Annotated in this window: 51 protein-coding genes and 1 pseudogene (1 of these 52 running past the window's edge); 22 read left to right on the forward strand and 30 right to left on the reverse strand. The window is 41.3% G+C overall.

The features are described from left to right. Positions 1-599: 599 nt before the first annotated feature. On the forward strand, positions 600-1,700 hold the full coding sequence (acsF, locus tag HCR01_RS17055) for a magnesium-protoporphyrin IX monomethyl ester (oxidative) cyclase (protein ID WP_193197329.1): 1,101 nt from the start codon (positions 600-602) through the stop codon (positions 1,698-1,700). A gap of 202 nt (positions 1,701-1,902) precedes the next feature. Continuing rightward, positions 1,903-2,571, forward strand: a complete 669-nt coding sequence (locus HCR01_RS17060) for a glutathione S-transferase family protein (protein WP_193197330.1) — start codon at positions 1,903-1,905, stop codon at positions 2,569-2,571. A gap of 51 nt (positions 2,572-2,622) precedes the next feature. Here HCR01_RS17060 and HCR01_RS17065 read toward each other — a convergent pair whose 3' ends face one another. The 3 genes from HCR01_RS17065 to HCR01_RS17075 form a co-directional block, all read right to left on the reverse strand. Further along, positions 2,623-3,246: a TenA family protein gene (locus HCR01_RS17065; protein WP_193197331.1), complete on the reverse strand. Its 624-nt coding sequence runs from the start codon at positions 3,244-3,246 to the stop codon at positions 2,623-2,625. Between the two features lie 97 nt (positions 3,247-3,343). Next, complete coding sequence (locus HCR01_RS17070) at positions 3,344-4,114, reverse strand: pentapeptide repeat-containing protein (RefSeq protein ID WP_193197332.1); 771 nt, start codon at positions 4,112-4,114, stop codon at positions 3,344-3,346. A 572-nt stretch (positions 4,115-4,686) separates the two neighbouring features. Continuing rightward, positions 4,687-5,697, reverse strand: a complete 1,011-nt coding sequence (locus tag HCR01_RS17075) for a DNA-methyltransferase (RefSeq protein WP_193197466.1) — start codon at positions 5,695-5,697, stop codon at positions 4,687-4,689. An 84-nt stretch (positions 5,698-5,781) separates the two neighbouring features. On the opposite strand from HCR01_RS17075, the gene HCR01_RS17080 reads away from it, so the two are divergent. Both HCR01_RS17080 and HCR01_RS17085 read left to right on the forward strand, forming a co-directional pair. Next, on the forward strand, positions 5,782-5,994 hold the full coding sequence (locus tag HCR01_RS17080; protein WP_193197333.1) for a helix-turn-helix domain-containing protein: 213 nt from the start codon (positions 5,782-5,784) through the stop codon (positions 5,992-5,994). Next, on the forward strand, positions 5,988-6,503 hold the full coding sequence (locus HCR01_RS17085; protein ID WP_193197334.1) for a restriction endonuclease: 516 nt from the start codon (positions 5,988-5,990) through the stop codon (positions 6,501-6,503). The genes HCR01_RS17080 and HCR01_RS17085 overlap by 7 nt, the downstream gene beginning before the upstream one ends. 38 nt (positions 6,504-6,541) lie before the next feature. Here the strand turns inward: HCR01_RS17085 and HCR01_RS17090 are convergent, their stop codons facing one another. Both HCR01_RS17090 and HCR01_RS17095 read right to left on the reverse strand, forming a co-directional pair. After that, positions 6,542-7,057: a hypothetical protein gene (locus HCR01_RS17090; RefSeq protein ID WP_193197335.1), complete on the reverse strand. Its 516-nt coding sequence runs from the start codon at positions 7,055-7,057 to the stop codon at positions 6,542-6,544. Then, positions 7,044-8,147 carry a helix-turn-helix domain-containing protein gene (locus HCR01_RS17095; RefSeq protein WP_193197336.1) on the reverse strand — a complete coding sequence of 368 codons (1,104 nt, stop codon included), beginning with the start codon at positions 8,145-8,147 and terminating at the stop codon, positions 7,044-7,046. Before HCR01_RS17095 ends, HCR01_RS17090 begins: the two co-directional genes overlap by 14 nt. 140 nt (positions 8,148-8,287) lie before the next feature. Here HCR01_RS17095 and HCR01_RS17100 point away from each other — a divergent pair, with 140 nt between their 5' ends. Further along, a complete protein-coding gene (locus HCR01_RS17100) occupies positions 8,288-8,455 on the forward strand; it encodes a hypothetical protein (RefSeq protein WP_193197337.1) in 168 nt (55 codons plus the stop codon). A 329-nt stretch (positions 8,456-8,784) separates the two neighbouring features. Here the strand turns inward: HCR01_RS17100 and chlP are convergent, their stop codons facing one another. After that, complete coding sequence (chlP, locus tag HCR01_RS17105; RefSeq protein ID WP_193197338.1) at positions 8,785-10,005, reverse strand: geranylgeranyl reductase; 1,221 nt, start codon at positions 10,003-10,005, stop codon at positions 8,785-8,787. A gap of 446 nt (positions 10,006-10,451) precedes the next feature. Between chlP and HCR01_RS17110 the strand changes: the two genes are divergently transcribed. Both HCR01_RS17110 and HCR01_RS17115 read left to right on the forward strand, forming a co-directional pair. Beyond that, a complete protein-coding gene (locus HCR01_RS17110) occupies positions 10,452-11,468 on the forward strand; it encodes a sulfate/molybdate ABC transporter ATP-binding protein (RefSeq protein WP_193197339.1) in 1,017 nt (338 codons plus the stop codon). A gap of 108 nt (positions 11,469-11,576) precedes the next feature. Further along, on the forward strand, positions 11,577-11,777 hold the full coding sequence (locus HCR01_RS17115; RefSeq protein ID WP_193197340.1) for a hypothetical protein: 201 nt from the start codon (positions 11,577-11,579) through the stop codon (positions 11,775-11,777). Between the two features lie 50 nt (positions 11,778-11,827). Here the strand turns inward: HCR01_RS17115 and HCR01_RS40015 are convergent, their stop codons facing one another. Both HCR01_RS40015 and HCR01_RS17120 read right to left on the reverse strand, forming a co-directional pair. Then, positions 11,828-11,962 (reverse strand): hypothetical protein, encoded by a 135-nt coding sequence (locus tag HCR01_RS40015; protein WP_264299914.1) that lies wholly within the window; start codon positions 11,960-11,962, stop codon positions 11,828-11,830. A 39-nt stretch (positions 11,963-12,001) separates the two neighbouring features. Next, positions 12,002-12,586, reverse strand: coding sequence for a Uma2 family endonuclease (locus HCR01_RS17120; protein WP_193197341.1), 585 nt, complete (start codon positions 12,584-12,586; stop codon positions 12,002-12,004). 108 nt (positions 12,587-12,694) lie between these two features. Here HCR01_RS17120 and HCR01_RS17125 point away from each other — a divergent pair, with 108 nt between their 5' ends. Then, positions 12,695-13,918: an FAD-dependent monooxygenase gene (locus HCR01_RS17125; protein ID WP_226889400.1), complete on the forward strand. Its 1,224-nt coding sequence runs from the start codon at positions 12,695-12,697 to the stop codon at positions 13,916-13,918. A 37-nt stretch (positions 13,919-13,955) separates the two neighbouring features. On the opposite strand, the pseudogene HCR01_RS17130 reads toward HCR01_RS17125, so the two are convergent. Beyond that, positions 13,956-14,612 (reverse strand): annotated as a pseudogene (locus HCR01_RS17130) (class I SAM-dependent methyltransferase); the annotation flags it as partial. A 607-nt stretch (positions 14,613-15,219) separates the two neighbouring features. On the opposite strand from HCR01_RS17130, the gene HCR01_RS17135 reads away from it, so the two are divergent. The 6 genes from HCR01_RS17135 to HCR01_RS17160 all read left to right on the forward strand — a co-directional run bounded on the left by HCR01_RS17135 (position 15,220) and on the right by HCR01_RS17160 (position 21,582). Then, positions 15,220-15,969 (forward strand): sucrose-phosphate phosphatase, encoded by a 750-nt coding sequence (locus tag HCR01_RS17135; protein WP_193197343.1) that lies wholly within the window; start codon positions 15,220-15,222, stop codon positions 15,967-15,969. Beyond that, positions 15,966-16,604 (forward strand): Holliday junction branch migration protein RuvA, encoded by a 639-nt coding sequence (gene ruvA / locus HCR01_RS17140; protein WP_193197344.1) that lies wholly within the window; start codon positions 15,966-15,968, stop codon positions 16,602-16,604. Before HCR01_RS17135 ends, ruvA begins: the two co-directional genes overlap by 4 nt. 197 nt (positions 16,605-16,801) lie before the next feature. Then, a complete protein-coding gene (bioF, locus tag HCR01_RS17145) occupies positions 16,802-17,977 on the forward strand; it encodes an 8-amino-7-oxononanoate synthase (protein WP_193197345.1) in 1,176 nt (391 codons plus the stop codon). A gap of 198 nt (positions 17,978-18,175) precedes the next feature. Then, positions 18,176-18,457, forward strand: a complete 282-nt coding sequence (locus HCR01_RS17150; protein WP_193197346.1) for a hypothetical protein — start codon at positions 18,176-18,178, stop codon at positions 18,455-18,457. Between the two features lie 89 nt (positions 18,458-18,546). Next, positions 18,547-20,739: a CHASE2 domain-containing protein gene (locus tag HCR01_RS17155; protein ID WP_193197347.1), complete on the forward strand. Its 2,193-nt coding sequence runs from the start codon at positions 18,547-18,549 to the stop codon at positions 20,737-20,739. 516 nt (positions 20,740-21,255) lie between these two features. Further along, the gene (locus tag HCR01_RS17160) at positions 21,256-21,582 is read left to right on the forward strand and encodes a YdhR family protein (protein ID WP_193197348.1); all 327 of its coding nucleotides are present in this window, start codon (positions 21,256-21,258) and stop codon (positions 21,580-21,582) included. A gap of 196 nt (positions 21,583-21,778) precedes the next feature. Here the strand turns inward: HCR01_RS17160 and HCR01_RS17165 are convergent, their stop codons facing one another. Beyond that, positions 21,779-24,097: an alpha-glucosidase gene (locus tag HCR01_RS17165; protein ID WP_193197349.1), complete on the reverse strand. Its 2,319-nt coding sequence runs from the start codon at positions 24,095-24,097 to the stop codon at positions 21,779-21,781. Between the two features lie 55 nt (positions 24,098-24,152). On the opposite strand from HCR01_RS17165, the gene HCR01_RS40020 reads away from it, so the two are divergent. The 7 genes from HCR01_RS40020 (at position 24,153) to HCR01_RS17195 (ending at position 33,215) form a co-directional block, all read left to right on the forward strand. Then, positions 24,153-24,287 (forward strand): hypothetical protein, encoded by a 135-nt coding sequence (locus HCR01_RS40020; protein ID WP_264299915.1) that lies wholly within the window; start codon positions 24,153-24,155, stop codon positions 24,285-24,287. Positions 24,288-24,680: 393 nt separating this feature from the next. Further along, positions 24,681-25,079, forward strand: coding sequence for a hypothetical protein (locus HCR01_RS17170; RefSeq protein ID WP_193197350.1), 399 nt, complete (start codon positions 24,681-24,683; stop codon positions 25,077-25,079). Positions 25,080-26,086: 1,007 nt separating this feature from the next. Then, the gene (locus HCR01_RS17175) at positions 26,087-28,192 is read left to right on the forward strand and encodes a patatin-like phospholipase family protein (RefSeq protein ID WP_193197351.1); all 2,106 of its coding nucleotides are present in this window, start codon (positions 26,087-26,089) and stop codon (positions 28,190-28,192) included. A 196-nt stretch (positions 28,193-28,388) separates the two neighbouring features. Continuing rightward, positions 28,389-28,784: a hypothetical protein gene (locus tag HCR01_RS17180; protein WP_193197352.1), complete on the forward strand. Its 396-nt coding sequence runs from the start codon at positions 28,389-28,391 to the stop codon at positions 28,782-28,784. 257 nt (positions 28,785-29,041) lie between these two features. Beyond that, positions 29,042-31,057 carry an ABC transporter ATP-binding protein/permease gene (locus HCR01_RS17185; RefSeq protein ID WP_193197353.1) on the forward strand — a complete coding sequence of 672 codons (2,016 nt, stop codon included), beginning with the start codon at positions 29,042-29,044 and terminating at the stop codon, positions 31,055-31,057. 30 nt (positions 31,058-31,087) lie between these two features. Further along, the gene (locus HCR01_RS17190; RefSeq protein ID WP_193197354.1) at positions 31,088-32,779 is read left to right on the forward strand and encodes a GUN4 domain-containing protein; all 1,692 of its coding nucleotides are present in this window, start codon (positions 31,088-31,090) and stop codon (positions 32,777-32,779) included. 25 nt (positions 32,780-32,804) lie between these two features. Next, positions 32,805-33,215, forward strand: coding sequence for a hypothetical protein (locus HCR01_RS17195; RefSeq protein ID WP_193197355.1), 411 nt, complete (start codon positions 32,805-32,807; stop codon positions 33,213-33,215). 32 nt (positions 33,216-33,247) lie between these two features. Here HCR01_RS17195 and HCR01_RS17200 read toward each other — a convergent pair whose 3' ends face one another. Next, the gene (locus HCR01_RS17200; RefSeq protein WP_226889401.1) at positions 33,248-34,648 is read right to left on the reverse strand and encodes an MFS transporter; all 1,401 of its coding nucleotides are present in this window, start codon (positions 34,646-34,648) and stop codon (positions 33,248-33,250) included. A gap of 23 nt (positions 34,649-34,671) precedes the next feature. Then, positions 34,672-35,919, reverse strand: coding sequence for a glycosyltransferase family 4 protein (locus tag HCR01_RS17205; RefSeq protein WP_226889402.1), 1,248 nt, complete (start codon positions 35,917-35,919; stop codon positions 34,672-34,674). Between the two features lie 336 nt (positions 35,920-36,255). Here HCR01_RS17205 and HCR01_RS17210 point away from each other — a divergent pair, with 336 nt between their 5' ends. Then, positions 36,256-37,089 carry an aldo/keto reductase gene (locus HCR01_RS17210; RefSeq protein ID WP_193197356.1) on the forward strand — a complete coding sequence of 278 codons (834 nt, stop codon included), beginning with the start codon at positions 36,256-36,258 and terminating at the stop codon, positions 37,087-37,089. A 106-nt stretch (positions 37,090-37,195) separates the two neighbouring features. On the opposite strand, the gene HCR01_RS17215 is transcribed toward HCR01_RS17210, so the two are convergent. The 18 genes from HCR01_RS17215 to HCR01_RS17300 all read right to left on the reverse strand — a co-directional run. Continuing rightward, the gene (locus HCR01_RS17215; protein ID WP_193197357.1) at positions 37,196-38,146 is read right to left on the reverse strand and encodes an isopenicillin N synthase family dioxygenase; all 951 of its coding nucleotides are present in this window, start codon (positions 38,144-38,146) and stop codon (positions 37,196-37,198) included. A gap of 105 nt (positions 38,147-38,251) precedes the next feature. Beyond that, positions 38,252-39,259 carry an isopenicillin N synthase family dioxygenase gene (locus tag HCR01_RS17220; RefSeq protein ID WP_193197358.1) on the reverse strand — a complete coding sequence of 336 codons (1,008 nt, stop codon included), beginning with the start codon at positions 39,257-39,259 and terminating at the stop codon, positions 38,252-38,254. Positions 39,260-39,348: 89 nt separating this feature from the next. Then, positions 39,349-40,032, reverse strand: a complete 684-nt coding sequence (locus tag HCR01_RS17225; protein ID WP_193197359.1) for a radical SAM protein — start codon at positions 40,030-40,032, stop codon at positions 39,349-39,351. Positions 40,033-40,191: 159 nt separating this feature from the next. Then, complete coding sequence (locus HCR01_RS17230; protein ID WP_193197360.1) at positions 40,192-41,100, reverse strand: carbohydrate-binding protein; 909 nt, start codon at positions 41,098-41,100, stop codon at positions 40,192-40,194. A gap of 126 nt (positions 41,101-41,226) precedes the next feature. After that, positions 41,227-42,198 (reverse strand): carbohydrate-binding protein, encoded by a 972-nt coding sequence (locus HCR01_RS17235; RefSeq protein WP_193197361.1) that lies wholly within the window; start codon positions 42,196-42,198, stop codon positions 41,227-41,229. A gap of 52 nt (positions 42,199-42,250) precedes the next feature. Then, on the reverse strand, positions 42,251-43,327 hold the full coding sequence (locus tag HCR01_RS17240) for an SGNH/GDSL hydrolase family protein (protein ID WP_193197362.1): 1,077 nt from the start codon (positions 43,325-43,327) through the stop codon (positions 42,251-42,253). 235 nt (positions 43,328-43,562) lie between these two features. Continuing rightward, positions 43,563-44,849 carry an SGNH/GDSL hydrolase family protein gene (locus HCR01_RS17245; RefSeq protein WP_193197363.1) on the reverse strand — a complete coding sequence of 429 codons (1,287 nt, stop codon included), beginning with the start codon at positions 44,847-44,849 and terminating at the stop codon, positions 43,563-43,565. A 10-nt stretch (positions 44,850-44,859) separates the two neighbouring features. Beyond that, positions 44,860-45,024 carry a DUF5989 family protein gene (locus HCR01_RS17250; protein WP_089089699.1) on the reverse strand — a complete coding sequence of 55 codons (165 nt, stop codon included), beginning with the start codon at positions 45,022-45,024 and terminating at the stop codon, positions 44,860-44,862. Continuing rightward, on the reverse strand, positions 45,024-45,431 hold the full coding sequence (locus tag HCR01_RS17255) for an SxtJ family membrane protein (RefSeq protein WP_193197364.1): 408 nt from the start codon (positions 45,429-45,431) through the stop codon (positions 45,024-45,026). Before HCR01_RS17255 ends, HCR01_RS17250 begins: the two co-directional genes overlap by 1 nt. 5 nt (positions 45,432-45,436) lie before the next feature. After that, the gene (locus HCR01_RS17260; RefSeq protein WP_193197365.1) at positions 45,437-47,275 is read right to left on the reverse strand and encodes a carbamoyltransferase; all 1,839 of its coding nucleotides are present in this window, start codon (positions 47,273-47,275) and stop codon (positions 45,437-45,439) included. A gap of 26 nt (positions 47,276-47,301) precedes the next feature. Then, positions 47,302-48,012, reverse strand: coding sequence for a class I SAM-dependent methyltransferase (locus tag HCR01_RS17265; protein ID WP_193197366.1), 711 nt, complete (start codon positions 48,010-48,012; stop codon positions 47,302-47,304). A 38-nt stretch (positions 48,013-48,050) separates the two neighbouring features. Beyond that, entirely contained in the window at positions 48,051-49,565 is a 1,515-nt protein-coding gene (locus HCR01_RS17270; RefSeq protein ID WP_193197367.1) for an MBOAT family O-acyltransferase, read from the reverse strand. Positions 49,566-49,605: 40 nt separating this feature from the next. Continuing rightward, complete coding sequence (locus HCR01_RS17275; protein WP_193197368.1) at positions 49,606-50,760, reverse strand: hypothetical protein; 1,155 nt, start codon at positions 50,758-50,760, stop codon at positions 49,606-49,608. Positions 50,761-50,902: 142 nt separating this feature from the next. Beyond that, positions 50,903-51,892, reverse strand: a complete 990-nt coding sequence (locus HCR01_RS17280) for an isopenicillin N synthase family dioxygenase (protein WP_193197369.1) — start codon at positions 51,890-51,892, stop codon at positions 50,903-50,905. A gap of 95 nt (positions 51,893-51,987) precedes the next feature. Beyond that, entirely contained in the window at positions 51,988-52,962 is a 975-nt protein-coding gene (locus tag HCR01_RS17285; protein ID WP_193197370.1) for an isopenicillin N synthase family dioxygenase, read from the reverse strand. 53 nt (positions 52,963-53,015) lie between these two features. Next, entirely contained in the window at positions 53,016-54,809 is a 1,794-nt protein-coding gene (locus HCR01_RS17290; protein WP_193197371.1) for an ABC transporter substrate-binding protein, read from the reverse strand. A 32-nt stretch (positions 54,810-54,841) separates the two neighbouring features. Further along, positions 54,842-55,618 carry an SDR family NAD(P)-dependent oxidoreductase gene (locus tag HCR01_RS17295; protein WP_193197372.1) on the reverse strand — a complete coding sequence of 259 codons (777 nt, stop codon included), beginning with the start codon at positions 55,616-55,618 and terminating at the stop codon, positions 54,842-54,844. Positions 55,619-55,837: 219 nt separating this feature from the next. Beyond that, positions 55,838-57,671, reverse strand: partial view of a non-ribosomal peptide synthetase gene (locus HCR01_RS17300; RefSeq protein ID WP_193197373.1) — the 3' portion only. It continues 3,035 nt past the right edge of the window; the window shows 1,834 of its 4,869 coding nt (coding positions 3,036-4,869); its start codon lies beyond the right edge, outside the window; it ends in the stop codon at positions 55,838-55,840.

Genomic DNA, 57,671 nt, shown 5'->3' on the forward strand with positions numbered 1-57,671 from the left:
AAACCAACTGCACGCAGCATTGCTCTATTGGGCGATCGCTGCACTCCTTGCGTCACTACTTGGCTTCTCAAATTCTCCGACATCTTTATTTCCTTCCCTGCCATCATCGCTTATGTTGCGATTGTATTACCTGATTTTCTCATGTATACGCGGCATTAGGAGACAGCAGATAAGTAGTCAAGGGTGAATGTCACTAAGATAAGGCAGGAGGCAGATCGCCCTTGGAAGAAGGCAGAAGGGAAAGAAAATCTCATAGCCGCAATCGCTTACATCATAAGGTTTTAAAATTCCTGCCTCACCCCAACAAACAGCTAAACAAGAGTGCCATTCGGATATACGGAAAAATTCCATATAATTCTCCCGTGAAGGGTAGTTATACGGAAAAATGCTCTACAATATGCCAAATACGGGTGTTATCAAGAAAATTTCTGTATATTCTGATAGAAAGAAGCTCTAATGCTCTATTTATCGTCATCAAGAAAAAGATTATATGGAAACTTTCCATAGAATAAATAGTTAGGCTGGAAATTATCGTTAGTTCTCAATCAATCAGGGAAATTATGTATCATCGAATGTAGAGAAATATATCTTTTGCTGAAATGAAAGACCTTTCAAAGAAAATAAATACGGTTAACTTTGAAGCTTCAGATCCTATCACTAAGGTTCTAGCGAAAGAAACTTCCATTTTCCCAAGATTTTATACAACTAATCTTAGGAAAATGTCCAAAATTGATACTTCAGTGTGTCAGGAAGCATTTAATACGGTTATTGGTGAATTAAAAAACGATCATAGCAAAAAGAAATTTATACGTAATGAAGAATTTAATCAGTCTTGGGATCAAATTCCAGGCGAAGTCCGAAACCTCATAATTGAGCTTATAGAAAGATTTTGTGCTTCTGAGTACTCTGGCTTCATATTATATAAAGAGCTATCCCATCAACTTAAGGAGACAAACAGCATCCTTTCAGACGGATTTTCCTTGATGTCTAGAGACGAAGCCCGTCATGCTGGTTTTCTGAATCAGGCTTTCCTCGATTTTCATATTAAACCTTGTTTAGACTTCCTGAAAAAAGGAAGAAGAAAGTATACTTTCCTACCATTTTCGTGGTTTATTTATACTACTTATTTATCTGAGATAATTTCTAGTTGTTATTACATAACAGTTTTCGAGCATCTAGAAGCCTACCCTGAATACTCTATCTATCCTCTTTTTAAATTTTACAAGGCATGGAGTGAAGATGAGAATAGGCATGGAGACTTTTTCGGGGCAATCATAAAATCACAATCACAGCTTTCTGATGGTTTAAAGGCAACATTATCCTGCAAGTTCTTTTTGCTATTGAGCTTCAGCATGATGTACTTAAAGTATAAACATCATAGTGAGTTCTATATGTTGCTTGGTTTAGATGCTCGCGAATACAGTATTCTCGTAATAAAGAAACTTAATAAAACTATTAAAAAGGATTTGCCGACAACTCTTGATGTTGAAAATCCGTATTTTTTTCAAAAACTGGATAATTGCATTTTACATATTGCAGAGAATGAAAAGATAAATGTATCAAGTCAGCATAAATTATTTCACATAATTAGGAAAATTCCGCATTATTTTTCTCTTCTATTAATTTTTCTAAGTCTATTTTGCATGAAATCAAATAATACTACTGTAGAGAATGGTCTAGGATTAGAAGATGCGGATTAATAACCTACAGATTCTTGGGCACTGGTGTAGCCTCTGCCAAGCCTAACAAGCGCCTGCACTCGGAACGGAGATTTACACTATTGTTGTGATGCAAACATTTTTCCTATCCGGGGACGCGCAGGCCGTTATGCGGCGCAGACGACAGCTAGCGTCATCGGCTGCTTTCGATCCACAGTTGACAATCAAAGATTAAGAAAAATCGATGAGCATAACGTTTTATTACGTTCCCATGTCCACATCGAGTATCACCGAAGCCGTTCTTGCAGAGCTTGGCACGCCGTGTGAGCGCGTGAAGCTCGACATCAGCGCGGGCGATACTAGAAAGCCAGACTTCCTCAAGGTTAACCCGAACGGAAGGGTTCCCGTGATTGTGCATGAGGGGACGCCGATTTGGGAGTCATCCGCCATCACGATGTACCTCGGTGAGGTCTTCGGCGTGGAGTCTAAGCTTTACCCCGAGCCGGGACTAAAGCGCGGCGAAGCGATGAAGTGGATCGCCTGGAGCAACGTCACGCTCGCCGAAGCAGCCGGACGATTGTCCGCGTCGTTGCCGACTAGCACTGAAGGAGCAGTCCAGTCTAACTCGTTGGACTGGGTGCCCCCTGAGCAGCGCAGCGCGAGCGCAGTGGAGAAGGCAAAGGCAGACCTTGCCGTCTGTCTCAGAATTCTCGACAGCGGACTAGAGGGGAAATCGTTCTTGCTCGGCGACTACAGTCTTGTGGACACGCATCTACAAGGCTTCGTCGGCTGGATCGGGACGATGGAGGTCGATCTGACGCCGTTCCCCAACGTCACGGGATGGCTACAGCGCTGTAGCGAGCGTCCAGCGATCGCGAAGCTGATGGAGGCTGAGGTCGAGAACGAAACCTAGAACCGCCCAAATCTGACACTTGTCAAAAGTCAAGAGTTATTTTCTTCCTCATCATGATTCTGCCCATGCAGCTTGGAAAAAGTCTCGCTCGCAAAACATAGCATAGCGATAAGTTGAATGGACTAAAGGTGTAACAGTAACGTAATTCTCAACCAAACTTTCTAATTGTTGCGCCAGTGGTTGAAAATCTGCACTGCTATAAGTACGAATCCAGTCTGCATATTGATGATTGGGGATGCCACTACTAGCCAACTCTTGTCCCAAAAAGGCATACAGACGCATACAGGGAGACATGGCCGCAGCAGTTAAACCCACATCTCCACCCCAAGCAGTGGCTAACAAAAAATCAGTATAGCGACGGGTGGCGGCTCCAGGCTCCACTGAGTGCAAATTGACTTCCCACTGAGCAGCATAACCTTCATGCAGTCGCAGTTCTTCTAAGACTCCACCAGCTAAGTTATGAAATGTGGTGAAACCTTCCCAATCAGGTGCTTTTGCTGCGGCTATGCTGTACGCACGGGCAAAGGCTTCCAAAAAAAAAGCATCTTGTCCTACGTAATAAGCAAACTTCGCCTGTTCAAGAGTACCGTCGCCAATGCCTTGAACAAAAGGATGCTCTAGACATGCTTGGGCTAAATCTTGATTTGCTGTCCACAATTGGCTGGATAAACTCATAATTTAATATTCAAGGGTCAAGAGTCAAAAGTCAAAAATCAAGAGTCGTTGATCATTAATTATTCTCTCCCCCTGCTCCCCCACTCTCTTCATCTTTCTAAAAGGGTAGAAACTGGAGCAAAACTGAGCCAAGACTTCCCAAAAAGTCGAAGAAACTGGGTTTACCAGTACTTACCTTCTCTGTTGGGGGTGTTTGCAGTTCTTTCATAAAAGCCTGTGCTGTTTGCATTCCAGGCCCATTGTTTTGGGTTGTAAACATTTTTTCAGCAATTTGAGCATCTTGAAATGCACCTTGCCTGTCCAAAGCTTGGTAGCGGGCGACACCACGCGCTAAATAAGCACCCGCATATTCAGGTTTAATGGCGATCGCTTGATTGAAATAACTGATTGCTTGCTGTTGGTTGCCTTTTTCTGCTTCTGCTACGCCCCAAGCGTAGAATTCTTCTGGTGTGGCAATTTGTGATGGGATACCAACTGCACCTTGGAAGTTAACCCCATTCAGGTAAGCACCTTTAAATTCTGCATTCGTTAAATAGGTATTTCTTAAATCAGCACCCGCCAGATTTGCACCACTGAGTTGAGCCTCGCTCAAGTTAACACCAAATAAACCAGCACCGCTCAAATTTGCACCCCTCAAATCAGCACCACTCAAGTTTGCACGGCTAAGATTAGCACCTGTGAGATTAGCACCGCTCAAATTGGCTCCAGATAATTCAGCCAATACTAAACCCGCGCTGGTTAGGTCACAGTTTTGACATTGTTTGGTTGCTAATAACTGTCTAACATGCTCAGAATTCGCTGCTTGGGCGGTTGTTGTTAAGCTGATGGTAGCTACAAATGTGGCTGTGGCAAAAATGTAGTTCTTCATATTCGGTGTCACTATAATCTCTTAATACTCAACATTAGCTGAGACTAATTTATACTCCAGTTTATGATATGAGCAACATGAACAGTTTGCCCTCTGTAGTTGCCATCACCGAAATAGTACCTTAGTGAGTGCTGTCTCTTGACTCTTGACAAATTACCAATGACAGCATTCACGAAAAATCTTACAACTCAAATAGGATTGCCATAGTATGATTCACTTGCTTATCTGGGAATAATAACTTTGTATATTACCGCTATCTAAAGAAACCAGTCCTTGGTTGATTACCGAGGGCTTTTTTTACTTGGCAAAATGGCAGCCCTTCAGATTAGAGAGTTGCTATGGTTTTGAAGTGGATATATTCCATGCGAAAAGTACTGACTTGCATTGCCCCTGGTTAGCTACCGGGGGTTTTTATTAAAGTATGAGGCGATCGCACTGTTACACATACCTCTTCAGGCGTTAACTTTCGTGTGCCTTACAGTATTACCGGAATTACCAAGAAGATGTCATTGCACAACGAGATGATTAGAGTTCTAAAGATTTGTGCGTAGTACTTCAGACCGATTGAGGTTTTAAATGTCCAAACTGAGAACAGTTTGCTTGTGATAATTGTTCAAATCTACTGATTTTCCTGCACAGATGAAATTATAAATAGTTTGCATCTCCAAAGTAGTATTTTCTTTGGTTAGAAATCGGAACGCAGAAGCAGCAAGATATTCGGGCTGTTCTTCAAAAGCTAACCACAGACGATTTTCAGCTTGTGCAACCTGACCAGTAGTGTTAGAACCAGCGAAAATATCTACTACTAAATCACCTGGATCTGTCAGGAAACGGATAAAGAATTCAGGAAGTTTGGCAGGAAACCTGGCGGGGTGCTGCTTAACCGAAACCGCCTTACAACCGTATAGATATTGACCGTTAGATTCGGTGTTGGAAATTTGCAACAGGTTAGATGGAATGGCTCCGCCGTTATCCTTGGCAAAGGCTTTACCAATGTCATGACCGGAAGGTCGTACTTTTGGTTTGTAAAACTTTTCTGGATCTTCCAGTAATTTCTTCATGCGATCGCTGTAGGGTGCAAGGACTTTTGTCACATCAGCCTTGGGAAACTCCGTCTTACTGAACCACCACACAGTATTCACCGAATCTTTAGCCCGCAGTTTGCGTTTATTAACCCACTCAATAGGGCTGGGCAGTTTAGACGGATTGTACCAATAAAAGTCTTCAGCTAAGAAAAAACCAATGTCATCACAAAAGCGTATAGGCACTCGATAGTTGTACAAGCTGCGGACAGGAACCCCTTTTTCATAAGCTCCACCCAAATCCACTACAAAACTGCCATCGTCACGTAGTTTTTTGTAAACGAGTGCGGCAAACTCGGTGAGCCAGTCCACATATTCGTGTTGTTCTTTGTTGCCGTATTCTTTCTTACGCTGAAGGGCAAAGGGTGGACTGGTTATAACTAGGTTAACACTACTATCTGGTAATTTTTGCAAGAGTTCACGGGAGTCGCCACAGTAAGCAGCTCCTTTGCGAGTGAAATAAGCAGGTTTTATGTCTTGTAAGCGTACGTTTGGGTTGATCACAAATGATACTTATAATCTGTAGACGTAAAGTAGTCAATAAAGCAATTCCGGTATATAACCGAAGAAAAAACAATTACCAAAATGAGGAAGTTATTTGCGGATAATCTACGGAAGGCACGGCAGGCTGGTGGCATCTCACAGGAGAGGCTGACAGAACTGGCTGGGCTGCGCCGCACTTACATTGGCTCAGAAGATCGAGGTGAAAGGAACATATCGATAGATAACATTGAACGGATTGCTACAGCCTTAGGTTTGAAACCAGTGGATTTGCTAGGGGGGGACAAGGAGTGCTAAAACCACATCCTGATCTAGAAACACTGGAGATACTGTTTCCTGCCATACAGCAGTACCAACAATTAGCATCGAAGCACGGTATTAACGACATTTTTCAGGATAATGGTGGCAAACTACTGCAAGTTCTGCTGATACTTGATTTGACTGTCCTTCCGGGGCGAGAGGGGAACGATGCCATCGATCTAGATGGAAATGAATACGAATTAAAATCAATCAATATTGAACTTACGAAAGGGTTCTCAACCCACCACCACATGAACCCTATTATCATTAACAAATATCGCCAGGTAGATTGGATTTTTGCCATTTATAAAAATATTGAAATACAAGCAATTTATCGTCTCCAACCGGCAAACTTAGAACCGTTTTATACTCTTTGGGAAACCAAGTGGCACACCGATGGACAGAAGGACATTAACAACCCAAAAATTCCCTTAAAGTATGTGATCGAGAATGGCGAATTGCTATATGGCACTCCTCCTAGCATCTTGACCAAAAGAAGACGATGATAACATCTAAAGCACTTAGTTTAACCACATTTTATTTTTTAGCTAGTGCCATACTTTTGTAAACTTGTTGTCCAATCTGTCAAAACTTTGGGAGAAATGTGTTTACCCCGCTTCTTGATTAATGAATCAGCCATTGCCGTCACCTCTATCACTGTTTTGTGTCCTGTCTCTACCATCTCAGTCAATAATCGCAGTGTTCTGGTGTAGGTAACACTGTATGCCTTGCAGGTTTCAACAACTAGCCCATCATCACTAGCACAAATCAGCAATTGATGACGGGCAATGGCAATTGTAGATCGATCCGCGACACTCAAAAGGGGCGCTCTAACCCTAAATTCTAGAAAACTGGCAAACATCTCTTCTGTGGAAAGAGCCAGAGGTGTTAAGTATTGGTTAGCAGCTTGGCGAGTTGGGGGTTCCAGTTGATCTGAGTCTAGAAGTTCCTGGGCAATGTACAACGGACTGTAGTGCTGTTGTAGCCACCCCCACTCGTTCAGCCAGCGAAAATCAATGAGTGCTGTTGCGTCAAGAATTGTTCCGTTAAGCGACTGCATAAACTTCATTTTCTTGACGACGCACCCGCAGTTTTTCAACAGTTAAGTTGAGAAGTTCTGCTGCTTTCATCTCTGAAATCTTGCCCAATTTTAAGGACTGCCAAATTAGAAATTCATAACGTTCATTTTCTGGATAATCATCCGCTGGCAGTGCTGGTGGTAATTCCATTGAGTTTTGCAAAGATGCACCATCATGTTGCTTTTTATAAATTGCACATATTTTGGCTTTCTCTTTAGCAAAATCAATGATTCCCATTTCTGCTAAACGATTTAAGATGGCTAGGTAACTCACCCGAAAATGGCGTTTAAGTTTGACAATATCTTGGGTAAGTGCGTACATCCGCTCAAATTCAGCTTGAGGTACAAGTAGATGACTAGCAAAGTAATTAGCTACTTTTTCTCGTGCTTTTTCTTCTTCTTTGGTTCCTTCTTCAATCAGGGTGTCCTGGTACTCTACACGGTGAAAGATTAGGTGTCCAATCTCATGTGCAAGGGTAAACAATTGACGTTCAATGGTGATGTTATGGGTATTTACCAAAACAAAAGCACCTTCAATATCACTACAAGCACTCAGACCAAAGAAACCTTTAATGGGAACGGAGGAGCGTAAAACTTTTAAGCCGATTTCTTCTACAGACTGAAACAGGTTGGCAATGGGAGCATCTCCCAAGCCCAGGCGATGGCGAAACAAAGCAGCTATTGTCTGAATGTGCTTTTCGTTGCCTTCTACTTGATGGCAAGGTGTACTTTCTGGGGTGTAGGTCGGTAAGCCAACGGCTTGTTCTAGGGCGTTATAAGTTTGCAGCATTCGTAGCACTTGGGCGGCAAACTGAGCATTTTTATTAAAAGAAACATGAGCGCGGAACCGGAAGTTGGGTAGTCCTTCACCTTGTGAGCGTAGCAAGTCATCGAGTGTAATGCCCAAAGCATTCGCCAGAGCAGAGAGGATTTTGCTGTCTGGTAAAGTTTTGGCGTTCTCGTAGTTATTGATGCTCTGGCGAGTTACCCCAGCTTGTTCTGCAAGTTGCTCTTGAGACAAGCCTAGACTTTTACGGTAGCGGATCAGGTTCGCAGCAATGATCTCTTTCATGGCTGATTCTTTCCTGCGTTAGTGTAGCGGCTCCGTTAGGAGCATCGCTATAAGTGTCAAAGTTGTTGATGCTATTTATTCTAATTATAATAGGAAATGTCAAAGTAGTTTTACATCAATCTTAAGGAAGTGATAAAGATATGGCAAAGAATACAGGTAACGGTTATCGCCGTGGTGCTGTGGACAAACGCAGCCAAACTTACAACCCTGTAACCGAACAATGGGTAAAGCGTAATGCTGAAACCGGACGGTTTATGGACGTGAAGCAAAGCGGAGAACCTTTTAAAGGTATTCGTAAAGAAGACTAATACCAAATTGCGTTCAATCTCCACAATTAATTGAACGCAACTCGGTATAGGTCTTAGGTTTAGTTTATTGAAGGGGTGGTATTACACTCATAGCCCACTCCTTCAGTTCTCTTCATTAGATCTACGAAATATCTACCAATAAATTTTTATAAAATATTTTGCAATCGCTAAATTGGTTGCTTTGTTTATTGCCAAGCTAATACTAAGTGCTCTAGTAGACAAAAATAGCAAAGGAGCAGACAATTCACAATTCAACATTGTAAATTATCTGCTCCAATCTCACTACTCAGCACGGGCTAAACGCCTCGCTACCGCGCTTCAGCACTCAACTAGGGAGCAAGAGCATTACCCCGAATTAAGCTACCAATAGTTTTGGCAGTAATTTTCATTTGGGTGATGGGATTAGCTGGGACAACAGTCTTATATAGATAACTATCGAATGTTAACCGCTGTACATCAAGATCACCGCACATTTCTACAAACGCTTCGCGGGTGGCGTCAGAACGATAGAACACGCTTTGCAGAATGTCCAACACTTTGTAAGTGAGTCCGTATTTTTTATCCCAACGCTTCAGATAAATCTTGAGATCCCCTTCTGTGGGAATACGGTTGCCACTGTTAGAAGCTTCTACAATGACTTCAGCACACATCCGCCCAGACTTAGCGGCAAAGTAAATACCTTCACCAGATGACTTGGTAACGTAGCCAGCAGCATCTCCGACTAAAGCGATTCGACCGACAACGCGACGAGGACGGGGGTGTTCGGGAATGGGGTGCGCTTCTACTTTGATAATTTGACCGCCTGCGAGTTTTTCGGAAGCGCGGGCCCGGATACCTGCTTGCAACTGTTTGATGCTGGCTTTATTAACGTGCATTGTGCCAGTACCAACAGCTACGTGGTCATATTTGGGGAAAACCCAAGCGTAGAAGTCAGTAGAAACATCATCACCGACATACATTTCGGCGAGGTCGTTATAGTATGCCATTTTGTCTTGGGGTAAGCGAATGCGCTCTTGGAAAGCGATCGCATAATTGTAATCCCCAGCATCCATTTCTTTGGCAATACGGGAATTTGCCCCATCTGCCCCAATAATTAAATCCACTTTCAGGGTTTTGGCAATCCCTTGTGCGCCGCCTTCTGTATGGTCAACGTAATGGATGGTATAGGGGTCAGTATTATTAGTGGGTATATCGAGTTTATGAACAGTGGCATTAATTAAATTTGCGCCTAGTTTTGCCGCGCGATCGCGCAGGAAGCCATCCAGCACCTCACGGCGGCACATTCCTATATATTCATCTTCTTTTATCAGATTGATATCAACCTCGCGATTCGAGGGCGAAATCATCTTCATCTTTCGGACTCGACGGTCAATAATCTCTGGTGGTAAGTCAAATTCGCTCACCATACAGAGGGGAATTGCACCCCCACAAGGCTTAGCATTGTCTAGCTTCCGCTCAAACAGATAGGTTTCGATCCCTGATGCAGCCAGTGTTTCAGCGGCAGATGAACCAGCAGGGCCCGACCCAATAACAGCAACCCGTAGTGTCAAAGGTCTTTCTCCCAATCTTCACATTTACCGAAAGCATCGTATCACGGTCTTTTGGCTGATTTTGCGCTCTACCTCCAGGTTTCGACTGAAATGCAATATACCTTAATATTTCGATACAAACAGTGCGATCGCGAATTGGGAATTGTAAATTTATCCCCTTTCTTGTTTCCATTGGGTCATTATCAAGTATGCAAATTTGATTTTTCGCTTCTCTGACTAACAAGTTAGTGGTCTGCCAAGCCAAAAATGCTGGGTGAGGGCTGGGGAAAGGTTAAAGGGAATGTGAGTTAAAAACATGCACCTCTTTACCCCGCAAAGGGAACTTGGCGAACAGCTAGCATCGCTGCAATTACTAAATCTTGTTAATCTAAACGCAATTGTCTATGGTATATGTAAGACACGGTAAACCCAGCAAAAAACCGTAGATTGTTGCAGAGGTAGTAGCAGTGGGCATAGTAGTTGAAAACGTATCCAAGCAATTTGGGAGTTTCAAGGCAGTTGATCAGGTCAGCCTAGAAATTAAGAGTGGTTCGCTGGTTGCCTTACTAGGGCCATCAGGCTCAGGTAAATCTACCCTGCTACGATTAATTGCGGGTTTAGAGATGCCAGATAGTGGCAAAATCTTGCTGACTGGGAAAGACGCTACTTATCAAAGTGTGCAAGAGCGGAATATTGGGTTTGTGTTTCAACACTATGCCCTATTTAAGCATTTGACTGTACGGCAAAATATTGCTTTTGGCTTAGAAATTCGCAAGGCGCCAACAAAAAAGATTAAAGGGCGAGTAGAACAATTGCTGGAATTGGTGCAGTTGAGCGGACTAGGCGATCGCTACCCATCACAACTTTCTGGTGGTCAAAGACAACGGGTAGCCTTAGCAAGATCACTAGCTGTAGAACCCGACGTTTTATTGCTAGATGAACCTTTTGGCGCACTCGATGCTAAAGTCCGTAAAGACTTGCGGGCATGGTTACGCCGCCTCCATGATGAAGTACATGTTACCACTGTTTTCGTCACCCACGACCAAGAAGAAGCAATGGAAGTCTCTGACGAAGTTGTGGTTATGAATCAAGGGCGTGTAGAACAGGTAGGGACGCCAGCAGAAATTTACGATAATCCTGCCACAGCATTTGTGATGAGCTTCATTGGCCCGGTGAACGTGTTACCCAGCACCTCAAAGATTTTCCAAAGCAGTGGGTTTGATTCGCCACATCCAGAAGTATTTTTGCGTCCGCAAGATGTGATTGTGGAAAAGGTTGCCAACGGCGCTACTGCACCTGCTACAGTCAGCCGTTTGATACATTTGGGTTGGGAAATTCAAGTGGAATTAACGTTAGATGATGGGCAAGTAGTGACAGCACATCTAACACGCGATCGCTTTAACCAATTGGAGTTAGAACCGCAACAACGGGTGTATGTGAAGCCGAAGGATGCGAAATCTTTTCCCCTGTATTATTCGATTTAGCGATTCTAGATACTTTTGTCATAAGACAGGCGATCGCGCCTCAGCCATGTTAATTGCTAATGCTAAAATTGCCTAAAATTGGAATAGGGTCAAACAAGAGAACTACAAATGACGACAAAAGAACAAATCCAAGCTGAAATAGACAGCCTTAGTGACGAGTATCTTAATGAGTTATATCTTTTAATCAAAGATTTTGCTCAATCTAAACAACAGCCTAAAAAAACCAGCTTCATGTCTAAATTAAAACAGATAAAAATAGAAGCGCCAGAAAACTTTGCTGCCCATCTCGATTTATATTTAGACGGTTAAAAGTTTGTCTAATCAGCTATTTACTGATACTTTATTTGTTGTAGCGCTGATTAATCAACGTGATCAATATCACCAACAAGCCTCAAAATTAGCAGATAAATTTGAAGTATAAATGCTATCGGGTTGATGCCAGAAAATGCGTAGGCGATCGCGCAGCGTCTCCTAGAGAAGCCCGTCGTAGACATTGCATCAATGCATCAATATAGATTGTCGATAATTCACCTTTAACTCAAAGCCACCATCGGTAACATCTCCAATACCGCAATCTGCAAATCAGGAAATTCTAACGGTGAAATAATCCTATCTTCACTCAAAATTACTTTACTTTGATAGCCATCCTGAGTTGGTTTCCGAAATACATATAATTGACGGCTAACCACATCTAGCACCCAATAATCTTTAATTCCCGCCTTTGAGTAGGCTTTGGCTTTGGTTTCACAGTCCAATTTCAGGCTGCTATCTGCTACCTCAATAATTAGATAAACTTCAGGCGGGGTAGGATGGTGGTCTGCATAGTCCAGCGGATCTACTTTAACTACAGCAATATCCGGTTCTGGCTCAGACCTTTCATTTAACTTAATTGGATCTTGAATAGATACCCAAGCTCGATTTCCTAGTCTGTTTTTCAGTAAATAATCTGTTCTCCCTACTGCTGACCGATGGGCTGTCCCTTTTGCACTCATCCAGATTATGTTCCCTTCTAAGAGTTCCACTCGTTCATCTGCACCAAAAATCCCAGCCTCAGCCATCCGGTGGTATTCCTCAACTGTCCACAGGCGAAGTCTTAATGTCGTGTCTGTGTTTTGCATAGCTTATTTAACAATTGTGAGAAGCGATTAATATCCTAGCATTTTTAACTTGACATATCCAAAATAGTATGATATGCAGACAAAACAAATAAAAACATTTTAAAGGTAATGACTCAAGTTGTAATTGTTGGGGCTGGGCCCACTGGTGCAACACTGGCACTCCTGCTTGTGAAACGGGGTATTACAGTCAAACTAATCGAAGCATCCCGTAACTTCCGGCGAGTTTTTCGCGGTGAGGGGCTAATGCCCAGTGGATTAGATGCCCTAGAGCAAATGGGATTGTTGCCCGTGTTAGAACACGTTCCTCATCGCTCTCTTGATGCCTGGGAGTTCTTGATCAATAAGCGATCGCTATTTCGAGTTGAGGAACCAATGGAACCCAATGGTAAACCAGTCATGCTCGTTTCACAGCCAGCCCTCTTAGAAGCGCTGATAGAACAAGCAAGCACCTATCCCAATTTTGAGTTAGTGCAGAGTGAACCTGTACAAGATTTGCTGTGGAGCGATTCATCTTCGCCCACACTGGGTGAACGCCGGGTTACTGGCGTCAAGCTAGGGAACAATCGCACTATTTCTGCGGATTTAGTCATTGGGGCAGATGGACGTAATTCCATTGTGCGGCAGCGAGCAAACTTAACTCTAGATCAGCAATCTCAAAGTTTTAATATTCTTTGGTTCAAGTTGGCAGATAGTCCGCGTTTTGAGTCGGAAAATGTCTTTTACTCAGTTGTAAGCGGTCGTCACGCTTTTGGATTATTTCGCAGCTCGGAGGGTAATCTTCAGGTGGGCTGGTCACTCTATGAGGATTCTCCAATAGACTGGAAGCAAGTCGATTGGGCTGAGATGTTGGCGTCTGTGTCACCTCCTTGGTTAGCCGAGCATTTCCGACAAAATGCCGAAACCATTGAGCGGCCAGTATTGCTATCGGTTGTAGTCGGTCGTTGTCCGCGCTGGTCTGTACCAGGGTTACTACTGTTGGGCGATGCGGCTCATCCAATGTCACCTATCCGCGCTCAGGGTATCAATATGGCATTGCGGGATGTGATTGTTGCAGCCAACCATCTAGTTCCTCTATTGCGTGAGGAAGCAGAACACGCAGATATTGATGCGACATTACCACAGATTCAAGCTAAACGAGATCCAGAAATTGTGCGATCGCAACAACTTCAAAGTGAAGAAGCGGCTCAGGCTGAACGGCTGACTAAAAGCGCCCTGCTGCAATCGTTAGTAAGCAAGCTAGCTCCCGTCCTCCGCCAGCCCGTTCGCCAGTCTTGGCTGAAACGACAGCGCAAGCTACGCCAAGGAGTATTGCAGATGAAGTTAACTGTTTAATACATAAATACTCAGTATAAGCAGGTGTAAAACTAGTTACTTCTAAAATTTTCAATCCAGCGCGTGTCAACATCTCTTCAATAATCCAGACAAAAGTACTGTGTTCTTCACGCACATGCATTTCAAAGTCTTTAGCTGTCCAACCTTGACCTTGAGGTTTTGCCACCTGTTTGATCCATTCATTGATTGAAGTTTCGTATTCTGTAGGTGGGAATGAAAAAACTGCATCCCGTAGATAGAAAATACCATTAGGCTTTAGCAGCGCAGCTATCCTCAAAAAAGCAATCATCTTCCAAAAATCTGGCAAGATGTGAAGCGCATTCTTGGTGACAACGAAATCAACAGGTTCATCTTGATGTTGATAAGTTAAGAAACCTGCTTGGTGAAATTTGATATTAGTAACACCAAATGTTTTAGCCTTTCGCTGAGCATAATTTAGCATGGCTTGTGAGATATCAATAGCGTGTACAGAAGCACCAACTAGTGAAGCCTGAATTGCGAAAGTACCTGTACCTGCTCCGAAATCGATAATAGTGTGCTTTGAAGAAATGTTTAGGCGAGTGACTAAAGCCTGTTCTTTCTCTGGCGTACTTGATGTCTGATTACGGTCATAAGCTTCAACTTGTGCTACATCCTCGAAGTCAACACCAGCCATTTTAGACTCATCGAAGTACCAAGCGGGAAAGCTGTTCATTTTGCTATCTCTTTGTGGACTTAGTTTTCAGCCTAACTCTTTGTGCGATCGCACTTAGTACTTTGTCAATTTAGTTTCGAGGGTTTGTAGTAGGTACTAGGACTTACGCACTGAAGCCTGAAACTTAGATCCCCCCTAGCCCACGCCAGTCGCTCCACTTGGGGAGACCCCATCGCATGATTGCGTCTCCCCAACTCTTGGAGACGCTACGCGAAGGGAGAAGACCGCGCTGGCTCCCCTTAAAAAGGGGGGAACTTCTAAAGCCCCCTTTTTAAGGGGGTTGGGGGATCTGAGTGCGTAAGTCCTGGGTACTTTATTTAGTACTTACTACAATCAGGACTAAAGCCCTTACTACGAATTTACTTATCCATCAATTTAAACTTGACGCACTACTAGCAGCAAAGATAAAGCATAGATTAATCCGTCGTTTTTGACTAAATACTATAGAGAGTCTGGGTCTTTTTGACCTTTGAAAGAATTCTTGCATTAGTACGAATACACAAGAGCCAAAATCTGGTAGATTAACTCGGAACGCATGGGTTACATCTGGCTAATTTTGAGGATTTTAGGTATTTCTGCAACTACTAAATTGGGGGAAATTAAAGCTATGAAACCATTTCTTTTTGTAACCGACCTGGATCACACCCTCGTAGGCAATGACAACGCTTTAGCAGAACTAACCCAACTACTCAGTGAACATCGCCAAGAATACGGCACTAAAATTGTTTATGCTACTGGGCGATCGCCTCTACTTTACAGAGAACTCCAAGTTGAAAAAAATCTTTTGCAACCTGATGCTCTTGTCCTTTCTGTAGGTACAGAAATTTACTTTGATAATAACGAGACTCCAGATTCAGACTGGTCAGAAATCCTTTCACCAGGCTGGGAACGAGAAAAAGTATTATCTATTACTAGTAAATACACTGAGCTAGCTCTGCAACCAGACTCAGAACAGCGTCCCTTCAAAGTAAGTTTTTTCCTGCAACAAGATTCGGCTACAAATGTCTTACCACAACTTGAGTCAGAGTTGCAGAAATATAAATTAAATATAAAGTTAATCTATAGTAGCGGTATTGACCTTGACATTGTACCCCGTACCAGCGATAAAGGTCAGGCAATGCAGTTTCTCCGCCAAAAGTGGAAATTTGCAGCAGAACAAACAGTTGTCTGTGGTGATTCGGGTAATGATATTGCTTTATTTGCTGTAGGCAACGAACGGGGAATCATTGTTGGGAATGCGCGTCCAGAGCTACTCCAATGGCACAACGAGTATCCCGCTGACTATCGCTACCTGGCAAATGGTTTTTGTGCAGGTGGAATTATCGAAGGTTTGAAATATTTTGGTTTATTGAAATGATTAGTTATCTTAAAGGTCTTGTTGCTGGTATCCAAACAATTGGTGCTAATCGCGTGATTCTGACTCTAGAAGTAAATGGCTTGGGGTATGACTTGCAAATTCCTCAACGGTTAGCGCAGCAATTACCCACAACCGGAGACTTAGTACAAATCTTTACTCATTACCAAATTCGTGAAGAAGTACCGTTACTCTATGGCTTTGCTTCGCCAGCAGAACGCGATTTATTTCGTCACTTACTGACTGTCAGCGGTATTGGTGCATCTTTAGCGATCGCCCTGTTGGACACTTTGGAACTACCAGATTTAGTCCAAGCAATTATCGCAGGCAATGTACAAGTCTTAATTCAAGCTCCCGGTGTTGGCAAAAAAATCGCAGAACGCATCTGTCTGGAACTCAAAAGCAAGTTAGTCGAATGGCGCAAATCAGCCGGGTTCTTCGTCGCCACAGGTGGCCCAGCCCCCGGAATTCTCGAAGAGGTGCAAATGACCCTTTTCGCCTTGGGATATACTGCCCATGAAGTCAGTCACGCCTTACATGTGGTAAGTGAAGACATTGGACTACCGAAAGATGCTTATGTGGAAGATTGGATTAAACAAGCGATCGCCCATCTTAGCAGCAGTGAACAACTTCAATAGTCATTTTTCATTGGTCATTTGTTAAGAGTCAAGGGGAGCCACTGCGTTGGGCGGCTCTGCCGACTTGTACCCCTGCGGGGAAGCAAGCTACGCGCAGCGTCTCCGGGAGGAGAAGCAAGTGGCGTTCAAGAGTCAAGAGTCATTTGTATTTTATTATATTCTTCCCCTGCTCCTCTGCCCCTCCGCCCCTCCGCCCCATGCCCACTAACCCTTACACTTGGCTAGAGGAATCTCTGGCAACTATTCATCGAGCCGACTGGTATCGCTCAGTACAGGCAATCCACGGGCTTCCTGGTGCAACCGTGGTTTTGTCGGGGCAACAGGTGATTAATTTTGCTAGTAATGACTATTTGGGACTGGCTGGGGATGAGCGCTTGATAGCGGCAGCAATTGCTGCTATCGAAGAATTTGGTACTGGTAGCACTGGTTCTAGATTACTGAGTGGGCATCGAGAATTACACAGGGAGTTAGAGGAGGCGATCGCATCTACCAAACAAACAGAAGATGCTCTGGTATTTAGTTCCGGGTATTTAGCAAATTTGGGTGCGATCGCTGCTTTAGTGGGTAAACGGGATTTAATTTTATCTGACCAGTACAATCATTCCAGTCTGAAAAATGGGGCGATTCTCAGCGGTGCAGCGATTGTGGAATATCCCCATTGTGACATTGCAGAACTCAAAACCCAGTTGAGTCAGCAACGACAAAACTATCGACGCTGTTTGATTCTTACTGATAGTGTGTTCAGCATGGATGGCGATTTATGTCCTTTGCCAGAACTATTGGATCTAGCTGATGAGTTTAACTGTATGCTGCTAGTCGATGAAGCTCATGCTACTGGGGTACTGGGAAAAACAGGTGCGGGGTGTGTTGAACATTTTGGGTGTACAGGAAGGCAGTTAATTCAAATTGGTACTTTGAGTAAAGCCTTGGGTAGCTTAGGGGGATATGTGGCAGGAAGTAGCACCTTGATTGACTTTTTGCGGAATCGCGCACCGAGTTGGATTTACACCACTGGGCTTTCGCCTGCTGATACGGCAGCAGCGTTAGCTGCAATCAAAATAGTGCAACAAGAACCACAACGCCGTGTTCAATTATGGCGAAATATAAATTACTTGAAAAAGTTAATGCAACAGCATTTACCTAACCTAAAATTATTACCTTCAGAATCATCTATATTATGTTTTCAATTACACAGCACCACAGATGCACTGAAAGCTGGAAAGCAATTAAGAGATGCTGGCATTTTTGCCCCAGCAATTCGTCCTCCCACAGTGCCAACAAGTCGAATTAGAATATCTGTGATGGCAACCCATGAAGCAGCGCATCTTGAGAAATTGGTAGCAGTTTTGAACGGTAATAGACCTCTTGCATAAATATTTATTTGCCTCACGCAGAGGCGCAGCGGAAAGTCTGAGCGCCGGCTTCCGGCGAACAGAACTTTTCAAGACAGAGACACAGAGAAAGAGCCTAAAAACAGGACTTTTGCGAGAAGTCTACTGTTGTGTTCCACATTTAAGTATCATGCAAGCTATTTACCTTAGTATTATAGATTCAATATAGGAGATGAAGACATGAGGGTTTGGCTTGCCTGCTTTTTGGTGTTGTTTGCCTTAGCAGAACTGTTTGACTGGTTGCAAGAATTTAATCTGCCATTACCCATCTATATTTTAGGTGGGGCTTTTTTAGCCGTTGCTTCTAACTACGATCAGATTATTGGCTCCTATTTCGTTGATACAAGTATCCAAGCATCACCTGAACAACCCCATTTAGTACCAACTCAATCCACCGATCCTATTTCCTTCGCAATTGCTAGTCCTGTTGAAGATGTTCAAGCATCGGAAACAAATGATTAAAGGCATTGACAAGCCAAGCCTCGAATCAACAAGTAAGTTGCTAAATTAAATTAGAGCATTTACCCAATTCAGGCTAGCGCCGCAACGCTGTGATTAGTGGACTATTAGAAAAACTCCGTACCGCGTTTATCAAAGATAAGGGTTCTCATGAAACGTCCCTTAGCAACAGTTGGCTGCAAATTATTCTGGTTACGAGTGTAGGAGTCACCGCCTTGATCTGGGGAGTTCGTGAACTCAGATGGTTGCAGCCTTGGGAGTTAAGAGCTTATGACGAGATGTTGCGATCGCGTCCCGCAAAAGCACACGACCAGCGGATTTTGCTGGTAAAAATTACTGAAGAGGATCTAGAACGAGAAAAATGGACTATCTCAGACTATACAATCAATCAGCTATTAAAAAAACTAAAGTCGTATCAACCGCGTGTCATTGGTTTATATCTTTTCCGTCCAGATCAGAAAAATTTAGCGGCTAATCTTAAAAATAAAGTTAACATTATCAATACCTGTTTATTTAGTAGCAAAGGTAGATATGAAATTCCGCCACCGCCCAATTTCCCTATAGATAATGTAGGCTTTAGTGATGTAATTACCGACAATGAGAACGATCAAATTCTCCGCCGTAGTTTATTATTTGCTAACTCTACAGATCAAAAATGTACAACTTCATTTTCATTTGGTTCACTAATTGCTATTAATTATCTGGATAAACAAGGCATTAAATATAACTTCACTCAAGAAGGAAATTTTCAGTTAGGTAAAACCATCTTTCCCCGCCTAGAAGCTAATTCTGGTAGCTATCAACATCTAGATGCAGCTGGCTATCAAATATTGTTAAATTACCGTCATCCCGATCGCCTCGCCGACCAAGTAACCCTCACGCAAGTCCTAGACAATCAAGTAAACCCTAGTTTGGTCAAAGACCGTCTTGTAATTATCGGCACTACGGTCGCTAGTCTTCCTCCAGCTGGTTTTTATACACCCTACAGCACTTTGCCAGACCAGCCAGCAAGAATGCCTGCTTTATTTATTCATGCACAGATAGCTAGTCAACTCATCAGTACAGTGCTGGATAAGCGACCTCTAATTTGGTACTGGCCCGACTGGGCCGAACTTCTTTGGGTGTGGGGTTGGTCATTGCTGGGTAGTGCTTTAGCATGGCGATGGCAACATCCTCTGTTACTGCTGATGGTGGGAGGTGCAACGTTAATTGTTTTGGTGGGAATCTGCGTTAGCTTGTTCTTCCAAGCCGGATGGATACCGATTATTCCGCCTGCGATCGCCTTGGCAATGAGTAGTATTAGTGTTATGGCTTATACTAACTACCGAACTCAGCAGCAAACTCAGGTGATTATTCTGCAAGTTGAAAAACAACAAGAAGCGATCGCCCAATTAAATCTTCTTTTAGAAGACAAAACAGCAATTCCCGACCCACTTGACTTGATTCCCCAACTTGATACACCAGAAAAAACCGCTGGTGATTTCCTTTTAAGCGGACGCTATAAAATTTCTAAAATTCTTGGTGCAGGTGGATTTGGTCGCGTTTATTTAGCAAAAGATCATCAGCGTCCAGGTAATCCTACTTGTGTAATTAAAAAGTTAATGCCAGCTCGCCAGGATACAAAATTTTTGCAAGTCGCTCGCAGATTATTTAATACTGAAGCTGAAATTTTAGAAGTTTTAGGCAGACATGATCAGATTCCAGAACTGCTTGCCTATTTTGAAGATAATCAAGAATTCTATTTAGTTGAAGAATATATTCAGGGACATACCCTGAGTGAAGAATTACCACCTGTACAGGACGTAAAGAATGAATTATTTGTTATTGATATGCTCATAGGAGTTTTAGAAATTCTAGCATTTATTCACCAGCATCGTGTGATTCATCGGGATATCAAGCCGACTAATATTATTAGACGCACTCAAGATAATCGGCTAGTACTAATTGATTTTGGTGCAGTTAAATTGATGCAACCGCCGAGTGAGCAAACAGAATTAGCAACAGTAGCCATCGGGACGCGGGGTTATACGCCACCAGAACAATTTGCCGGACATCCACGCTTGTGCAGTGATATTTACGCTTTAGGAATGATTGGCATTCAAGCAATTACTGGGATACCGCCGCAGGAACTCCAGCCAGATCCAGAAACAGGTAATGTGATGTGGAGACAAGCACAAATTAGCGAAGAATTAGCGGCAATTTTAGATAAGATGGTTTGCTACCATTTTAGCGATCGCTATCAATCAGCCACCGCAGTTCTACAAGATTTAAAACGTATTACATAATGAGAATTCTCGGTCGAGGAGCAGTACAAAGACAGGCAATTGATGAATTAGAAGCGCTATCATCAAATCACCCATTCCGCAGAGCAACGCTAGAATTGCTCTATAACTTGCGACAAAATTTGAGAGTAAATCAGAATTCTGAAGAGGATCATAGGGAGTTAATTATGCGACTATAACCACTTTATCAACAAGATAAGCAACAAGCAAAACTAGAAGGAATCAAGCAAGGGGAACGTCTTGTTGTTGAAAACTTACTACAAGTTCGCTTTGGTTCATTAGACAACGAGCTTCAAGCAATTATTGAACCACTATTAGCTTTACCACCAGAAGAATTTACCCTATTACTTATGCAGTTATCACGGGAATAATTAATTACTAGGTTTAGCAGATCTGCTTGATATTTAATTTATTTATTAGTGCAAATCAGTAAAGAATTAGTGCTGATTTTAGATAAGATGGTTTGCTACTATTTTAGCGATCACTATCAATCAGCCACCTTTTACAATAGGATCAAAAATGTCAGCAAGTAAAGTATTTTTATACGCCGAGTATCAAGTTTCCATTCCTTTTAGTCAAATTGATTGGAAATCAATCAATGTAGAAATGAAAAAACTTCCAGGATTGAAATCCAAAACTTGGTTAAGTGCTTTGAATACTAATACTGTTGGTGGTTTTTATGAATTTGATTCTGTAGAGAATGCACAAAATTATATTGATGGCATATTGATTCCATTTGCTAAACAAGTTAATGGAAATCTCAGTGTGAAGCTTTTTAATGGTGACATAACTGAAGAAGCTAGTAGAGGTATGGATTCTCCTTTTTACTCGGCAGATTCTAAATGATTTTCCGTCCCATGCATTAATTTCAGAGAGTCAGGATGAACTATGGCTAAGTAGGTAGGCGTAATTAAATGTAAGCTAAAACTTTTGTTCGTAGTGAGCGATTTATCGCTCTATATAAGGTTATCAAAGGCTAGAGCCGCTTACTACTAACTCTGATTTAATTAAGTTCTTCTACTTGAAAGCTCCCCCATCAACTTTATCGCTCAGGCGATAGATTGAGTAGACTTTTAGCTTTGAGAGCCTTCAAGACTAATTCAGATGCTTTGGATCCCTGCCGATAAAATACAGCAGGTTGTCCGAGTGGAGCAGGCACTTTTTGCAGTATACCTGTTTTCAGATTGTAGGTCTTGCCACTCCACAAATGAACCCACTCGCCAGCTGGAAAATATACGTTTGTGCTGTTTTTACCTGGCTTTAGCACTGGTGCTACTAAAAATTCACTCCCCAGCAAAAACTGAGCTTCTAGTTTGTAAACATTAGGATCATTAGGGTAATGAAGAACAAGATGTCGAACAAGGGGATATCCTTTTGTAGCTGCTTCTACCATCAACTGCTGGCGATACTCAGCTAGTGCTGCATAGACTTTCGCCCAATAACTGAAAGTTGCCAGGGTGTCTTTGTCTGTATAAAATTGAACGTTCTTCTCTGGCTGATTGCCTTCGTGTGTGCGGAATACTGGCGTGAAAGCGTTCATTTCCATCCACCGATAGAGCAGTTCACGCGATCGCCTAAATCCTATACCTAAAGCTTCTAGAATTGGGTTAGCAATACTTGTATACCCACCAATATCACTATGGTTGATACTGAACCCAGATATACCACCACTAATTGCCCCTTTGAGCGCACTCGCTATCCCATCATTTAGACCCCAAGAAGTATTCTGATCTCCTAACCACATACCTGTACTGTGAGATGGAGTTTGCAAAAATCCGGCTCGATTAAAGAACCAAACATCACCTTCACGACCTGCTTCTTGAATAGCTTCCCGATTAACTGTTACCCAATCAACCGGATATTGGTTGTGATAAAGTAGTCCAGCTTCATGGGCATACACTCCATCAAACGGCGCTGCTTCCCCAAAGTCAGTCATCCAGAATTTAGCGCCTTTGCCTATCACTTCGTTCTTGAGAACACTTTTAAACCATTTACGCGCATCTGGGTTAGTCAGATCTAGCAAAGCTGCGGAGAAGTCAGTGCTTTTAATTAAATATGGTTGGGCGTCTTGAGTTTTGACTACAAAGCCTTGTTGTATGGCTTCTCTATAGAGATTACGCTGTGCTTGGTTTGGCTGGTGTGGGCGCTCAACCAGGAAAGGGTTGACATATACCCCAACCGAAATTTCTGCTTCTGCCAGGTCAGTTACCAACTGCTGCCAACCTGGATAAGTGCTTTCATCAAGTTGCCAATTCCACCACAACTGTTTTCCCGCTATTGTGCGGCGTTGACCGACCCAATCCTGAAGCCAAAATCCCGCAATGGGGGTGTCGAGGTCGCGCAACTGCGACCATACTTGCCGGACTAACTCCGTACCTCCTTGCATACCTACGATCGCCCCGCTATTTAGCCAATCGGGAAGTGCTGGCATCCGTCCCACATAGTTGGTATAAAGTTCAATAATGTCTAGAGGTGTATCGCCGCAAAGCATTCGCCCCTGCATACAACTCGATGAAACCCGTATAGTTGCAATATATGGATCGCGTAAGTTGAAAATTGAGGGTTCAGTGTTAGTCAGAAATATTGATCGCCCCTTATTAGTTAAAAAGTAGGGCATGGGGGCATAACTTGAATATCTATTACCAGATACACCTAGGAGGTTGAGAGTTTTCGGGCCGCGATCGCCACGGCCAATACCTCCCTCTTCGCAGACAATCGGTATCCATTGTCCTTTGCAGTCGATGTCAGAAAATTGCTCTCCAAAACCATAAAAGTGTTCGTCTGGAGAAGTTGTAAATTGCAACTGTGTCTGATTGACATTCCCATCGATAATTTGCACTTGAAAATCAAGTTCTTTTGACCCGACAGTTCGCAACATTAAGACATATTTGGGTTTGTTACTGGCAGTTTTACGACCTTGGAGACGACCAGAAATTACCAGAGTATCGTCCTCTTGCTTAATGCTGTCAACAGTTTGATGGGTAAAGTCTGCATGTTTGTGTTCGTCAATTTCTATAGAACCTCGTTCTTCAACGATATTTAGGCGAACATCACCTCCACTGACAAAGCTATAACCAGGAGATGTCTGCCATATTGTTTTTGCTTCGTTACTTTGATGGCTAATCCGCAGACTTGGCTGTTTTGTATCGCTACCTTGCCAATCAATTATAAATTCTCCCAATTTAAAGCTTTGACTGGGTACAGAAGTTGAAATTTTACCAAGGGGAATCAACTTCCAACGGCTCAGCTTTTTAAGTGGTTCAGTTAGGATTCTCAAAAACCGTTTCAGCACCCAACCGCTACAAGCAACGGTGTACTGCGGGTACGTCACCGAGTACGAAGATTGCCAAGGAGTTTTCATGAATTTTGGAAATTAAAACTAAATTTTATTTGATATTACCAAGCTGTGCCAACAATTGAATGCAGATTTAACTGGACTGTCAAAAGTACCAAAATACTTTGAAAGACTGGAAGTAAAAAACAGCGATCGCACTCTTGACCAGGTACGCGATCGCTTCAGTAATTTTTCCTCATGCCCCACAGGGACATAATTATAGGACTTACGCACTGGAGCCTGAAACCCTGATCCCCCCTAACCCCCCTTTTTAAGGGGGGAACGTGTAAAGCCCCCTTTCTAAGGGGGTTGGGGGATCTGAGTGCGTAAGTTCTGAATTACTTGCGATTCTGAATGTGTCAAAAATGCTTAAAATTCCTTACTCCTCATATCTTTGGATGGATTTTGTCTAAAACAATCCTGAATATCATGGATGGAAGCTTTTACATCCTTAAGATAGTCTCATTTGGGAAGATGCATATCCAGAACCTTGAAAGCTAGAAACAAAGAGCATTTTGAGAGCCAAAGCTACTCATCGCATTTAGGCGATCGCAGCTCTGAAAATTCCTTAGCAGACAAAAAACCTTTTTTGGCACAGTGAAACCCTTTTATGCCTAAATATTGTCGTGACCAAGCCAGAGATGAACTTTGGTTAATGATGGGAGGTGGAGCAACAGCAGGATTTATTGGTGGGGTTCCTGCGATCGGCGCGTTAACCTTTCATACTAGTTTAGCTGGTGTACAGGCAGCTGTAGTAACTCGAATTGCTCAAGTTTACGATCTGAATTCAATACCTGCTGGTGGTGCAGGAGCAATAGCCGCAGCAATCACAGCAATGGGCGGAGGACAATTACTTTTCAGGATAGGGGGTACCATAGCAGGATTTTTTCCTGGCATTGGCCAAGTTGTTCAACCTGCAATTGGAGCTGTTGCGGTTAAGGCATTAGGCGAAGTTGCTATTGCCTACTTTGAAAATATGTATCCTAACAAAATTTACAGTCAAGACTAGGATTAACCATACTTCAGTGCTCAAGCGCGGTAGCGGGGCCTAGCTAGTCCTGAGTTAGGAAAAGGTACTCAGTACTGGTGTATTTGGTACATACCCAGTCTAAAATTGCTCACAAAAGCTGAAAACAGAAGGGTCAAAAACTGTCAAAATATTTGTTGCAAAAGGATCTTAGCAGTTCTAAGTCCCATTAGGAGTAAATTCTAGCTTAACTGTAAAGAAGTTACAGTTAGTAATTATTATTTATTAACTGCTTTAAATATTTTAATTATTTGCTTAAGTGTCTTAAGTGTCTTAACTATTTACTTAATTGTTTGCTTAAGTGTCTTAAGTGTCTTAACTGTCTAACTAACTATTTGCTTAAATGTCTTAAATGTCTTAACTGTCACCTGATTATTTACTTATATTGTCTCACCTGCTATTGCATTTTCTTGATAAAGCTGAGATTATTTGGAAGCTTAGGTTAAGCATGTTACTCTAAACAAGTAAGTTTATTTAATCAGATAGTTCATCTTTTACTTCAATGGATCTATTTTCATCATAATTTGCTAAAAGTTATCTTGAAATAGATTTATAGGCTATAAAATGACTATTTATAAATCAATTAATATTGAATATAAAAAGTATAATTAAGTTTTGGATTCAATTAAAACTTTATTCTCTGCACCAGGTCAAATAAAATTGTCAATTTAATAATGATTGGGTATTCAATAAACTTAAGCTATGAAATCAATCTATTAATTAATGATAATTGTTATGAAAAAATGTTGATTGTATTAAGGATAAAAGCTTCGTATTGCTGCTAAGATTTGATTGAAAATTATAATGAAAACTTAATCCAGGGATATTTAATATAGTTTATAAATTGCAATAATAGGATTTACATAAATTTTATTCTCAGTAGATATTGAAGTAGGACAAACGAGTCATGTAACTATTAAAACTTCTCAAACATCTTTAAATTTATTAATTACGAACTACAAATTATCTTATTTGGAGAATAAAATGTTGTGACAGAGGTATATAGCCAATCAGTTCTGACATTTGATGGTCAGGATGATTACATAGATTTTGGCAGGAATGATTTTGGTGGTGTTTTTGCTGAGGGGAGTTCAGCCTTTACGATTTCAGGATGGATTAATCCTCGTGAGCTAACAAATAAAGCCAGTAGTTATGGGACGCGCAATGTTTTTTTTGCCCGTTCTTCAGAACGATACAGTGATAATTTTGAGTTTGGCATCAGTGAAGAAGGAAATTTAGATGTATACATCGATGACAAGGTTAACAAGGTTATTAAAACCTTTGGCAATGGAGAATTAACTGTTGGACAATGGCACTTCTTTGCGATCGTTTTTAATCGAGGTCAACTGACTATATATCTTGACGAGCATGAGTATGCTGGCTCTTTTACAGGTGACTCCTTAAACAAAGCAACTAGTCCTGTAACTCTTGGCGCAACTTTACACAACAACATATATTTCACAGGACAATTAGCCAGTATCAGTGTTTGGAATTTACCCTGTTCCCAAGCGGAAATCCAAATGCATGGCGCTCAGCCTCTAATCGGGAATGAACAAGGACTAGTAGCTTACTGGACATTAAGCGACGGACAAGGAGCAACTGTCCAAGACCAAACTATCCAAGCCCATAATGGAACCTTGCATGGCAATCCTAGTTGGGATTTGGCGCAGCTTCCATTTACGATACGCCAAGCGCCAAGCCTCCAGCTGATCGCCCAATCATCCAATGAGGGCGACAGACAAGACCAGATAACAAGCAGTTCCGGGGAGATACCTCCGCAAGAAACTGCGGTGCTGGCGGAGGATTTACCGACTCAGGCGACCACTGCTTTGACGTTAGTGACAGAAGAACGTCAGCCAAAAGGAAAGAAAGGGACAAGGATAAACAGCGAAAAAGCTGCCAACATCCAAACTCCTCAGCCAACCCAGGTAGGGAAAGCTAAAACAGCCCAAACTAAGCAACGCGAAGTTCCAGCCAATAGCCAACAACAACAATCAGAAACATTCACTCAGGAGCGATCAAAAAAAACTATGAATACCACAGCCAATCCCAAATATAAAATACTTTCCATTGATGGAGGCGGTATTCGGGGCATTATCCCGGCACTGATACTAGCAGAAATTGAAAAGCGCACACAAAAGCCGATTTCTAGTTTGTTCGATTTAATTGCTGGCACATCAACCGGAGGAATTCTGGCACTTGGACTAACTAAACCCCATTTAGATTTAAATGTATCTGATGGCTCACCGATCGCTGAATATAGTGCTGAGCAACTCGCCGAGCTATATGTTGAATATGGGGCTGAGATCTTTTACGAGCCATTTTTAGAACACATGCTAGGGCCCCTAGAAGATATGTTTGCCCAGCCAAAATATGCTTCTGACGGCAGAGAGGAAATTATGAGGAAATATTTTGGTAATGCTCCTCTGGAAAAGAATCTTAAAGAAGTTTTCGTGACTAGCTACGATATTGAGCAGAGAATTCCCATATTCTTTACAAACAAAATTGAAAAACAGCAGACAGAATCTAAAAAGTTTCGCAAGTTAAGTGTAGGCTTTACGCTCACAGATGCGGCAATGGCAACTAGTGCCACTCCGACTTATTTTCCTCCCTATCGCGTTGCTACTTCCCATAACCCCAACGGCTTCTATACTTTAGTCGATGGAGGATTGATCGCTAATAATCCAGCTAATTTGGCGATTATGGAAGCGAAAATTAGTAAACAGGAAAAAAGACCAGTCCTACATACAGATGATATGTTGGTCGTTTCCTTGGGTACGGGTTCCCTCACGAGTGTCTATACTTATAACGAAGTCAAAAATTGGGGACTGTTGCAATGGGGAAGACCGCTTTTAAATATTGTGATGGACGGTGGTAGTGAAGTAGTAGCCGGAGAATTAGAACGATTATTTGAGCCTGGTGATAAAGAAATTAAAGGTTCTTATTATCGGTTTCAAACATTTCTAACGGGTGATTTGGAAGCAATAGATAATGTCAAGTCGGAAAATATTCGTCATTTAAAAGCCCTAGCTCATCGACTGATTACAGAAAGAAGTCAACAAATCGATGAGTTGTGTAGTATTTTGTCCAACTAAATTTTACAACAGGACGCAGTTGTGATCTAACGGGCCAAAACTATTTGGCCTCTCCAAGAACGGTGGCTATCTTAGATGTAAAAGGAAAAATTAGTCACTATCTCGATTAAGCACTAAGCTATCAAATAAGGGTGAATAGATACTAGTACCCTTAATAAAGATTTAACCAAAATTACAAAGATTGTAGGTAATTACCATGGATGAAGTCGTCAAAAAAATCGCTGCTCTGGGTCTTCCTGGCATACTTCTTGTGATTGCAATCTCTGCATCAGGGATGGTAGGTGGCTCCGCCGTTATAGCTGCTCTGGCGGGATTGGGAGGCCCATTTGGCATCATCGGAGGTTTGGGCGTGCTTGGTCTGACAACGCTTGTAGGGGAAGCTTTAGCGGGATATGGAATTGAAGCCGTTCTTAAGAACATCTATACAGAACGTCGTAAAACCGAATCTGTGAGATACCTTCTCAAAGAAATTAAAGATTTACCCATCACAGAGGATCTAAAACTCAAGCTGAAAAATGAACTTAACCCAACAATCACTAATAATTTTGAAGAAGTTCAGCCCCCAAAAACAATTGAAATCACCGAAGAATAATTTCACTGTTACATTCGTTAAAATTCCAGTTTTAATGGCATCAAGTTAAGCGATTCCTTATCCTGTTGAAAGCGCATAGCTTGCTTCCCCGGAAGGGTACGCTAACGCGCCAAATTGCGGTAAAACGAGAAAATGGCCTCTGAGTCCGATTTCACCGGATTAAACCTCAAAGGCCATTATTTAAATATCATGTCTGCTTAAAACTGGCGGGATACTCTTCAAGTTTTGCTGTTACTTTTAAAGTTTATTTCTAGAATATGCCAACCCAAGTTTCTTTCATTCAACCCTTAATGAATGCTTCTTCAGATTTTAATAAATTTTGGGAGAATGTCAAAGCGATCGCAGGGCCTTACTGGTATCCAACAGAGCCAGGAGAAAGAGCATTTTCAGATGTGATTCGCGCCTGGGGGATGCTTGTTCTTCTGATTTTATTAATAATCGCCCTTGTGGGCGTAACTGCCTCCAATACTTTCATTAGTAACCGTTTGGTCAATGTCATCATTGAAGAGAAAGATTATACTAAGTTTCTTGAAACGTTAGGGCTTTACAGCGTTGGTCTGATCAGCGTAACGTTCTTAGTAGGATTTTCTAAATTTGTTAGAAAAAAAATCGCTCTTGATTGGTACAAATGGCTCAATAGCCACATCTTATCAAAATATTTAAGTAATCGTGCTTATTATAGAATCAACTTTAAATCCGATGTTGATAATCCAGATCAACGTCTATCCCAAGAGATTGAACCTGTTACCAGTAATGCTCTGAGTTTTTCAGCTACTTTCTTAGAAAAAGTACTGGAAATGACGACATTTTTAATAATTGTCTGGTCAATTTCCCAACAGATCGCTGTTGTTATGCTTGTTTATACGATCATAGGCAATTTAATTGCTATTTACTTAACTCAAGAATTAAATAAGATTAATCAAGAAGAACTTGAACTTAAAGCTGAGTACAATTATTCTCTAACTCATGTTCGGAATCACGCTGAATCGATAGCTTTTTTTCAGGGAGAAGACCAAGAATCAAATATAATTCAGCGAAGATTTAGTAATGTCCTGAAAAGTGCTGAACGCAAGATTAATTGGGAGAGAGGTAAGGAAATTTTTAACAGAGGATATCAGGCTGTTATCCAAATATTTCCGTTTTTAGTACTTGGGCCTTTATATATTAATGGTGAAATTGATTTCGGACAAGTTGGTCAAGCCAGTTTAGCTACAGGTCTGTTTGCTAATGCTATGGCTGATTTAATCAATGAATTTGGAACTTCAGGGCGATTTTCCAGTTACGTTGAGCGTTTAGCTGAGTTTTCAGATGCCTTAGAAGCTGTTACTAAACAACCCGAAAATGTAAGTATCATTAAAACTATAGAAGAAAACCGTCTTGCTTTTGAGGATGTCACCTTACAAACGCCAGACTATGAGCAGGTAATCGTTGAAGATTTGTCACTATCTGTTCAACCGGGAGAAGGTTTATTAATTGTTGGGCCTAGTGGTCGAGGTAAAAGTTCTCTGCTGAGAGCGATCGCTGGTTTGTGGAATGCGGGTACTGGTCGTCTGGTGCGACCTCCTCTAGAAGAAGTCTTATTCTTACCCCAACGTCCTTATATAATTTTGGGAACTTTACGCGAACAATTACTCTATCCTCAGACAAATCGTCAAATGAGCGACGCAGAACTTGAAGAAATTTTGCGACAAGTTAACTTGCAAAACTTGCTAAGTCGAGTTGATGGCTTTGATACAGAAGTTCCTTGGGAGAATATATTATCGTTAGGAGAACAACAACGTCTTGCTTTTGCAAGACAGTTAGTGACTCGTCCGAGCTTTACTATCTTAGATGAAGCAACGAGTGCTTTAGATTTGAAAAATGAAGGCAATTTATATCAACAATTGCAAGAAACGAAAACAACCTTTCTTAGTGTTGGACATCGAGAGAGTCTATTTAATTATCATCAATGGGTTCTAGAGCTTTCACAAGATTCTAGTTGGCAACTTGTGAGTGTGGAGGATTATCGGTTGCAAAAAGCAAAAGAAATTATTGCTAATACTCCCGAAAATGCTCAAACTACAATCGATATTTTACCCCAGAATGAACCTCAAACTCGACCAGAAATAGACACAATCTCAGGTCTTTCACATAAGGAAATGCAGACGTTAACAGACTCTCCTATTAACACCATCAGAAGTAAGGCTAGTCAAGGCAAATTTATCACTACTAACGATGGCTTGACTTACCGCTACGAAAAAGACCCCAAGGTGTTGAAATGGGTGAGAGTTTAGCGGCTACTCATACTTTTGAGAACCAGTGTCATGCTAACTAAACAGCAAAGACAACTCATTACTTACAAAAAGATTAGGATTTATGAACGAATCTATAAGTTACCTATTTTAAAGAATAATCGGTTAAAAAATCTTCAAAATAAAATTAAAGAGCGTAGAAAATTAATCAAGGAAGGTGTTCGGTATCATCATTATTTGGGAGGAATAATTAAGCGCAAGCTAGAAATTAGTCAAGGAGAAATTTTTAAAGAAATCCAATTATTAATTAGTGACTATGTTTATCTTGTTAATTTCCTAGAAAATTATAAGGATAGTTATCAAAGTTTTTTATTGAAGCTTACGGATGACTTAAAAAAGCTGTTTGTACAGAAATATATTGAAATAAATAGTTTGGATGAAGAGAGGAAAAATCTAGAGATAAAAAATCAAAACAATCCGAAAATTATTGATGAACTAAAACGTGAAAAGCAAGAGAATCTGAAAGCGGTTTTACTGTTGAGCAATGCCTCTTTTTTGATGTTAGAAAAAATAAAACTGCTTAGTGAGGGACTTAAATCACTTACAGAAGATACCAAGACTCAAAAGCAAATTGTTCAGCAAGTAGTTCAAGAGTTACAAATCTATCAAGAAATTTACGAATATCAAAAAAAAGCTTATAGGGTTCGTCAAGAAATAGTAGAAATAGCCCAGACTGCAATCAATTTTGAAAACTATTTACAAGATTACTTTAGTCCCTTTCAATCTTTAATAGATGAGGTAGTAAAAGTAGATGAGAATTTTTACGCAACTGTTGGAGATATTAAAAATTTAGCGGATAATATTTTGAATTCTCAGTCAAATTTATTAATTCCTAAAGAAACTGAAGCAATTTCTGAAACTTTTCTCGATTTTATGGTAGCAAGTTATGAGAAGAAAGAAAGGTTAAAAGATGCTTTTATTAAATCTCAATTATTAGATTGGCAAATCGATAATTTTGATTTGACAGATAATTGTGTATCTTTAGATAAAGATATTGGCTCAATATCCAGTTATATATCTAAGCAACTCACCAATCAAAAAAAAGAATTAGAGTTAGCAGAAGTAAATTTAGTTTCTATAAGTCCTCTCTCTTCTGTTGAAGAAACTGGATTGATGAGCGTAACTAATGACGCTACGTTTACAAAAGAATTTCAGACAAATAAAAATATTAATTATACCCAACTGCGAGATCTACTCGCACAGTACAAGTGGAAAGAAGCTGACATTGAAACCACTAAATTAATGCTGCAAATCATCGGCAAAAGTTATTGGAATGAAGTTTATCAGGAAGATATTAATAACTTTTCTTGTGAAGCTCTTTACACTATTGATCAACTTTGGAGAGAATACAGTCATGGTTATTTCGGCTTTAGTATGCAGCAAAATATTTGGAGCGAAATAGGTGGTCAAGTAGACTACGAAACAGAAAAGAGACTTGGCGATCGCCTTGGTTGGCGAAAAGAGGGAAACTGGTTAGACTACGATCAACTAACTTTTCAATTGTCCCCCACTACACCGATGGGACACCTACCGGCTCAATGGTTGCACTATGACCAAGATACCGCGGAACACCTTTCAATGGGAGCGTGGCGAGTTGGGTCTTGGTTAGTTTGGCAGATGCACTTATTCTTTTCTCGTACCAAAATTTGTCAAGAAACTTTCTCAGACGCTAATAGCACATTTATTAATAATAAGAACAATTAGAACCAAAGCTAATTTGAAGATAAACATGAATAATAGTAAGCATTCTGATATAGAAATAGAAATTTTACTTTTTGGAAAATGGCGTTTTGATAAGCCTGGAGAAAAAATTACTATTCAATTTAAAGATGATATGACCTATGAACAAACCACAATTCAAACATTGATTTTCTCGAAACCTAAAGAACTTCTAATAGGTAATAAATTTACGGGAGTATGGTATGTAAACCAAAAAAAATTGTATTTAAATGTAAAAAGTACTCCAAAATCAGTTTTTAATTTGGAGATTTCGCTAGTTTTTAAAGCCCCTATTGCAGATATGGTAGCTAGTTTAGCTTCTGTGTTTATGCCAGAAAAATATGAAGTTATGAGAATTAATAGTTCTAAATTCCTACTAATGGATCAAGATGAATCCATTATTGGGACAAAAATAAAATAATCATAGACAATTATGATTATGCAACGCTAAATTTAGGATATCAAAGGAACTGCGTCATTATTGCTAGAAGATGTATCAGTAGCGATGTCTGGGTTGGGTATAGCCAACACAACTCCATCAACAACATCGGGTAGTTCATCTTCCACAAGTCGTAAACGGGGAAAAAAGTAAGCAATACAGGTTACTGAAATAGCAAATATTCCCATGATTATAAATAGGAGTCCCATACCGCGACCTTTACCAACACCAATTATTTGTCCGATGCTTCCAGCTAAAAAACCATCAGTAGCCATTAAGGGTTCAAAAACTTCTGCCAAGGGCGCGATCGCAATATAGCCTAGAGGTAGACCTGCGGCTTCGATCGCTCCTTTTATAGAAAAAACTCTACCCTGCACTAATGGTTCTACTTTAGACTGAAAAATAGCTTGCGTTGAACTAGCAATTATTGGTCTTATCAAGAAGAATAAAAAGACGCCAACAATAAAGACAGCAACAGAAGGTTGCAAACCGGCGAGAAGAAGAGACACACCCGTGAGGAGCATACAGCCATATATCATATTCATATTACGCTGTAGACCTCCCCAGATACCAATCAGCAAGCCCCCTACCAAAACAGCAACGCCAAAGAGCGAAAGAATAGTCCCCAAAACTGTTACGGGAGCGAAAGATAACACTAAGGGTATGGTGATCACCTGAACACCTCCTACAAGGAAAATGCTAAAAGCTGAGATGATTAACACTCCTAACAGTCCTGGTCGAGCAACTAAATAGGTCAATCCATAAGTTGTTTCTTTTAGAAAAGAACTTCCCTCTGCAACAACGGGATTGCTGGTTTTAGGGAACCGAAGCAGGAAGAGGATAGCAATACCTAAAAATACGGTGGTTAAGTGAAGCACGATAATTCCTTGGAGAGAAATTATGCCTAGTAGGACACCTCCTAAAGGTGGTGCTACGAGCCGCGCAGTGCCGTTCATAAAACTCAGCATTCCATTCGCCCGCCCAAGGTGCTGTTTTGGTACTAATAAGGTTATGGAAGCGATGAAAGCGGGTATCTGAAAAGCCACGAAGATAGCGCTGAAAGTATTGGCTAAGTAAATATGCCACACTTCCAACCGACCGATGATAAATAAAATACCGATCGCCACTGTTGCCAAAGTTGCAAATAAATCGCTGAGAATCATTGTCCATCTACGATCCCACCGATCCACTAATAAACCAGCTATGGGTGCAAGTAAGATGAGCGGTAAAGTATTTGCAAGGGTAATAAAAGCAAATTGGGTGACAGAACCAGTATGTTCATAAACCCAAACATCTAAAGCAAATGCGGTGATGCTGCTACCAATAGATGCAATGAGCTGTCCTACCCAAACAATAATAAACAGTTTCATCTCACGAAAAATAGTCAGTGGCGTTTTTTCTGTACTTGCCAACATGATTAACTCCTAAATAAAGCTTTTTATAATTGCTGATAGTGGTGTAACAGCTTTTGGGCCTGATAATCCCAAGCAAACTTTTCAACGGCTCGCTGCTGTCCAGCTTCTCTCATTGCAATTCTGAGATTGTCATCTCCAAGCAGCCGCAGAATAGCTTCGGCTAAGGCATCTGCATCCCCGCGTTCTACCAATAACCCTGTTTTCTCATCCTCCACCAGTTCGGGAAAAGCACCCCCACGCGTGGCAATAACAGGTAATCCCATTGACATTGCTTCGACAATCGGCATCCCAAATGCCTCATTCCAGACAGATGGAAAAATAAATATATCTGCTTGCTGATAGTACTCAAATAGCTCGAAGTGCGGAATTTTTCCGAGAAAAAAAACTGAACTAGCTGCGGTAGAAGTAAGTCGATTTTGCAAATGCGATCGATAGCTACCTTGGTAATAAGGACGAAGATTCTGAATTTGAGGGTCTTCTCTATCTAATGTGTACCACGGCACTAGGGCGGTTTCTGAACCAACGAGTTTCAACTGTACTTGGGGATAACGAAACACTACTTTGTTAAAGGCATCAATTAAAACGTGTACGCCTTTTTCCGGTGAAATTCTGCCCACAAAAAGGATTTGTTTAATATCTTTTTTATTAGTTTTTTTATTGTCGTGTTCATTAGAAATAGTAAAGTGATGAATATCTGCGCCGTTGTAGATGGTTTGGCTTTTAACGTGAGGCAAGTATTTACGAACCTGATTTGTCAGGTAATCGCTGCATCCAATTACTAAATCGACTGACTTAAGACACTGTTCAACCATTGCTGGATCGAATAATGGCAGAAAATCGCTATGTATATGTAAGACTATTTTGGCTTGAGGATTATAAGCACGCATGAGCGGAACAAATTGAAAAACAATGTTTATATGAATCACATCACATTGCTGCACTTGAATATCCTGGGCGACTTTTCGGTAAAAGTCGCAGAAAAATAATTTGGATGCATAGAAGGGACGTTTAGGATTTGAGAGGTTCCAGCTATCAAGAAAGTTTAAGGGTTCTAATACTTTATCGAGCCATGAGTCTGGAATTCGGCGATAAGTTATGCCGTCTTCGTAGTATTCCAATTCTTGATGGGAGCCTTTTGAGCCATAAAATAAAACTTCGTGACCAGCACGAGCTAAACGCAGCGCTAAAGCGTATGATACTAGGCGTATTCCTCCAGTTTTGGGTGGCTCGGCTAGGGTGACGGGGTAATCAAAGAAGGCGATTTTCATCATTAATTAGATATACTTTTGGATAAAAGATAAATATAATAGGTTGTTGATTTGGTGTTTGAAAATAAGATTTTTCTCACGCAGAGGAGCCAGTGCGTTGCGCGGGTTCCCCGCGTTGTAGCAACTGGCGTCGCGCAGAGGCGCGGAGAATAACGCAAGAGTTTGTTTACATAATCTGGGTGGAGAGGATATTGATAAAACAAGATTTTTCCCTAGTTAATATACAGGTAAAATATTGGACATTTTATTAGAAAATGATTTATTAGCTGTGTTTGATTGCTCAAAAATATTTGACAATAATTGGAGCTAGGTTGTAAGTTTTAAGTTGAAAAATGGCTTATGAAAAACATTTGTTTACCATCCGGTCAATTGATGCCAGTATTGGGAATGGGGACTGCGGGACTGGGTGAAGCGATCGCTCAGCGTGAAAATGAGATTGCTGCTTTGTGTCGTGGGTTAGATTTGGGAATGACGTTGATTGATACCGCAGAAATTTACGGTGATGGTGGGGCGGAAACGTTAATTGGCGAAGCGATCGCTAATTGTCGTTCATCAGTCTTTCTTGTGAGTAAGGTTGCTCCTCGCAATGCAACTGGGCAAGGGGCGATCGCAGCTTGTGAGAATAGTTTACGACGGTTGCAGACGGATTATCTCGACCTTTATTTGCTGCATTGGCGGGGGCCTGTATTGTTATCAGAAACTTTGGCAGCATTTGAGACGCTGAAACAATCTGGCAAGATTCGAGATTATGGCGTTGGCAATTTTGATGTTGAGGATATGGAAGAGGCCACTGCTTTACCCGGAGGTGAAGCCATTGCGACAAATCAAGTCCCTTACAATTTGCAACATCGTAATAGTGAGTGGAAGTTGTTATCCTGGTGTCGGCAAAGAGGAATCCCTCTGATGGCGCATTCGCCTTTGCTACAAGGCGAACTACTCAAACATCCGAAATTGCAGTCAATTGCTCAACAGCGCGGGATAACAGTTGCACAGGTGGCGATCGCTTGGTTGTTACATCAAGAGGTGATAGTTTTTCCCAAAGCTAGCAGTATCGCCCACGTTGAACAGAATCGAGCTGCTCTAGATTTTAAGTTCACTACAGAAGAACTGAATGCTTTGGATGTTGCTTTCCCCCCACCATCTGCATCGATTGCCCTGCTTGAGAATTGGTAACAGATTAATTCGTAATTCGTAATTCGTAATTCGTAATTCGTAATTCGTAATTAAGAAGTTTTTGGGGAGAGCAGGCGACCTACTTTTTCCTTTTCTCTGTTCCCTTTCATTTAGAACCGTTAAATCTTTTTGCTAAATCTTCAGTTTTTTGCTTGTAAAATTCCTTGGTTAGCATTGGCGGGTATTTAGGAGATTCGCCAGCATCTAAGCAAGTCTCAATACAGGCAATTTCTGTATCATCGCCAGGAGAGAGAAAGAAAGCTAAGGAGTATCTTTCTGGAATACGGGCATTGGCTGGCATAAGTACTCGATGTTTGGTAGCACGGAGTTTATCGTTTGTCCATCGCTGCATGACATCTGCGATAAAGACTATGGGTGTGTTCGGGAGTGGGGGCGCAGCAATCCATTCTCCGGCATTAGTGCAGACCTCTAGCCCACCATTGTCATCCTGAAAGAGTAAGGAGAGACTGCCCCAGTCTGTATGTTCCTCAAAGCGTGCTTCTCCAGGTTGTGGAGGTTCAGATACTTCATAGTAGCGATGTAAAAGCCCATAGTCTGCTTGCTGAGGATGGCGATCGCTAAAGTAAGATTCTGGTAAGTTTAGGGCAATGGCGATCGCTTTGAGAATGCGATCGCCTGCATCATGACAAGCTGTGAATAATTGCTGCACAGCATCACGAAAAGTAGGATGGTCTGCAAGGTGTTGATGAACCTGCTGCGCCACAGTGGAATCTGTATCTATCTGTTCTGTTAAAACGGCTTCACCGAATACGAAGGCCTCCCGAAAGTCACCATTATATTTAGTGTAAAAGTATCCGAGAGCCGCGCCGTCCTTCCAGGCGAGTTGTCTTTTTTCTGCTTCTGGTAGCGCAAAGAAGCCATTAGCATTAGTAAAGGCTTGGTCAATTGCATTTTGGGGAACACAATTTTTTAGGTAAAAGCAGCCAACCTCTTGAATTGCACGTAATAGTTGGTCAGCAGTAAACTGATGGAAATCAAGGATAGGAATCTGCGTCGAAATTGCAGGCTGTTTTTCAAGTTCTTGAATGGAGTTCATAAGTTGAAAGTCGGTAATATTGATTGCACTTCTATGGTTCTTTTAAACGCAGAGGAACGCAAAGTAAACGCAAAGGTACGCAGAGTAATTGCGATTTGCTTAGGTTTAACTACGTCCGTATTTTGTGGCTCGGTCATTGGTTCTATTCAGAAGATGATCGCCGACATAAGTTGGGGCATATTTGTGAGATTTATCTGCTTTTAAACAACTTTCCAGACAAGTGACTTCCACATCGTAATCAGGAATCACAAAAAAGCTAAATGAGTACCTTTCTTTCACTGCTTGAAAATTAGTCGGTACTGAAACTCGATGAGGTGCGGCGCAAAATTTATCGTTTGTCCATCGTGACATCATATCTGCCGGCATTACCAAAACACTATCAGGAACCGAAGTGGTGGTGATCCATTCTCCTTTTGGTGTGTATACCTCTAGCCCTCCTCCTTGATCCTGAAATAGTAAGGTGATACTGCCTAAATCAGTGTGTTCATAGAAGCGAGTTTGTCCTGTTTTTGGAGCCTGAGAGATGTTGGGGTAGTAATTGAAAACCCCGGCGTGGTTTTGCTGAGAATGTAAATTAGTAAAATATGAACTTGGTAGTTGTAAGGCGATCGCTAATGCTTCCAACACACTCAAAGCACATTCCTGGCTAGCCAAGAAAAATTGCTTCATGATTTGACGAAATTCCGGCGGATTTTGCGGCCATTGATTAGGAACATCCAACGCCTCTGCATAACTATCAACCCCAACTTTGTTTGGATCAAGTTCATTAGCAAAACTAAAGGACTCGTGTAACTGTCCTGGTTGATTACCAATGAACATCTTCTCAAATGGTATGTACCCCCGACTACGCCCGGTTACTGCTGAAGCGACTTTCTGTTTTTCCTCTAATGGGAGTGCAAAAAACCTCTCGGCTTGAGCAAAGGCTTGGTCAATTGAAGTTTGGCGAACACCATTTTTTAAGTAAAAACAGCCCACCTCTTGAATAGCACGAGAGATTTGGTTAGCAACTGCTGCTTTGGCATTGGTGTCACCCACAATAAATGGATGAAAGTCAATAATTGGTATCTGTGTTGAAACAGTTGTTTGCTTTGCAAGTTCGTTGATTGAAGTCATCGTTAAAAAATTCCTAAAAATTTGATGATTTTCTCTTGGGTAATGGTTAGCGTTTCTGTACAAATAGAAAAGCTTTTATAGAAAATGAACTATTCATCACGCATTAAGTCGCAAGTCTGACATAGTGGAATTGCATGAAATTCATACTCATTGGTTCTACCAAGGTAATCTTTAACAGAACCAACAATACCTGTTCCGTTCACATCTATACAACAGGTATTGATACTTCCATCCCATAAGACTACAACTCGCTTTTTAGTCTCAAAAATGCACGGCTTATACTGTTCTAGAGTACTAGTTAAAGTTCGACTCGATGTAGTTTTAGAAGCAACTTGTCCAGCCCAGTCATGCTTTTCCTGTTTATGAGGATTATAGGTATACACGATTGATAAAGGAATAGAATTTTCCTGAAACATTGCTTGAATACGCTCTTTCTGTCCTGCAAGATGTTCTGAGAGATAAATATCACGCACTCCTAACTCAGACAAGCGCCATGCCATTGCCTCATCAAGTAGTATACCGTTGGTTATAAAATTGCACTCAATTCCCTTCGTTTTAGCATAGGAGATAAACTCAAATATTTCTGGGTGAAGTAGGGGTTCTCCAAAATTATTAAGAAATAAATCTTTTTGTCCACATTGAATTGCCAATTCAACAACATCTACAAATGTAGAAAATGACATATTTCCTTTCGGTCTACTTTGAGTAGGGTGAGGACAATAAGAGCAAGTTAGATTACAAAAATTGGAAATTTCAACTTGATAGATATGCATGAGGTTCAACTCCTAATAAATCCATAAATGTATTTAGAATAACCACTGATTTTTGTACAATTCTCTTTACTAAATAACTCTCAAAAGTGATGTTATTGAAAAGGCAATTTTGCTACTTAAAGGAACTCGGCTTTTTTGTTCTAACTCTGAATCGATGTTCTAATACCACTTGTGATACACAGCGCGATCGCCACCCGCAACAAAGGTATCAATCCGGTTCAGGCTCCGAGAAACCGCAGCCGGTGCAGAAGTACAGTAACCACCGAGATGCTGCCAATCACCCCAGATGGAACCATCCCATGTCTTGCGATACATTGCACCATCACAGCCAACAGTAAAAATATCTAGCCGATTTTCAGCATTAGAAGTTGCGGCAATACCGTACTGGCAATACCCTCCCAGGTTTTCCCAACTACTCCAAGTTGAGCCATCCCACCCCTTGTGGTATATCGCGCCATCCCCCCCCAAAACAAAGGTATCAATGCAGTCCGTCCCGCGAGAAACCGCAGCCGGTGCAGCAAAACAGTAACCTCCGAGATTATCCCACTCACTCCACGCTGAACCATTCCAACGTTTGTGGTACATTGCGCCATCAATGCCAACAGTAAAAATATCTAGCCGATTCTCACCACCAGAAGCGGCGGCGACACCATAGTGAGAGTATCCTCCAAGGTTTTCCCAACGGCTCCACCTTGAACCATCCCACCATGTGCGGTATGTGGCGCGATCGCTACCCAAAACGAAGGTGTCAATGCGGTTTAGCCCCCAAGAAACCGCCGCTGGCGAGGAAATACAGTATCCTCCGAGTCTTTGCCAATCGCTCCAAGTTGAGCCATCCCACCACTTATGCCACAGAGGGCCAATACTAGCGGTGATCAAAACATCTAGCCGATTTTCTGACCAAGAAGCGGCTGTTACACCATACTGACAGTATCCATCTAAATATTCCCCATCCGTGGAAAATATTGGCATATCCGCTGTTGCGGCCGGACTCATTACCGGAAATGGCATACCTCCAGTGGATTGATCATGAGAAATTGCTGCGGTAGTTGAATAACTTGTTGTCATTGGCTTCTTCTCTTCCTTCTCTTCCTTTGCGTTCTTCTCTACGAGACGCTACGCGAATGCGTCCTTGGCGGTTCGTTAAAAAACTGACTTTGACAAAGAGTTAAGCCTTAGCTGAACTTTATTGGATTAGGCTTTGCCAGCTACGCCATACCACTTGTAGTAAACTGCGCGATCGCTACCCAGAACGAAACTATCAACACGGTTTGCTTGTGAAGAAACCGCAGCCGATGCAGCAATAGAGTAGCCACCAAGATTGTCCCAACCAACCCAGTTTGAGCCGTCCCAGTACTTGTGATACACTGCACCATTACGAGCAATGATATAAATATCTAGCCGATTCTCCGTTCCAGAAGTAGCAGCGACACCGTACTGAGAGTAGCCACCGAGTTTTTCCCAACCAACCCAGTTTGAGCCATCCCAGCACTTGTGGTAGACGGCGCGATCGCTTCCCAAGGCAAAGGTATCAATCCGGTTTAATCCCCAAGAAACCGCAGCTGGTGTAGAAATACAGTAACCACCCAGCTTTTCCCAATCACTCCAAATTGAGCCATCCCAATACTTGTGGTACATCGCACCATCCCAGTTGACGATAAACAAATCCAGCCGATTTTCTCCCCAAGAAGCAGCCGCGACACCAAACTGAGAGTAACCCCCAAGATTTAGCCAATCACTCCAGATTGAGCCATTCCAGTACTTGTAGTAGACGGAGCGATCGCCTCCAATCACAAAGGTATCAATCAGGTTCTCGCCTCTAGAAACCGCTGCTGGTGCAGCAATACAGTACCCCCCCAGCCTTTCCCAATCACTCCAGGTTGAGCCATCCCACTTTTTGTGGTACATAGCGCTATCCTTACCAATGGTAAAGACATCTAGCCGATTTTCTGCCCCAGAAGTAGCAGCAACACCGTACTGAGAGTAGCCCCCAAGATTCTGGCCATCCATCGCAAAAGATGGCATCTCTTCTGTTGAAGCAGCACCCATCATCGGATATGGGGTTGGTGGAGGATAGGGAATACGTCGAGAAGCGTCTTGGGGTTCCATTTCAACCGTCGGCATCTCGTTAGATATTTCCTCTGTAGTTGTTTGGCTTGTTGTCATTTGCTTTTGATTTTTTTATAACTAAGTTAAGAACTTGGAACCGAATTACGAATTACGAATTATTTAGAGTATTTAAAATTACCTTAGCGGCTAATTGATGTCCCGCAAAATTCCAATGACCATCGATATCAAAATAAAGCTTTTCTTGGTTACTATTTTTCCTAAAATTATCAGTTAAATTTACACAAGTTACCTCTTCTGATGTAGCGATAGCACATAACCGTTGATACCCAACTTCTTCATTTTTTAGCAAGGCTATATCATCAGGGAACAATTCAATATAATCATTGATATATGATGATTCTTTTGAAGGTACAAGAAAAACAAACAGCTTAACTTGATTTTCTTTGGATAATTTAATGATTCGTGATAATGCCGCTTCTACTTTTACAACACCATCAGATGTCAAATAATCGCTATCTACACCAATACCTGATTCAGGTTGCGCCAGCGATAAATTAAACAGAGTTAAACCATTTTTTGCTTCTTTAGAGATAGGTACCTGCAAGCTTGTTTTGTTATTTTTCAATACAAACTGATATAAAAACGTTTTTTCATACCAGGGTGAAAAACTTCTTTCTTTAAGAGTATTGTATATCTTTTTACCAATATCTGCTGAATAATTAGTTAAATCATTAGCAACTATAGATAAGATTACTGTATTAGGTTTATATTTAGCTATAAATTCATTAAATAATGTTTCATATTGGGCAAAAGAATAACCCGGAACGCCTAAATTAATTACTGGTTGTTTAAGTTCTGATTCGACAAGTCTGGGAAATGTTTTTTCTTCACTGACCCATTGACCCCATGTAAAGGAATCTCCAATAAAATACAAGTTAGATTTTGTGTAATCTCTGCCCACATTACGAAATCCATAACTATCTGTATTAGCAACCTCTGCAACTTTTGCTTCTTTCCAAACAGTATTAAAGTCCCGAAGATTTGATTTGGGTTTGTAGCCTAATTGAGCGTCAGGTTCAATAAAATCATAGAAAATTTGCGCCTTAGACTTCTGCGGGGCAGCAACTCCGGTAGTAATGGCAAAAGTTTCAACGATTAACAGCCCAACTATAATTCCAGCCAGCATGAGCAATAAATTTTGTAGCCAAGGCTTTATTTTTTGCATGAATTTAGATCCGTAATACCAATTCTCTGTAAACTTACACTTAATGATTATGATTGCTCCTTTTACCTTGGCGTACTTGGCACGCCAGTTGCTACCCTACGGGAACGCTAAGAGCGAACAAGTCGGCAGAGCCGCCCAACGCACTGGCTCGTCTTGGCAGTTCGTTTAATAAATATTAAATACATCATCATAGCGAATTGATATAAGGCTGCATGAGACTTGAATTAATTACGAATTACGAATTATTCAATCCCTGTTTACAGAGTGTTTTAGCTACTATTTCTCCTGCTAACTGATGTCCTGAAGCATTCCAATGTCCGTTGCAGCGAAAAGTATTATCAAACCCGTGCAAACAAACGTTATTCTGTTCGGCATAAGCCTGAAAAGATTGTCCTAGATTGATAGTAGTAAAACCTTCCCGTTCTCCTAACGCTGTGATCCGCTTTTCTGGGTAAAACCAATCTGTCACCCCTGATACTTCCTGATGATGACGCACGGTAGGATCGGGATTAACTTGCAGTGGAGTTGTTAGCGTCACCACAGCAAAATTTGCTTTCTTGGTAATTGCCTCATGATGAATTGAGCGAATTAGTCCTTCTGTTAGTTGCCATGCTTGTTGCCATTCAGGATCAGTTGCGGTGTTATAGGCAAGCCATTCTGTTTGCTTCAAGAAATTTTGCCATTCAGGGTCAGTGAACGGAGACAGTGTTGCAGGCTTAGTTGCAATTTGGGAGTCTGGTTTTTTGTGATCTTGATGAGGAAGTGGCAAAGCGTATTTTGCTTGTTTTAAAACCTGTAAAATCCGCAAGTGGTCTTGAACTTTGAGATAGGCTTGATGCCACCATGACTTTTGTGAACGATAGATATCCATATTCACAAACGTGTCATCAACCACCCAATCACCATCTTTCTCAACAAAATAGGGTTTCATGAGAGCGCTATCATCCATAGCAGTCATACTCACCATTTTTTGGGTGAGAGTGCGGGAGTTGTTGATGACATCGTTGCCAGGATAGAAATTCAAAAGTACGAGATCTGGTGAATAATTCCAGACTTTCTCTCGCAGGGTGAGCAATTCTTGATCGGTTCCATAACCGTTCACTCCGAAGTTCATCACTTCTACGTCACGACCTGCTAAGGTAGAACAATTTTTAAGTTCGCGTTCGATGACTGCTGCAATTCCTTGTGCTTGTGGCACTTGTACTGCTTCTGTAAAAGAATCTCCTAGCAAAGCAATGCGAAAGGTATTCTCTGGCTTAACCTGCGGATGTTCTTGATCGTGAAAACCCTCACTGTTGTATTGGATATAGGCTTCCCCTTCGTCACGCACCCACCCAGCCGTGTATGGTCGTCCTGCCCATCCTCTCTGTTCTTCAACGGTATAAAATGTCCTGTATTCAATTCCGGCAAGGCGTAAGCCGATTTCAACGACAGCCAACCCCAAGACAATTCCGCCGAGTAATAAACTGAGGGTCAATGTTACCGTTACCCAACGTTTTAATGATAATGATGATGTTGTCACCTCACATTCCTCAAAAGAGTGTGTAAATAAAGGGCGCTAGCACAGATGATTGTGCGAAGACAATCAAGATACCTAAAAGCAATAGTGTGACGATGAGTGGAAGCAGAAAGAATTTTTGGCGTTCTTTTAGAAAACCCCATAAATCTTTGAGGAAGTCTTGTGTTGTTTCAAACATTAGAAAGGTTTCTCCATTTTTTCTCTAGGTTTTACTTGACTGATAACGCGATAAGTTGCTAAATCAGCATCTAACTTTCTTTTCATTGGATCTTGACGGAACACACCCCGCATCACTAGACCCATTGGCATCAATAAAGCATAGAAAACAATGCTCAAAATGATGCGTGTATTAATCCAGCCTAAAACTAGACCAATCCTCATCCAAATTTGGTAGATACTATTGAGGGTGGTGGGGGCTATAAGGGCCCAAACCCAAAGGATGGCGGCGATCAGCCACGGTAAAATGGGTAAAGACTCATGGTGTATTAGAGGTAGTAGACTACCGAATAAACCAGCCGCGATCGCACCGCCAATTAGTCCAAAATCCCGTAGTCCTTTACGATCAAGTTGTTGTATTTCGTTCATCGGCGTTAATCTAATTCAAATTCTGTTTTCCAAGATTCATCTTTGTGTATCTGGGGTTGATCAGATTTGGCGAGGAGAAAGTTTTCCAGTACCAAATAATCCATCTCCGTTCTCATAAAACAGCGATAGGCGTCTTCTGGGGTACACACAATCGGTTCACCCCGAACATTAAATGATGTGTTCACCAAAACTGCACAGCCTGTTTTGGCCTGAAAATGACGCAGCAAATCATAGTATCGAGGATTGGTTTGTTGATGAACGGTTTGAATTCGAGCCGAGTAATCTACATGGGTAACGGCGGGAATTTGCGATCGCTTCACGTTTAACTTATCAATGCCAAACAACTCCTCCTGCTGTGTTGTCATGGGAATCCGCAACTCGGCTTTGATGGGTGCAACCAGAAGCATATAAGGGCTGGAATGGTCAATTTCAAAGTAGTTGGAAACCTGTTCTGCTAAGACGGAAGGGGCAAAGGGACGGAAAGATTCACGGTATTTGATTTTCAGGTTCATCACCGACTGCATCTTGGGACTGCGAGGATCACCGACGATTGAACGACCACCCAAAGCTCGTGGCCCAAACTCCATCCTTCCAGAAAACCAACCCACAACATTTTCTTGCTCTAGAATTTCGGCAAGTTCAGGCATGAGTTTGTCATCTTCCAGATATTGATAGGGCGCATTCACAGACTGGAGATAGTTTTTAATCTCTCCTGTTCCAAAGCAGGGGCCTAGATAGCCCCCCCGCATGGCATCCCCGTCCCTGAGACTGCGAGGCTTATCATTATATTGATGCCAAATAGCTAATGCTGCTCCAACTGCACCCCCGGCGTCTCCGGCGGCGGGTTGAATCCAAATATCCCGAAAACCTGTTTCTCGCAAAATACGTCCATTAGCGACGCAATTCAGGGCAACTCCGCCGGCTAAACAAAGGTAATCTGTGTCCAGTTCCTTCTTAACCGTTCTTGCCAAACGCAAAACGACTTCCTCGGTAACGTGTTGGATAGAACGAGCTAAATCCATCTCTCGCTGGGTCAGTTTACCTTCACTTTCACGCGGTGGACTGCCAAACAGTGCATGGAATTTCGGGGTGGTCATGGTCAACCCCGTGGTGTAGTTGAAGTAGTCCATATTCAACCGAAAAGTGCCATCTTCCTTGAGATCCAAGAGATGGTTAAGGATATGGTCTACATATTTGGGTTCACCGTATGGTGCTAAACCCATGAGTTTGTATTCCCCAGAGTTGACCTTGAAACCTGTGTAGTAGGTGAAGGCAGAATAGAGCAGCCCTAAAGAGTGGGGAAAATCGATTTCCCATTGGGGAGTTAGTTGATGTCCTTCTCCTAACCAAACTGAGGTAGTTGCCCATTCTCCTACGCCATCAAGGCACAGTACCGCCGCCCGTTCAAAGGGGCTGGGAAAAAAGGCAGAAGCGGCGTGAGCCTGGTGATGTTCAGTAAATAAAAGTTGGGGCAATTGCGCTGTTTTGCAATCTCCGAGGGTCGCCAGTTCTTTTTTTAAGAGCGTTTTGAGATAAAGCTTTTCCTTGAGCCAAACTGGCATCGCGGCAATAAAGGAACGCAAACCCTTGGGCGCGTAGGCGAGATAGGTTTCTAGTAGCCGCTCAAATTTAACTAATGGCTTGTCATAAAAAACGATTTGGTCTACTTGTTGCAATCGAATTCCTGCTTGTTTGAGACAGTAGGCGATCGCACCTTTGGGAAATCTCGCATCATGTTTTTTGCGAGAAAAACGCTCCTCTTGAGCAGCAGCAACAATGTTACCATCAGTAACTAAGGCGGCGGCACTATCGTGGTAATAAGCTGAAATTCCCAGAATATGCATTTTTCTTATAGATATAATGGCTTAATTTATAACTCTATATCGCTCAATTTCCATAGACCCAAACTCTTTTGTTTGTAGTCTTTTCTTTCAGTCGTTTCTTCATCAATGATTTCGAGCATATCGGGAAAGTTGTACGGAGGTAATTGTAAATCGATTGCTCGCCAATCACCCGTAACAATATCTTTATTTTCAAGTATTCCCGGATAAGTTGTAGTTAACAAATATTGAGACTTGCTTTTTTTAAAGTTTTTAATTACAGCAAGAGCATCTTTAAATGAGAGATGTACTAGACAATCTCTACAGAAAATCAAATCAACTTGAGGGAGTGCATCTGTTGCTAGGTCGAGATTGATAAATTCTCTAGTTTCGTTGCCGTAACGACGTTGATTTTCGGTAACTAATTCGGCAACAATATCACATCCAATGTATCTATCTAGATTTAATTGTGCTTCTTTTAGCCAATAAAAATCTCCACAAGGAGCATCGAGCATTGTTTTGACATCAAGCTTTTCTAGCAAAACTGGTATCTTTTTGATGATAACTAAAGTTTGTTGAAGATTAGAACCTCTGCCAGACACAGATTCGCGATCGCCCCACCTATTACGATAATATATATCATCAAAAACTTCTTTTCTATTTTTACCTCGAAAAGATAAAAGCATCAATTCATATTGCAAATTAAATGACACATAGTCAAGGAAAGATTTGATTGGTTGCAAAATAGTATTCTTGCTCATAGCTTTTAATTTTAAAAAAGGTTTATTGCTAACGGTCACTAAAACTGAAAGTAGACAAAGGGTTGAGGACTGATTGCTGCAAACCGAAGTATTGTTGAAACTAACACCCCATAGAAAACGGCAAAACTCCATTTAGGAATTTTCTGCCACCAGTCCGCAAACCAACCTTTATAGGCTGCCCAATGCATGATTATTAAAGGTATGAAAATCCATCCAATTTGAATGTCTAGGTTTTGAGAGCCAGGAGAATTCAGGAATACAAAAGATTTCTCGATTTGCATAGCGCTGCCCAGATCGTTACTCCGAAAGAAGATTGCAGAGGCACAAAACCAGTAAAACGTGAGGGGAGTGCCTAACATATTTCTCAGCGGCAAAAGTCGCTTGTAGGGAGCAATCCAAGATAACCATTGCTTGTGAACTACTAAAGCAATGCCATTCAACCCTCCCCAAGCGACAAAATGCCAAGCAGCACCATGCCATAGTCCAGAGGTAAGCATCAGAATGAGAATATTTCTAGACCTAAAGAGTTCTGTACGTTGCTCCTTTGGTCGCATTTTCATCAAAGGGCTATAAATATAGTCTCGCAGCCAGGTGAAGAGGGTTATATGCCAACGTTGCCACAACTGAGTAACATTGCTGGAAAGGTAGGGGAAATTAAAGTTGAGAGGTAGCTTGTATCCAAGTAAACCTGCACAGGCAATCGCCATATCTGAATAGCCAGAAAAGTCGCAGTATATTTGTATAGCGAAAGCAATCACGGCAATCCAACAACTTAAGACGGTATAAATTTCTGGATTCGTGAAATACTGGTCTACCAATGGAGAGAGATTATCTGAAATACAAGCTTTCTTAAAATATCCCACCAAAAAAAGCGTTAAACATCCCCGAAAATCAATATTATTTAAATTTTTCGGGGTTAAGAGTTGAGGCAAAAAAGTAGATGCGCGGACAATAGGGCCTGCAACTAGTTGAGGGAAAAAAGTTACAAATAAAGCGAAATCCCAAAAACTTCTAATAGGTTTGAGTTTACCCAGATACGCATCAATTGAATAGCTCAGAGTTTGAAATGTGTAAAAGCTAATGCCTGCTGGAAGAATGACTTCAAGGGTTTTAATACTAATAGGTAGCCCCAAAAAAATTAATAAGTTTGAGGCAGAGTCAGCAAAGAAATTATAGTACTTAAAAAATCCTAATAATCCTAGATTGACAACTAAACTGAGTGCCAACCATGCTTGGCGCTGTTGCTGATTTATTGGTTTAGTCAGCAGTGCATCCCAAGAAAATAGGTTTATCCATCTGTTTGTAGTTTCTCCGTGTTGTAGTGCCTCGCTTGTTTGAATTTCTTGTTGTGGTCTAGCTAGCATCAAACCGACAAAGTAATCAACGACTGTCGAGAGTAAAAGCAGAGAAAGAAAGCGCCAATCCCAAGCTCCATAGAAGATGTAACTACAAATTAGCAACCAGGTTTTACGATGATTGTGTTTCTGTAAAGCCCAGTAGATGCAGAAAATAATAATAAAGAAAAAGACAAAACGAAATTCTGTAAAAACCATATTTATATTTATTCTAATGGGTAAATTAACTCCTACCAAATCAATTTGAACTTATAGATATAGGCAATTGATGGTATATGTCCTCTTGAGATAACTTAAGATGCTGAGAAAACTTTGCTGCCAAGGCGCGTGTGAATTCTTGAGCGCCTTGGTGATTTAAATGCCTTCCATCAGAGCGGCGATCAACTTCATATAACGTGGTGAAAGTATTAGGATTATTAAAAGCAAATAGGGTCGGGATATATCCTATATTGTAAGATTTTGTAATAGCAGAATTGTCAAAATCAGTATTGAGTACTGGAGGAATAAAGAAAATTGGTTCAACTTTGATTTGACTGATTTTTTCTTGGTGATCAATTCGATAAGCTATATTTTTAAGAATTTTAATTGCATAGGAGTTAAGTGGATATGTAGATATATTTCCTCGAACAAAAACTCCTGATTTTGATTGCTTTAGTTGCTGTTGATAACTCTCCAAAGAATTTGATAGAAAAATTTCTCTCCGTTTTACACTATTTTCCAGCCAATCCATTGCATAATATCCAGCTTCCTGTATTAATTTTTCACCAGATATTCCCTTTGGTAATACTTCAGGTTGTTGTTGCCAAAAATTAGAAAAATAGCCAATTCCTAACCACCGATAGATAAAACTTATTGAATTTGCATAAAAACCGTTAATCTTTTCTTTTAAATTAGATGTTGATTCAATGATTAATCGAAAATTTTCTATCGTTTTTAGAGGAGTATGCCAGTAAACATTTTTAATCGAAGTTGGTGAATCCTCCATGAAAAAGTCAACTAAGCAGTCTAAAAATACCCATTTTAAGTTTGCTGGTTTTAAAGCTAAAATCTTTTGTAAATAGAAATCCATTTCAGCTACATTTGCCGCCATGATTCCAAAGTTGAAAGACCTGATACTCTTACCATTTGCTGCCATTGTTTCATCAAATATTTTGGGGATAACTCCTTGATATGTGGTACTTGGCCCTAAAAAAATAACATCATAATCATCTTTGTATTTAGCAAAATATTTAAATTTAGTGCTGATATCACCAAGACTTTGAGGAGTATCATAAGAGGGTGAAACCGTGTTGATTAATCCAGCAGTCGAAATCAAAGCCAGTATAAAAATTAAGCTATAAATAAACATAACTAGTGGTCTTGGCACTATTTTTTTTAAAATATCTACATTCATTGTTAGGTAGCCTTGATAATAAATAATTTATTTTTGTCTCACGCAGAGGCGCAGCGAAAAGTTCTGTAGGCGGGTTTCCCGCCGTAGGAAACTTTTCAAGACAGAGGCGCAGAGAGATGAAATTAGCAATTTTGCCTGAAGTTTAATTTTTAGAGGTAATTAAAATCGATGTATTATTATTATTTCTTTGTGTGTAAAATTCGCTTGTCAAAATAGGTGGATACTTTGCAGTTTTATTTGCCTCTAAACAACTCTTAGGACAGGTAATTTCGGCAGCATTATTAGGAGACGCAAAAAATGCAAATGAATATCTTGGCTGGATAAGTTGGGATGCATACGGTATTGCAACTTGGTGCTTTGTGGCATAGACTTTATCGTTTGTCCATCGTTGCAAAATTTCTCCTGCCATGACGACAACCGTATCAGGAATTAAGGGAACTGGAATTCGTTCTCCAGTTTTGCTACAAATTTCTAACCCTTCTACCTCATGCTGAAACACATAAGTGATAGTATTCCCATCTGTATGTTCTCCCAGGCGAATATTTTGGATTTTGGCAGGTTCAGATGCAGCAGGATAGTGATGCAAACCCATAGCATGATTTTGCTCAGAATGTAACTCGGCAAAATAGAACTCTGGCAGTTTCAAAGCAATGGCCAAGGCTTCAAGGACTTTTAGGGTACTTGCGTGACAAGCTGTGAAAAATTGCAACATCGCTTCACGAAACTCTGGTTGATTTTGCAGCCATTGGTTAGGTTGGTGAAAAGGATGATTTAGCTTATCCAATTCCTCTGGATTCATTTCTCTACCAAAGTAAAATTGTTCGCTAAGTATGCTTGACATCCCCATAGGGATATATCCTCGGTGACACTTTTCTGTTAAGGCTATCTGTTTTTTCTCTTCTAACGGCAGTGCAAAAAAATGCTTGGCTTGAGCAAAGGTTTGAGCAATTAGAGTTGCACTTATATCATGATTTTTCAGGTAGAAACATCCCATCTCCTGTAAAGCACTGGCGATTTGATTGGCAATTAATTCTTTAGCAACCGTGTCACCTACCAAAAATAGATGGAAGTCAATGACGGGAATCGCCGTTGAAACAATAGATTCTTTTGAAAGTTCGTTTATTGAGATCATCGTTAAAATTTTTAGAAATGATAATTGATGTATGAATCAGGATGTGGAGTGGAGACGTAGCACTGCTACGTCTCTACATTTTTTGTGGGAGATGTCTATTTTTTTTCAGATGTATAGCCTCCTGTTGCGACTTGATTGATATATTCATGGGTACGAATTGGTGAATAGTTAGGAGTTGCGTTTTCCTCTAAGCAATTTTCTAAGCAAGTAATTTCAGCATCGTAATCAGGGGACTCAAAATAGATAATCGAGTACCTGGGATTGGTGGGGAATTTGGAGGGTAGGGGAACTCGATGTTTTGTGGCGGGAAACTTGTCGTTTGTCCAGCGCTGCATTAAATCTGCGAGGATAACCAGAACTTTACCAGGGAGGTAGGGCGCTGCAATCCATTCCCCTGCATTGGTGCAAACTTCTAGTCCAGCTGTCTCATCTTGAAATATTAAGGTAATACTGCCGTAATCTGTGTGTTCAGCAAACCGAGTCTCTGCGGGAGAAAGAGGTCGGCTCACAGATGGATAGTGATTTATGGAGGTGTTGAAATTCCGCTCAATATGGAAATCCGTGAAATAGGACTCTGGTAGTTTTAAGGCGATCGCCAGCGCTTGTAAAATACTGAAAGACGTATCACGACAAGTTGTAAAAAATTCCAATAGCACTTGGCGAAACTCTCTTTGGTCTTCAGTCCATCGATTTGGTTCACCAAACCTCTGGTGAGTTACACCCGCTTCATCGGTTGCAATATCTAAACCAAAATTGAATGCTTCTAGCAATACTCGCTCTTTACCACGAGCAACATAGCCTCGACTAGTTCCTGGAGCAAGTTTTACTCGGTTTTTCTCCTCATCTGGTAATGCGAAAAAACTCTGAGCTTGAGCAAACACTTGCTCAACTAAAGTCTGAGGTACAGAATTGCTGAGGTAAAAACATCCAACTTCTTGAATAGCAGACGAAATGCGATCGGCAACTGCTTGCTTGGCAACAATATCACCGACCATAAACGTATGGAAATCGATGACGGGAATCGGCGTAGTAACAATTATCTGGGGTTCACGTTCTTTGATTGGGTTCATCAGTAAAAAATTCCTCTTCGTAATTCTGCGCGGTGTTCAGATCCCCGACTTCTTTAAGAAGTCCGGGATCTAGTATTAGTTTTCAGTTCATAAACATTCCAAAATGTTCCTTGTAAAGCAGAGTGTTTTACGCCTTGAATGCGATTTCGCACAGATACCATTGATAAGGAGTTGACTAGATAAATAAACGGTAGATATTCCTGACTAAGCTGTTGAGTTTCTGCATAAATCTGTTGGCGCTTTGCTTCATTTGATGCTGCACCTTGAATGTAGAGATCGGCAATTTTTTGCTCCCAATCTGCTATCTGCTGCCCAGTAATTGGCTTTTGTCCGGCTTGGGGTTGGCGATTAAAAAAATGCCAGTTACCGACTGTAGACCAAATATTTACTGCTTCGTTGGGTTCTATTGTCATTGGGAAACCATCAAGAATTTGGCAATCCCAATCCAGACGATTTGTTAATTTGTCTACAACCAATCCCACTGCAATCAAATTTAAATCTACCTGAATTCCTATCTGATTCAAATCGTCTTGAATCAGTGGAGCCATGTTTTGCAACACCTTATTAGCGACATTGGCAGTAAGCGTAAACCGGACTCGATTACCATTGACATCGAGTAATTGACCTTGATTATTGTAGCGAAAACCTGCTTTGACCAGTAACGCTTTTGCCTTCTGAGGGTTATGGTCGTAGATTGGTAAACCTGCTTTTGGAGAGAGATAGTAAGGACTTTGCACTGCGATCGGTGAATTTTGCAGTTCTCCTACTCCTCCAAAGAGATTGGTGAGCATACGCGGGCGATTGATGCTATGAGCAACGGCTTGACGAAATTCCACTGTATTGAACCAGCGAGATTTAATGGGATCAATTAGAGGCTGACCATTTCTGCGTCCTGTATTCAAATTAAACATCATAGCTGTGGTTCCTGTTTGAGAACCGCCATTATAAATTGTGAATTCTCCCTGTTTTTCTTCTCGTTTCAATAATGAAAAATAATTAGGATTTACATCAATAAAATCAAGACTTCCAGAACGAAATTGGATTAACGCCGTATCATTATTACTGACTGTACTTTGAACAATGCGATCAATATAAGGCTGAGTATGACTTTGAGCATCTTGACGCCAGTAATAGGGATTTTTGCGAAAGGTGATCCGCTCACCTGGAGCATAAGATTCTAATTTATAAGCACCATTACTAACAATTTGATTGGGTGGAGTATCTGTACCCCAAATTGAGAGAAATAGCGGTCTACCTGCGGAGTCTTTTGTAGTGATGGACGATCGCAGGATATGAGCGGGTAAAATTTCTAGTTTTGTTGTGCGAAGAAAGGGGGCAAAAGGTTCTGGAAGGGTAAACTCAACCCGCCAATTATCTAGTTTTCTCACTGTAGGAAAACTGCGAGTTTTGCCTATTTGCAAAAAATCCTTGGCATAAGAAGGAATAGTGGGATTTGTATAAATATCTTTATAAGTAAACACTACATCATCGGCAGTCAGCGGTTCGCCATCTGACCATTTAAGTCCTTTTCTAAGTGTAAAAATAATTTGCTTTTGGTCTTCAGAAATATTCCACGATCGCGCTAAAGCTGGTTCAATTTTCCCTCGACCATTTTCACGAATCAAACCTTCATAAAGGTAAGTTAAAATCCCTACTCCCTGCTCCATCAATTGAGGATTAAAGGTGTTGGGTTCAATAGAACTACTAACGATGATTTGAGATCCGGCTACTGTTTTGTAGAGCAAGTTAGTTTGGACGCAACTAACTAGAACGATCGCCAGGATAAATCCGATAATAGCTGGCGATCGCCGACGGCGGATAGCAGTAAATGTAATCAATCTTCGCATAGTTGTACTCCAGGAAACTTCTTTTACCTGCCTTACATCGCGCTGTATCCCCCATCCACCATCAAAACTGCCCCCGTCACATAAGAGGCTGCTTCTGAGGCGAGAAATATCACTGGGCCGACGAGTTCCTCTGGTTTCCCGCGTCGCTGCATGGGAATCACGGCGCTCAGATGTTGCTGATCCTCGTCTGGCGATCGCCGAAATGTTTCGGTACCTTCCATGATGTTGTCGATATAGCCAGGAGCAAAAGCATTGACTCGAATCTGATGATCTGCCCATTCTAGAGCTAGCGATCGCACTAGTAAATTTACCCCTCCTTTGGCTGCTGTATAAGCCGCTGAGCCATTGATTCCCACTACGCCGCCGATCGAAGAGTTCATGATAATCGAGCCGCCTGTCCCTTGTTTGATCATTTGTCGAGCCGCTAGTTGAGCGCAGTGGAAGTATCCTTTAAGATTGACGTTGATGATGTCATCCCACTCTAATTCTTCTAAAGAAGCCGCCGATTTGATGATGTCAATGCCTGCATTACATACCATGATGTCAAGCTTGTGGTAGTGGGCTACGGTTTGCTCAATTAGGCGTAAACAATCTTGGCGGTTTCTAACATCGGTGGGAATTGCGATCGCTTCGCCTCCAGCTGCTTGAATCATTTGTGCAGTTTTTTCTGATTCCGCTACTTTGATATCAGCAACTACAACTTTTGTGCCTACAGATGCTAATCCTTGAGCTATTGCTCTGCCGATGCCTCGTGCGGAGCCTGTGATAATGGCAACTTTATCTGTTAGGTCAAAGAGGGAGGATTTCACAATTTTTTCTAGTTTGAGTGGGAGTGGTTTTAAAAGGAATTTGTATCACGCAGAGGCGCAGAGTCGCAGAGAGCAAGAGTTTGAGAGAGTTTTTGTGTATTGTGTAAGTGAGCATTTAATATTGATATTTTGTGGTTTATAAACTAAACTCCTTGCAAAAGTCCCGATTATATACTCTTTCTCTGAGCCTCTGCGCCTCTGCGTGAGATAAATAAATACTTATGTAGGAGGTCTACTGTTTAGTAAATTGCGGATAGCTTCTGCTTGCTGAACTATAGTAGGTTTTTCAAATAGGAAAACTAAGGGTAATTCTATTTGCAAAGCTTTTTGTAATTTGTATGTGAGTTGCAGAACAAGAGCGGAATGTCCTCCAAGGTCGAAGAAGTTATCTTGAGTACTAATATGTTCTAATCCTAAAACCTCTTTCCAAGTAGCTAATATAACTTCCTCCATAGGGTTGGCAGGTTCAATAAAATTGTTTTGAGGAGTTTTCGTAGCTATAGGTAATTTGGAATTTTGAATTGGTAAACTTTTTTCTTCTGATAAAAAGGGAAGTTCACTAATACGTTGGTCAGGATTAGAAACAATATATTCAAGCAATCTTTGAAATATCGTCACCATTCTGGTAATAGTAGTAGCTTCAAACAAATCGGTTTTGTAGACTAAAGCGCCTTCAATTTCCTCTGATGTTTCTTGGAGTGTAAGATTTAAATCAAACTCTGCTGTATCTTTGGTATCGGTTGCAATAAATTCCTCTTTTAAAGTCAAATTTGCCAGTTTTAAATCATCTTCTGGAGTGTTTTGAAAAACAAACATTACCTGAGCTAGCAGTGTGTAACTATCTCTAACTGGTTGCAGTTCTTCTACTAGTTTGATAAAGGGCATTTCCTGATGTGTATACACTCCTAAAGCCACTTCCCGCACTCGCCGCAGTAGTTCTCGGAAGGTGGGATTGCCTTCTAAGTTGGTGCAAAATGGTAGTAAATGGACAAAGAAACCAATCAATCCTTCTGTTTCTGGGCGGTTACGATTGGCAACGGTGCTGCTAACAATGATGTCTGGTTGCCCTGTGTAGCAGAAAAGTAATGTCTTGAGTGCTGCTAACAAGGTCATAAATAGGGTTACGCCTTCCTGCTGACTTAATGCTTTGAGTGCTTTGGTTAAGTCTTTGGAAATTACCAAAGGTTGACGCGCACCTGCGAAGGTTCGCACTGCTGGACGTGGATGGTCAGTTGGTAGTTTCAAGACTGGAGGGGTAACACCTAAGTGTTGTTTCCAGAATTGCATCTGTGATTCTAAAACTTGCCCTTGTAACCATTGCCGTTGCCAATTAGCAAAGTCTGCATATTGGATAGGTAACTCGGTTAGCGGGGAGGGTTTGCCTTGAGAAAAAGCTTCGTAAAGGGTTGCCAGTTCTTGAGTCAAGACGCTAAAAGACCAACCGTCGGCGACAATATGGTGTGTAGTGACAACCAGCAAATACTCGGTTTCACTCAAACGCCAAAGTTTACTCCGCAATAACGGCCCTCGCGCCAAATCGAAAGGCTGTTTAATCTCCTTCTCAGCTTGTCGTTTCGCTTCAGTTTCCGGGATGTCTTGTGAGTCTATTACGGCGAAGTCAAAGACAGGCTCAGAGGAAATTGTATAAACCACTTGTCCGTTCTCAACCTTAAAGGTAGTTCGCAAGGTTTCGTGTCGTCGCACAATTTCTTTTAAACTCTGCTCTAACGCCTTAACATCTAGTGAACCCGTCACGCGATAGATTAGCGGCAAGTTGTAAACAGGATTGCCAGGATAGAATTGCTCAAAAAACCAAAACTCTAATTGAGTTAAGGAAATTGGCCGTACTCCGTCACGCCAGACGGCTTTTAATGGTATGATTTCTGCTGAAAGTTCTTGCTGACTAGCCGCCTCAACTGTTCTAGCTAAAGTTGCGATCGCAGGTGATTCAAATAAACTTCGTAGAGGTAATTCTATCTTAAATGCTTTGCGTGTCAGAGAAATTACCTGGGTAGCAAGTAAAGAATGTCCTCCCAAATTAAAGAAGTTGTCG

This window comes from Nostoc sp. MG11, from assembly GCF_014904695.1.
In the GTDB taxonomy this organism is placed as follows: domain Bacteria; phylum Cyanobacteriota; class Cyanobacteriia; order Cyanobacteriales; family Nostocaceae; genus Komarekiella.

Excerpts from the sequence above, each read along its gene's own strand:
- acsF (WP_193197329.1), top strand. The coding sequence starts at position 600 with ATGAAAGACCTTTCAAAGAAAATAAATACGGTTAACTTTGAAGCTTCA.
- HCR01_RS17060 (WP_193197330.1), top strand. The coding sequence starts at position 1,903 with ATGAGCATAACGTTTTATTACGTTCCCATGTCCACATCGAGTATCACC.
- HCR01_RS17065 (WP_193197331.1), bottom strand. The coding sequence starts at position 3,246 with ATGAGTTTATCCAGCCAATTGTGGACAGCAAATCAAGATTTAGCCCAA.
- HCR01_RS17070 (WP_193197332.1), bottom strand. The coding sequence starts at position 4,114 with ATGAAGAACTACATTTTTGCCACAGCCACATTTGTAGCTACCATCAGC.
- HCR01_RS17080 (WP_193197333.1), top strand. The coding sequence starts at position 5,782 with ATGAGGAAGTTATTTGCGGATAATCTACGGAAGGCACGGCAGGCTGGT.
- HCR01_RS17090 (WP_193197335.1), bottom strand. The coding sequence starts at position 7,057 with ATGCAGTCGCTTAACGGAACAATTCTTGACGCAACAGCACTCATTGAT.
- HCR01_RS17095 (WP_193197336.1), bottom strand. The coding sequence starts at position 8,147 with ATGAAAGAGATCATTGCTGCGAACCTGATCCGCTACCGTAAAAGTCTA.
- HCR01_RS17100 (WP_193197337.1), top strand. The coding sequence starts at position 8,288 with ATGGCAAAGAATACAGGTAACGGTTATCGCCGTGGTGCTGTGGACAAA.
- HCR01_RS17115 (WP_193197340.1), top strand. The coding sequence starts at position 11,577 with ATGACGACAAAAGAACAAATCCAAGCTGAAATAGACAGCCTTAGTGAC.
- HCR01_RS40015 (WP_264299914.1), bottom strand. The coding sequence starts at position 11,962 with ATGTCTACGACGGGCTTCTCTAGGAGACGCTGCGCGATCGCCTACGCA.
- HCR01_RS17120 (WP_193197341.1), bottom strand. The coding sequence starts at position 12,586 with ATGCAAAACACAGACACGACATTAAGACTTCGCCTGTGGACAGTTGAG.
- HCR01_RS17125 (WP_226889400.1), top strand. The coding sequence starts at position 12,695 with ATGACTCAAGTTGTAATTGTTGGGGCTGGGCCCACTGGTGCAACACTG.
- HCR01_RS17135 (WP_193197343.1), top strand. The coding sequence starts at position 15,220 with ATGAAACCATTTCTTTTTGTAACCGACCTGGATCACACCCTCGTAGGC.
- ruvA (WP_193197344.1), top strand. The coding sequence starts at position 15,966 with ATGATTAGTTATCTTAAAGGTCTTGTTGCTGGTATCCAAACAATTGGT.
- bioF (WP_193197345.1), top strand. The coding sequence starts at position 16,802 with ATGCCCACTAACCCTTACACTTGGCTAGAGGAATCTCTGGCAACTATT.
- HCR01_RS17150 (WP_193197346.1), top strand. The coding sequence starts at position 18,176 with ATGAGGGTTTGGCTTGCCTGCTTTTTGGTGTTGTTTGCCTTAGCAGAA.
- HCR01_RS17160 (WP_193197348.1), top strand. The coding sequence starts at position 21,256 with ATGTCAGCAAGTAAAGTATTTTTATACGCCGAGTATCAAGTTTCCATT.
- HCR01_RS17165 (WP_193197349.1), bottom strand. The coding sequence starts at position 24,097 with ATGAAAACTCCTTGGCAATCTTCGTACTCGGTGACGTACCCGCAGTAC.
- HCR01_RS17170 (WP_193197350.1), top strand. The coding sequence starts at position 24,681 with ATGCCTAAATATTGTCGTGACCAAGCCAGAGATGAACTTTGGTTAATG.
- HCR01_RS17180 (WP_193197352.1), top strand. The coding sequence starts at position 28,389 with ATGGATGAAGTCGTCAAAAAAATCGCTGCTCTGGGTCTTCCTGGCATA.
- HCR01_RS17185 (WP_193197353.1), top strand. The coding sequence starts at position 29,042 with ATGCCAACCCAAGTTTCTTTCATTCAACCCTTAATGAATGCTTCTTCA.
- HCR01_RS17190 (WP_193197354.1), top strand. The coding sequence starts at position 31,088 with ATGCTAACTAAACAGCAAAGACAACTCATTACTTACAAAAAGATTAGG.
- HCR01_RS17195 (WP_193197355.1), top strand. The coding sequence starts at position 32,805 with ATGAATAATAGTAAGCATTCTGATATAGAAATAGAAATTTTACTTTTT.
- HCR01_RS17200 (WP_226889401.1), bottom strand. The coding sequence starts at position 34,648 with ATGTTGGCAAGTACAGAAAAAACGCCACTGACTATTTTTCGTGAGATG.
- HCR01_RS17205 (WP_226889402.1), bottom strand. The coding sequence starts at position 35,919 with ATGATGAAAATCGCCTTCTTTGATTACCCCGTCACCCTAGCCGAGCCA.
- HCR01_RS17210 (WP_193197356.1), top strand. The coding sequence starts at position 36,256 with ATGAAAAACATTTGTTTACCATCCGGTCAATTGATGCCAGTATTGGGA.
- HCR01_RS17215 (WP_193197357.1), bottom strand. The coding sequence starts at position 38,146 with ATGAACTCCATTCAAGAACTTGAAAAACAGCCTGCAATTTCGACGCAG.
- HCR01_RS17220 (WP_193197358.1), bottom strand. The coding sequence starts at position 39,259 with ATGACTTCAATCAACGAACTTGCAAAGCAAACAACTGTTTCAACACAG.
- HCR01_RS17225 (WP_193197359.1), bottom strand. The coding sequence starts at position 40,032 with ATGCATATCTATCAAGTTGAAATTTCCAATTTTTGTAATCTAACTTGC.
- HCR01_RS17230 (WP_193197360.1), bottom strand. The coding sequence starts at position 41,100 with ATGACAACAAGTTATTCAACTACCGCAGCAATTTCTCATGATCAATCC.
- HCR01_RS17235 (WP_193197361.1), bottom strand. The coding sequence starts at position 42,198 with ATGACAACAAGCCAAACAACTACAGAGGAAATATCTAACGAGATGCCG.
- HCR01_RS17240 (WP_193197362.1), bottom strand. The coding sequence starts at position 43,327 with ATGCAAAAAATAAAGCCTTGGCTACAAAATTTATTGCTCATGCTGGCT.
- HCR01_RS17250 (WP_089089699.1), bottom strand. The coding sequence starts at position 45,024 with ATGTTTGAAACAACACAAGACTTCCTCAAAGATTTATGGGGTTTTCTA.
- HCR01_RS17255 (WP_193197364.1), bottom strand. The coding sequence starts at position 45,431 with ATGAACGAAATACAACAACTTGATCGTAAAGGACTACGGGATTTTGGA.
- HCR01_RS17260 (WP_193197365.1), bottom strand. The coding sequence starts at position 47,275 with ATGCATATTCTGGGAATTTCAGCTTATTACCACGATAGTGCCGCCGCC.
- HCR01_RS17265 (WP_193197366.1), bottom strand. The coding sequence starts at position 48,012 with ATGAGCAAGAATACTATTTTGCAACCAATCAAATCTTTCCTTGACTAT.
- HCR01_RS17270 (WP_193197367.1), bottom strand. The coding sequence starts at position 49,565 with ATGGTTTTTACAGAATTTCGTTTTGTCTTTTTCTTTATTATTATTTTC.
- HCR01_RS17275 (WP_193197368.1), bottom strand. The coding sequence starts at position 50,760 with ATGAATGTAGATATTTTAAAAAAAATAGTGCCAAGACCACTAGTTATG.
- HCR01_RS17280 (WP_193197369.1), bottom strand. The coding sequence starts at position 51,892 with ATGATCTCAATAAACGAACTTTCAAAAGAATCTATTGTTTCAACGGCG.
- HCR01_RS17285 (WP_193197370.1), bottom strand. The coding sequence starts at position 52,962 with ATGAACCCAATCAAAGAACGTGAACCCCAGATAATTGTTACTACGCCG.
- HCR01_RS17290 (WP_193197371.1), bottom strand. The coding sequence starts at position 54,809 with ATGCGAAGATTGATTACATTTACTGCTATCCGCCGTCGGCGATCGCCA.